Raw genomic sequence first — 55,930 nt, 5'->3', positions numbered from 1 at the left:
GGCGGCCGGCAGCGAGAAACCCTCGTACAGGGACGGCACGCAGGCGACCTCGGCCGAGCGGATCAGGTCGACCAGCTCGGCGTCGGAGATGCCCTTGACGAACTCGACGGCGCCGCCCAGGCCGTAGCGCTCGACGGCCTGGGCGACCGGCCCCTCCGTAGGGCGCTTGCCGACGACGACGAGGTGGGCCGCCGGATGCTCGGTGCGCACCTTGGCGAGCGCCTCCACGAGGAAGACCAGGCCCTTGAGGGGCACATCGGCGCTGGAGGTGGTGACGATCCGGCCGGGCACCTCGGGGACGGCCGGATTCGGCGCGAACAGGTCGGTGTCGGCACCGATGTGGACCACATGGACGCGTTCGTCACGGACGCCGAGGTGGTCCACGATCTCCTGCCGGGAGCTGCCGGACACGGTGAGGACCGAGGGCAGCCGGCGGGCGACCCGCTTCTGCATCCGGGTGAACGCGTACCAGCGGCGCACCGAGTAGCGGCGCCGCCGGCTCTCGGCCGCGTCCAGCTCCAGCCGCCGGTCGACGGTGATGGGGTGGTGGATCGTGGTGACCAGGGGCGCGCCGATGTCGCCGAGCAGGCCGTAACCGAGCGTCTGGTTGTCGTGGACGACGTCGAACTCACCCCGGCGGGCGCGCAGATGACGGCGGGCGCGCAGCGAGAAGGTGAGCGGTTCGGGAAAGCCGCCGGTCCACATCGTCGCGACTTCCAGGGCGTCGACCCAGTCCCGGTACTCGTCCCGTCCCGGGGTGCGGAACGGGTCGGGCTGGCGGTAGAGGTCGAGGCTGGGCAGCTCGGTCAGGGTGAGCCGGGGGTAGCCCTCGTCGAGGACGGGGTACGGCTGGGAGCCGATGACCTCCACCCGGTGGCCGAGGCGGGCCAGCTCGCGGGACAGATGGCGCACGTAGACGCCCTGGCCGCCGCAGAACGGGTTCCCTTTATAGGTGAGGAGCGCGATGTCGAGCGGTCGCTCGCCGTCGGATGCGGGGTCCTTCTGGGCACCCGCTTCCCGGGCCTCAGCGGTCACTCCGTGCCCCCTTCTGCCTGCACTGTCCCGCGAGACTACGACGGGACGCTAATCTAGAACAAGTTTCAGACTTGATCGTTCAAGAGGCTCTGAATCTACCGGCAGGTAGGGGCACTGCGAGCAGTGGATCAGGTGATTCGCGCCACGGCGCGCCGCCCTGCCATGCTGTCTGATCACGTGCCCTACAGACGCCCTCACCGACTGTCACGGAACGGGACCCATGCCTGCGGAATCCAAGGTGGAAGCCAGTACGGTCCGGCCCTCGGCGTCGCCCTCGTCCCCGCTCACCGAGCGGCAGGAGGCCCGCCGCCGCAGGATCCTGCACGCGAGCGCCCAACTGGCCAGCCGGGGAGGTTTCGACGCCGTGCAGATGCGCGAGGTCGCCGAGTCCTCCCAGGTGGCCCTCGGCACGCTGTACCGCTACTTCCCGTCCAAGGTGCACCTGCTGGTGGCCACCATGCAGGACCAGTTGGAGCACATGCACGGCACGCTCCGCAAGAAGCCGCCCACGGGCGACCGGGCCGCCGAACGGGTGGCGGAGACCCTCATGCGCGCCTTCCGCGCCCTCCAGCGCGAGCCGCACCTGGCCGACGCGATGGTCCGCGCCCTCACCTTCGCCGACCGCAGCGTCTCGCCCGAGGTCGACCAGGTGTCCCGGCAGACCACCGCCATCATCCTGGACGCGATCGGCCTGGAGCACCCGTCCCCCGAACAGCTCTCGGCGGTCCGGGTCATCGAGCACACCTGGCACTCGGCCCTCATCACCTGGCTCTCGGGGCGTGCCTCCATCGCCCAGGTGAAGATAGACATCGAGACCGTGTGCCGCCTGATCGACCTGACCGAGCCGGACGCCCCGCGCTGAGCCGCGGGGCCGCGGCCCCTGCCGGCCCGCCGGAGCCGCGGGGTGCGGTGGTCCCTCCCGGCCTTCTAGTCCTCCGGCGGGAACACCGCCTCCTCGCCGCCCACGAGAGTGATCGTGATGGCCTCCACGGGGCAGCTCTCGGCGGCCGCCAGGATCTGTTCGCTCGCGTCGGTGTCGGGCTCGACGGGGTGGGACTGGCGGGCGGAGTCGAGGCGGAAGCCGTTTGGGGCGTGGTGGAGGCACTGGGCCGAGCCGATGCAGACGGACCGGTCGACCTCGACGTGCCAGCGGTCGCCCATCCCTAGGCCCCCGCCGGCAGGTGGATCATCTTGTGTTCGAGGTATTCGCCGTAGCCCTCGGGGCCGAACTCCCGGCCCAGGCCGGAGTTCTTGTAGCCGCCGAACGGGCCGAGCATGTCGAGGCTGAAGGTGTTCACGGAGTAGGTGCCGGTCCGCACCCGCCGGGCGATCTCGATGCCGTGCTCGACGTCGGCGGTCCACACGCTGCCGGAGAGGCCGTAGTCGGAGTCACCGGCGATCTTCACGGCCTCCTCCTCGTCGCCGTACGGCAGCAGGCAGATCACCGGGCCGAAGATCTCCTCACGGGCGATCCGCATGGAGTTGTCCACGCCGCCGAAGAGGGTCGGCTCGACGTACCAGCCCCTGTCCAGGCCCGCGGGCCGGCCGCCGCCGGTGAGGATCTTGGCGCCCTCCTCCTGGCCGAGCCGGATGTAGTCGAGGCTGCGCTGCTGCTGCCGGCGGGCGACGAGTGGGCCGACCTGGGTGGCCGGGTCGAGCGGGTCGCCCACCGTGAGCGCGCCCGCGGCCTGCGCGAAGGCGTCCGCGAACTCGTCGTACCGGCTGCGCGGGACGAGGATGCGGGTCTGGGCCACGCACGCCTGCCCGTTGTTCATCCAGGCCGCCGGGACGATGCCCGACACGGCCGTCCGCAGGTCCGCGTCCGGCAGCACCACGGCCGCCGACTTGCCGCCCAGCTCCAGCGTCACCCGGGTCAGGTTGCGGGCGGCGGCCTCCATCACGCGTTTGCCCGCCTCGACCGAGCCGGTGAAGGACACCTTGTCGACGCCGGGGTGCCCGACCAGGTACTCGCTGACCTCGCGGTCGGCCGGCAGGATCGACAGCACCCCCTCGGGCAGCCCGGCCTCGCGCGCGATCCCGCCGAGGAGATAGGCGTCCAGCGGGGACTCCGGGGACGGCTTGAGGACGACCGTGCAGCCGGTCAGCAGCGCGGGCGCGAGCTTGGCGGCGGCGACGAACTGCGGGACGTTCCACGGGACCACGGCGGCGACGACGCCGACCGGTTCGCGCCGGACGAGGAGCGGGCCGAGGACCCCGTCGCGGCGCTCCTCGAGGGGGAAGTCCCGGGCGACCCTGATCGCCGCGTCCCACACCATCATCGCGCCGAGCGCCTGGGCGAGCACGCTCCAGGAGTACGGGGAGCCGTTCTCCGCGGAGATCACCCGGGCGATCTCCTCGTGCCGGGCGGCGATGCCGTCCTTGATGCGGGTGACGACCTCGATCCGCTCCTCCAGCGTGGCACGCGGCCAGGGCCCCTCGTCGAAGGCGCGGCGCGCGAGGGCCACGGCCCGGTCGACGTCCTCACGACAGGCGTGCGGCACCCGGCCGATGACCTGCTCGGTGTGCGGGGAGATCACCTCGATGACGTCCTTGCCCAGGGGATCGGTCAACTCCCCGCCGATGAACAGCTGTCCGTGTTCCACGAGCTCGGTCATGGCCGACTGCCTCCCACCGCACCGCCGGTAACTGACGCTGTGTCAGAACTGATACCAGTTCTGGTTATAGTGGGCAATGGCCGAGGGCCGGGGGCCGTGGGGTGTGGGCGCTGGGGTGGAGGGTCGATGACGAAGACGTTCGATCACGGCGGGGGCGTGCGGTCCGTCCGGGTTCCCATCCCGGACAACCCCCTGGGCCACACCCTGGTGTACGTCGTGGACACCGGGCGCGGGCCGGTGCTGATCGACACGGGATGGGACGATCCCGCCTCCTGGGACGCGCTCACGGCGGGCCTGGCCGCCTGCGGTACGGCGGTGGCGGAGGTGTACGGCGTCGTCGTCACGCACCATCACCCGGACCACCACGGCCTGTCGGCGCGGGTGCGCGAGGCCTCCGGCGCCTGGGTGGCGATGCACGCGGCCGACGCGGCGATCGTGCGGCGGGCCCGGGAGACCCGCCCGGAGCGCTGGTACGCGTACATGGCCACCAAGCTGACGGCGGCCGGGGCACCCGCGGAGCACGTCGCCCCGCTGCGCGCGGCCCGGGGCCGCCGCGCCCTGCCCGGCCTCTCCCCCGCCCTCCCGGACCGGGAGATCCTCCCCGGCGAGCTGCTCGACCTGCCCGGCCGCCGGCTGCGCGCGATCTGGACCCCGGGCCACACCCCCGGCCACGTCTGCCTGCACCTGGAGGAGACGCATCCGGCACAACTGCCGGGCTCCGGACGCCTGTTCAGCGGCGACCACGTGCTGCCGGAGATCACCCCGCACATCGGTCTGTACGAGGACCCCGACGACGCCACCGTGACCGATCCGCTCGGTGACTACCTCGACTCGCTGGAGCGGGTGGGCCGGCTCGCCCCCGCCGAGGTGCTCCCCGCCCACCAGTACGCCTTCACCGACGCGGCAGCCCGCGTACGGGCGTTGCTCGGCCATCACGAGGACCGGCTGGCCGGGCTGCTCACCCTGCTCCGCGAGCCCCTCACCCCCTGGCAGCTCGCCGAGCGCATGGAGTGGAACCGCCCCTGGGCCGACATCCCCTACGGCTCCCGGAACATCGCCGTCTCCGAGGCCGAGGCCCATCTGCGCCGTCTGGTGAAGCAGGGCCGGGCGGAACCGGTGACCGGGAGCGAACCCGTGGCGTACGTGGCGGTGTGAACACGGGCACGCCGGCCGGCCGCCGCCCGGCACCCTCTCCCCCTCTCCTGCGCGCATCCCCCTCCGCCACCTCCGGCATCGCGGCCTCCCTCGCCCCCCGCCGCCGCCCGCGTCACCCGCCCGGGCAGTGACCCCGGTCACCGGTGCGGTGTGCCCACGGCCACTGGTCGGGGCAGGTGGGGCTGCCGGTAAGGTGGCGGAGTCGTCATCACACTCGTACGGGGGGAAGCCGGTGCAATTCCGGCGCTGACCCGCAACCGTGAGCCGTACCGGGGTCCGATCCGGACGGTGAGCCGGACCACCCCGACGAGACGTTGACCGGCTCACGTGCGCCGGCGGTCCGCCGCGCACGGCACCGTCGAGGTTTACGGAGCCGAGCCGCCCGGGGTCTCCGGTGCGCCACCGGCTCCCCGCAGGAGAGGCTGTCGCCGATCATGAACGTACGCCGCAGTGCCGCGGTACTGGCCGCCGTAGGCGTGCTGGCCGCCGCCGCACCCGCCACGGCCGCCGGTGGGTCACCGTCCCCGAAGGTGACGGTGCCGCCCGGTCTGTACGGCAAGTCGGACCCGACGTACGACGGCGTGTGGCGCCAGTCGCTGACCCTGATCGCCCAGCGCACGCTCGGCTACCGCCCGGCCACCGAGGCCGTGGACTGGCTCACCGGGCAGCAGTGCGAGAACGGCGCCTTCGCCGCCTTCCGCGCCGCCCCCGCCGAGGCGTGCGACGCCAAGGTCCTGCCGGACACCAACAGCACGGCCGCCGCGGTCCAGGCCCTGCAGGCGGTCGGCGGGCGCGGCGTGGTGGTCGGCAAGGCCGTGGCCTGGCTGAAGTCGGTCCAGAACAAGGACGGCGGCTGGGGCTACAACGCGGGCGGCCCGAGCGACACCAACTCCACCTCCGTCGTCATCGGTGCGCTCACCGCCGTAGGCACGGACCCGGCGGACGTCGAGAAGTCGGGCCGGTCCCCGTACGACGCGCTGCCCGGCTGGGTGATCCCCTGCGACCAGGACGGCGGCGGCGCCCTGGCGTTCCAGCCGGACAAGAAGGGCAGGCTGCTCGCCAACGCGGACGCGACGGCGGCCGGCGTGCTGGGCGCGCTCGGCAAGGGGTTCGTCGTGACGGCCGGCAAGGCCCCGGCGAAGACCGGCTGCACCGGGGCCGGCCGGCCGGCCCCGGCCCAGGTGGCGGACAACGCGGGCGCCTACCTGGCCTCGGCCGTCGCCAGGACCGGCCATCTGAAGTCCGCCCTGGCCGGTGCCGAGGACCAGCCCGACTTCGGCAACACCGCGGACACGGTCGTCGCGCTCGCCGCGGACGGCCGGACCGGGCAGGCGAAGAAGGCGTACGCCTGGCTGGAGAAGAACGCCACCCAGTGGGCGGCGCAGAACGGCCCGGCGGCGTACGCGCAGCTGATCCTCGCCGCGCACGCCGTCGGCGCGCAGCCGGGCGACTTCGGCGGCACGAGCCTGGTCGACGCCCTCAACGCGCAGGGTCCCGCCCCGCGCATGGAGAAGGCCACCGGCGCCGAGACCCAGACGTCCGACGACGACTCCGGCACCGGGGTGTGGTGGATCGTCGGCGTCGGCCTCGTCGCGGGCATCGGCGTCGGCTTCCTGCTCAGCGGCCGGAAGAAGCGGCAGCGGTGACCGCCGTCCGCCGTGCCGCGCCCGTGGTGCTCGCCCTCTGTGTCCTGCTGCTCGTCGCGGCCCGGGCGCACGCCGCCGGCTACCGCTACTGGTCGTTCTGGGAGAGCACCGGCGGCCGCTGGACGTACGCCACCCAGGGGCCGTCGATGGTGCGGCCGGACGACGGCGCCGTCCAGGGCTTCCGCTTCGCGGTGAGCGCGGACTCCGCGGACGCGAGCAGGCCGCGCGGCGCGGCGGACTTCACCACGATCTGCGCGGGTACGCCGGCGAAGCACGGCAGCAAGCGGGTGGGGCTGGTGCTCGACTTCGGCACGTCCGCCGACGCGCCGTCCGGCGAGCGGCCGCCCGCGCAGCGCACGGCCTGCGCCCGTGTGTCGCCCGACGCGACGAGTGCGGACGCGCTGGCCGCCGCCGCCAGGCCGCTCCGCTACGACGCCGACGCGCTGCTGTGCGCGATCTCCGGGTATCCGGAGCAGGGGTGCGGTGAGCAGGTGGCGTCGGGCGAGCGGCCGGCGTCCACCGCGAAGGGCGGGAGCGAGCCGGGCGGCGGCCCCTCGCTGGGTCTGCCGATCGGCGCGGGAGTGGTGGCGGTGCTGGCGGGAGCGGCGGTATGGCAGGCACGGCGGCGACGCGGGAATGACTAGCGGGCGGGGCGGCGCGGACGACCGGGGGCCGACCGACGTCTGCGGCTGCGAGCCGGGCGGGGCCGAGCGCGCGGTTCCCCGCGCCTCTGAGGAGTCGTCGGCGCCGTCTGCCGTGACACGAACGGCCAGAGGTGGTCGGGGGCGGTATCGGGGTTCGTTGCATCCCGGGGCCTGGTGGCTGTGGGCCATCTCGCTCGGTACGGCGGCCAGCCGTACCACCAACCCCCTCCTCCTCGCCCTCCTCGTCGCCGCCTCCGCCTATGTCGTGGCGACCCATCGCTCCCCCGCCCCCTGGGCACGTTCCTACACGGCCTTCGCCAGACTCGCCCTCGCCGTCGTCCTCGTCAGGGTCGTCTTCGCGGTGGCCCTGGGCTCGCCCATCCCCGGCACGCACACCCTGCTCACCCTTCCGGAAGTCCCGCTCCCCCACTGGGCGCAGGGCATCCGCCTGGGCGGCGAGGTCACCGCCGAGGCCGTCGTGTTCGCCGCCTACGACGGCCTGAAACTGGCCACCCTGCTGGTCTGCGTCGGCGCGGCGAACGCCCTCGCCAGCCCCTCCCGCCTCCTGAAGTCCCTGCCCGGCGCGCTGTACGAGACGGGCGTGGCCGTCGTCGTCGCCCTCACCTTCGCGCCCCACCTCGTCGCCGACGTCCAGCGGCTGCGCGCCGCCCGCCGCCTGCGCGGCCGTCCCGACCGGGGCCTGCGCGGCCTGGTCCAGGTCGGGCTGCCGGTCCTGGAGGGCGCGCTGGAACGCTCGGTCGCGCTCGCCGCCGCGATGGAGTCCCGCGGCTACGGCCGCACCGCCGACGTTCCCGCCCGCGTCCGCCGTACGACGGCCGCGCTCACCCTGGGCGGTCTGCTCGGCGTGTGCGCGGGCACGTACGGGCTGCTCACCGCGGAGGGCGGCACGTACGGGCTGCCGGTGCTGTTCGCCGGGGTGGCCGCCGCGCTCGCGGGGCTGCGGCTGGGCGGCCGCCGTTCCCTCCGCACCCGCTACCGGCCGGACCCGTGGGGGGTACGGGCCTGGCTGGTCGCCGGCTCGGGCGTCGCGGTCGCCGCGCTGCTCGTGCTCGCCTCCGCCCGGGATCCGCAGGCGCTGCACCCGGGTGTCGTCCCGCTGGTGGCGCCCACGCTTCCGCTGTGGCCCGCCGCCGCGGTCCTGCTCGCCCTGCTGCCCGCCTTCGTCGTGCCCCGGCCTCTCGCGTCGGCCAGGACCGGCAAGGCGTCCGAACACACCGAGGAGCCGTCGTGATCCGCTTCGAGGATGTCGGCGTCACCTACGAGGGCGCTGCCGAACCCACCGTCCGGGGCGTCGGCTTCGAGGTGCCGGAGGGTGAACTGGTGCTGCTGATCGGCCCGTCCGGGGTCGGCAAGTCGACCGTGCTCGGCGCGGTGAGCGGGCTGGTCCCGCACTTCACGGGTGGCACCCTGAGCGGACGGGTCACGGTGGCCGGCCGGGACACCCGTAGGTACAAGCCGCGCGAACTGGCCGACGTGGTCGGCACGGTGGGGCAGGACCCGCTCGCCCACTTCGTGACGGACACCGTCGAGGACGAACTGGCCTACGGCATGGAGTCGCTGGGGCTGGCTCCCGAGGTGATGCGGCGCCGGGTGGAGGAGACCCTGGACCTGCTGGGCCTGGCCGGGCTGCGGGACCGTCCGATCGCCACGCTGTCCGGCGGGCAGCGGCAGCGGGTCGCGATCGGTTCGGTCCTCACCCCGCACCCCGAGGTGCTCGTGCTGGACGAGCCGACGTCGGCACTGGACCCGGCCGCGGCGGAGGAGGTGCTGGCCGTGCTGCAGCGGCTGGTGCACGATCTGGGGACGACCGTCCTGATGGCCGAGCACCGCCTGGAGCGCGTGATCCATTACGCGGACCGGATCGTGCTGCTGCCCGCACCCGGCGCCGTGCCGGTCGTCGGCACCCCGGCCGAGGTGATGGCGGTGTCCCCGGTGTACCCGCCGGTCGTGGACCTGGGCCGGCTAGCGGGCTGGTCCCCCCTCCCCCTGACCGTGCGCGACGCCCGCCGCCGCGCCACCCCCCTGCGCAACCGCCTGACCACGGCGGCACCCCGTCGGACCACCTCGGTTGCGGGCAGTCGTGCCGCCGGGGCGGCACGGGTGAGCGCGCCGGCACCCCGCCGGCGCGGGCAGGCGACCCGCCCCGCGCCCGCCTCCGCAGAGGCACCGGCACAGGCAGAGGCACAGGCACCGGCACCCGCCTCCCGGAAACGCCCCCGTCACCCCCTCGCCCTTTTCCGCCGCCGCCCCTCCACACCCCCCGAAGGGGCCACCACCGAAGCAGCCGTCCCGGAACCCGCCGCCCCGTACATCGCCGAAGTCCGCGCCCTCGCCGTTCGCCGCGGCCGGGTCGACGCCCTGCACCACGTGGACCTGACCGTGGCCCCGGGCGAGACGATCGCGCTCATGGGCCGCAACGGCGCCGGCAAGTCCACCCTGCTCGGCGCGCTCGTCGGGCTGGTGGAACCCGGCGCCGGTTCGGTCCGCGTCGGCGGAACCGTCCCGCACCGCATCCCGCCCCGCGAACTGGTGCGCCATGTCGGTCTCGTCCCGCAGGACCCGCGCGATCTGCTGTACGCCGACACGGTGGCCGCCGAGTGCGCGGCCGCCGACCGGGACGCGGCCGCCGAGCCCGGTACCTGCCGGGCCCTGGTGTCCGACCTGCTGCCGGGCATCACCGACGGCACCCACCCCCGGGATCTGTCCGAGGGCCAGTGCCTGGCGCTGGCGCTGGCCGTGGTGCTCACCGCCCGCCCTCCCCTGCTTCTGCTGGACGAGCCGACGCGCGGCCTGGACTACGCGGCCAAGGCACGGCTGGCGGCCGTGCTGCGCGAGCTGGCCGCGGAGGGGCACGCGATCGTGCTGGCCACACATGACGTGGAGCTGGCGGCCGAGATCGCCCACCGGGTGGTGCTGCTCGCCGAGGGCGAGGTGATAGCCGACGGCCCGACGGCCGAGACGGTGGTGTCCTCTCCCTCCTACGCGCCGCAGGTGACGAAGATCCTGGCCCCGCAGCGCTGGCTGACGGTGGCCGAGGTACGAAGGGCGCTGGCATGAGCCCCACCCCGGCCTCCACCCCGCCCCCCACCCCGGCCCGGACCGCGGCTCCCGGCCCCGCCTCGAACCCGGCCCCCGCCGCGCGGATCCGGGCGGTCCGCCTGCGCCCCCGTTCCCTCGCCGCCCTGGTGCTGGTCAGCGCCGTCGGCGTGGTGGCCTTCGGCTGGCCGTTCCTGGCCCCGCCCAGCACCCGGCTGAGCGCCCACGCCCAGGACGCGCCCTGGCTCTTCGCGGGCCTGCTGGTGCTGCTGGTCGCGGTCGTGGCGGCGACGATCTCCGAGTCGGACCTCGGCCCGAAGGCCGTGGCGATGCTGGGGGTGCTGGCCGCGACCGGGGCGGCGCTGCGCCCGATCGGCGCGGGCACGGCCGGGATCGAGCCGATGTTCTTCCTGATGGTGCTCAGCGGGCGGGTGCTCGGCCCCGGCTTCGGCTTCGTGCTCGGCTCGGTGACGATGTTCGCGTCCGCGCTGCTCACGGGCGGTGTCGGGCCGTGGCTGCCGTTCCAGATGCTGTCGATGGGCTGGTTCACCATGGGCGCCGGGCTGCTGCCGGGCGCGGTGCGGCTGCGCGGCCGGGGCGAGCTGCTGCTGCTGGCGGTGTACGGCTTCCTGGCGGCCTTCGCCTACGGCACGATCATGAATCTGGCCGGCTGGCCCTTCCTGGGCACGGCGGCCACGAACATCTCCTTCGACCCACACGCCGCGCTCCCCGCGAACCTGGCCCGCTTCGTCGCCTACTGCCTGGCCACCTCCCTCGGCTGGGATCTCGGCCGGGCCGTGTGCACGGTGCTGCTGACCCTGGCCCTCGGGCCGGCCGTGCTGCGTGCGCTGCGCCGGGTCACCCGCCGGGCCGCCTTCGAGACCCCCGTCACGTTCGAGGCGCCCACCGGGTGACCGGCTCCCCGGTCGAGCGTCCCGCTGTGTGAGGCCTCGCCTCCGGTCCGTGAGTACGACGGTGAAGCGGCACACATGACGCAGGTCACCTACGAAGTGGGGCCGTAGCCCCATTTGTCCGATACGTCCTCAACGGCACCCCTTCTCACCTGCACTTTGAGAGCCACACCACAGCGCCGACGATTCCCCCCGATCCGGCCACAACTAGTAAAAGGGGTCATTGCGGACGGGCCGGGAGCCTGTTTCTCTGGAGCACGTCGCCAGGCACCACGAGCCCCTCCGGGTCAGGGAGCCGACGCATACGGCCACAGCGCGTGGTCCATGCCATGCGGGCGATCCCCTGTCCCCGAAGCAAGAGGTTCTCCGTGTCCGTCTCCTTCATCCGCCGCATCGCTTCCCCGAAGAAGGCCCTCACCACCGCGGCCGTGGCCGCCGCCACCGCCGGTATGGCACTGGCCGCGGCTCCCGCCCAGGCCGCTCCCACCGCGGCCACCTCCGCTCAGGCGATCGCGCACAAGATGATCCCGGACTCCGCGCAGTACAACGCGTTCAGCAAGATCGTCGAGCACGAGAGCGGCTGGAACGCCGCCGCCACCAACAGCTCCTCCGGCGCCTACGGCCTGGTCCAGGCCCTGCCGGGCTCGAAGATGGCCTCGGCCGGTGCCGACTGGAAGACCAACCCGGCCACCCAGATCAAGTGGGGTCTGGACTACATGAACTCCCGCTACGGCAGCCCGGTCAAGGCCTGGAGCTTCTGGCAGGCCAACGGCTGGTACTGAGCCGCACCCCGAAAACGCCCGCGCACCCCCGCCATTCGCTCGGCGGGGGTGCGCGCGCATGTCCGGGCACAGCCCGGTGGCCCGTGGTGGAGTGGTCGTCGACCTGTCCGACCGGCCCACCGGAGGAACCATGACGACGGCACCGGCCGAGGCGGCGCCGGCCCCGGACCCGGAGGCGCGCGGGCTGCGACTGGTGGTCGTGCTGCTGGTCCTGACCGTGGTCAGCGGGCTGATCGACGCCGTCAGCTATCTGGGCCTGGGCCGGGTCTTCACCGCCAACATGACCGGGAACGTGGTCGTCCTGGGCTTCGCGGCGGCCGGCGCGCCCGGCTTCTCCGTGTCGCACACCGCCACCTCGCTGGTGTGCTTCCTGCTCGGCGCGGCGGTGGGCGGCCGGGTGGCGGCACACGCCGGGAGCGGCTCCCGGCGCCGCTGGGCCCGGCTGACGCTGGCCGCGGAGGCGGTCCTGGTCGGGATCTCGGCGGCGGTCGCCTTCGCCTGGCCGGACACGACCGGCACCCGCTACGCCCTCATCGCGCTCACCGCCTTCGCGATGGGCCTGCGCAACGCGACGGTACGCAGACTGGGCGTCGCCGATCTGACGACCACGGTCCTGACGATGACCCTGACCGGCCTGGCCTCCGAGTCCCGGCTGGGCGACGGCACCGGACGTCGCTCGCCGCGCCGCACGGCCTCGGTGATCGCGATGCTCGCCGGCGCCTGCCTGGGCGCCTGGCTGGTCCTCCATCACGGTCTCGGCATCCCGCTGCTGATCGCGGCGGCGGCCTCCGGCGTGCTGGCACTGGTGGCGTCGGGCCGCGAGTGAGCGGCCCGGAATCCACGGCCCGGCCGGCCACGGGCCGCCGCCCCCACGGCGGGGCCGGCGGCGTCCGGAGCCGTCGGCCCGGCCGGCGGGTCGGCCGGCGGGTCGGCCGGTGGGTCAGTCGGTGGTGACCCCGAGTTCCTTGACGCCGTTGATCCAGGCCGAGCGCAGGCGGCGCGGTGGCTCGGCGAGGCGAAGGCCGGGCATGGCCTCGGCGATCGCGTTGAAGATCAGGTCGATCTCCAGGATCGCGAGGGACTTGCCGAGGCAGAAGTGGGGCCCGCCGCCGCCGAAACCGAGGTGGGGATTGGGATCGCGGGTGATGTCGAAGGCGTCGGGGTCGGTGAACACCTCGGGGTCGTGGTTGGCGGAGGCGTAGAAGAGCCCGACCCGGTCCCCCTTCCTGATCTGCACGCCACCCAGTTCGGTGTCCTGGGTGGCGGTCCGCTGGAAGGAGTTGACCGGGGTCGCCCAGCGCACGATCTCCTCGGCCGTGGTGGACGGCCGCTCGCTCCTGAACAGCTCCCACTGCCCGGGGTGGGTCAGGAACGCGTGCATGCCGTGGGTGATGGCGTTCCGGGTCGTCTCGTTTCCGGCCACCGCCAGCATCAGCACGAAGAAGCCGAACTCGTCGGAGTTCAGGTTGCCCTCGTCCTCCGCCGCCACCAGCGTCGTCACGATGTCACGCGCGGGGCACCGCTTGCGCTCCGCGGCCATGTTCATCGCGTAGGCGATGATCTCGGCGGCCGACTGCGCGCCGACCTCCTCCGTGATGGCGTACTCGGGATCGTCGTAGGCGATCATCTTGTTCGACCAGTCGAAGATCTTGGCCCGGTCCTCCTGCGGGACCCCGATCAGTTCGGCGATGGCCTGCAGGGGCAGTTCACAGGCGACCTCGGTGACGAAGTCGAAGGGGCCGGAGCGGGCGCGGGCACCGGCGGCGATCGCCTCGGCGCGGGTGCGCAGCCGGCCCTCCAGGGCGCGGATGGAGCGTGGCGTGAAGCCCCGCTGCACGATCTGGCGCACCCGCGTATGTTCCGGTGGGTCCATGTTGAGCAGGATCAGCCGTTGCGCGTCGATCGCGTCGCGCCGGATGTGCTCGTTGAAGCGGATGATCGCGGTGTTGAGGGTGGAGGAGAACAGTTCCGGGTGCGTGGAGACGTACCTGACGTCGGCATGCCGGGTCACGGCCCAGTAGCCGGCGTCGGCGAAACCCGCCGTCCCGTGCGGCTGGGGTATCCAGCGGACCGGCTCGGTACGGCGCAGCTCGGCGAACTCCGGGAGGGGCACACGGTGGTGCAGCAGATCGGGGTCGGTGAAGTCGAACCCGTCGGGCAGCGCGGGGCAGTGCATGGGTGACTCCCAGCCATCTGACGGACCATCAGTAATTCCCGTGAACGTAATAACGGGTTCTAGAACCCGCAAGGGGTACGACAGTTCCAATCGGTGCGGAGTCCGTGCAGATCACGGCTTCGGCGCCTGCAAGACCCTTGCGGTGACGGACATCACGTCAGCAGACTGCACGGAGAACTAGAACGCGTACCAGTTCTGGAGGAGAGCCCTCTCGGAGAGGACCCGCACCCATGGCCGCCGAACCCGTGATCGTCGAAGCCGTACGCACCCCGATCGGCAAGCGCGGCGGCGCGCTCGCCAATCTGCATCCCGCCTATCTCCTGGGCGAGACCTACCGTGAACTCCTCGGCCGCACCGGCATTCCAGCCGACGCGGTCGAGCAGATCGCCGGCGGCACGGTGACCCACGCCGGCGAGCAGTCCATGAACCCCGCCCGCACGGCCTGGCTGGCGATGGGGCTGCCGTACGAGACGGCGGCCACGACGGTCGACTGCCAGTGCGGTTCCTCGCAGCAGGCCTCGCACATGGTGGCCAACATGGTCGCCGCGGGCGTCATCGACGTCGGGATCAGCTGCGGCGTCGAGGCGATGTCCCGGGTGCCGCTCGGTTCCGGCTCCAGGCACGGCCCCGGAAAGCCGTTCCCCGACGAGTGGAACGTCGACCTGCCCAACCAGTTCGAGGCGGCCGAGCGCATCGCCCGGCACCGCGGCCTGACCCGCGAGCACGTCGACGCACTGGGCCTGCGGTCCCAGGAGCGGGCGGCCCACGCCTGGGCGGAGGAACGTTTCAAGCGGGAGACCTTCGCCGTGCAGGTGCCCACCACGGAGGAGGAGCAGCACGCCGGACAGGGCATGTGGCGGCTGGTCGACAAGGACGAGGGGCTGCGGGACACGTCCCCGGAGGCGCTGGCCGGCCTGAAGACCGTGATGCCGAAGGCCATCCACACGGCGGGCAACTCGTCGCAGATCTCCGACGGCGCGGCGGCGATCATGTGGGCGTCGAAGCGGATGGCCCGCGCCCTGAAGCTGAAGCCGAGGGCGCGGATCGTCGCCCAGGCGCTGGTGGGCGCCGACCCGCACTTCCACCTGGACGGGCCGATCGACGCGACCAACGCGGTGCTCGGCAAGGCGGGCATGTCCCTGAAGGACATCGACCTCGTGGAGATCAACGAGGCCTTCGCATCCGTGGTGCTGAGCTGGGCTCAGGTCTTCGAGCAGGACCTGGGCAAGGTCAACGTCAACGGCGGTGCGATTGCGCTGGGCCACCCGGTGGGGGCGACGGGCGCCCGCCTGATCACCACCGCCCTGCACGAACTGGAGCGCACGGACAAGGAGTTCGCGCTCATCACCATGTGCGCGGGCGGTGGACTGGCGACCGGCACGATCATCCAGCGGCTGTAGCCGACGTCCAGGACAGGAAGCGGGCGAAGGTGGCGGGGCCGATGGTGAGCATCGGTCCCGCGGGGGTCTTGGAGTCGCGGATCGCGATGGTGGCGCAGGGGGATTCGGCGATCTCTACGCATTCGCCGCCCTGGTCGCCGCTGTGCGAGGACTTCTTCCAGGCCAGGCGGCCCAGGGGAACGCACTCCACACACTGGCCGCCCTGGTCTCCGCTGTAACTGGACTTACGCCACTTGCTCTCCATAGCGGTCCTCCATCACGCGCCGGATCAACTCCGCCGAGTCCTGGATCGAGAGCGCGGCGGCTCGGAGATGATCGTAACGGAGCGAGCAGTCCTTGACGGTGTCCGGGTTCGCGGTCGGATGCCCGCTGCTGTAACCCTCCGTGTAGACGATGGTCGGGTCACTGGCGAACCGGAAGAGGGTGAACGAGCCTTGCAATCCGGCGTGTTCCCCGACTGAGTACGGCAGGATCTGCACGTTGATCCGGGGATCGTTCTCGAAGGTCAACAGGTGCGCCAGTTGCTCGCGCATGACTTCCCGACCGCCGATCTCCTGGTGCAGCGCCGCCGCACCGAGGACCATCCAGAAGACCGGTGACTCCTCCTTCTCGAAGATGCGCTGGCGGGCGAGCCGCACGGCCGCACGATCCTCGAGTTTGTCCTGGTCCAGCACTCCGAGCACCGCGCGCACATAGGACGGGGACTGAAGCAGACCGTGGATCATGTGGGTCTGGAAAGTACAGATCTCCGTCGCCCGCACCTCCAGCTCAGCCACCTGCTGGAACCACGCCGGGAGTTGGCTGCGCATCACCAGCCCGACGAGTCGGGAGAGTAAGCCGCCCGTGCCCAGCGCCGCGTCCACGCGTTCGCTGAACTCCTGCGTCGGCAGCTTCCTGGCCGTTTCCACCTGGCCGACCAGCGACCCCGTGTAGTTGACGATGTCGCCCAGCTGCCGCTGGGTCAGGCCGGCGGCCTCCCGGTGGCGGCGCAGCTCGAAGCCGTAGTAGTCGAGCGGTGAGGCGCCCGGGTCGAGGGTGTTGATGTGGGCCACGGTCGGTCCCCTCTCCGGTGACGCGGTCCACGGCGGGACCCGTTGTATCCGTCCTGTAGCCGAGAGTAGTCGCGGCGCGTCAGCCTCGTAGCGTGAACCTGAACATTCCCCGCACCCCCCAGTACCGCATGCAGCTCACCGTCGGAGAGCACTCCGTACGGCACGTCCGCCGGATCGTCCGCTCGCTGGTGGGCGAGTGGGAACTGCCGGACCTGCTCTTCGCCGTCGAACTGGGCGTCAGCGAGCTGGTCTCCAACGTCGTCCGGCACGTGCCCGACCGGCGCTGCACCCTCGTCGTGGCACGGCGGACCGCGGGCGTGCGGGTGGAGGTGAGCGACGGGTTCGACCGGCTCCCGAGGTCCCCGGGCGAGATGGACCCGCAGGCGGAGGGCGGACGGGGGCTCGCCCTGCTCGATCTCGTGGTCGGCAAGTGGGGCGTGGCCCCGCGGGCCGGGGGCGGCAAGACGGTCTGGTTCGAGTGCGGAGAGCGATGACCGGCGGGTGCGGAGAGCGGCGGCCGGCCGGTGCGGCGAGCAATTGCCGGCGAGCCGGCCGGGCCGTCAGCCGTCGCCGCTGCCGCTGCCGACGGGCACTTCGCCCGGCTCCCGGGCGCCCGCCGCCGCTTTCACCGTCCGGGCCCGCGGGCCCTGGAAGACGTACGACAGGCCGAAGCCCGCGCCCACGGCCACCGCGCCGCCGACCGCGTCCAGCACCCAGTGGTTGCCGGTGGCGACGATGGCGGAGACGGTGAAGAGGGGGTGCAGGAGGCCGAGTACCTTCATCCACCACTTCGGGGCGATGACCGCGATGACCACCCCGCACCACAGCGACCAGCCGAAGTGCAGGGACGGCATCGCCGCGTACTGGTTGGTGAGCGCGGTCAGGGTGCCGTAGTCCGGCTGGGAGAAGTCCTGCACGCCGTGGACGGTGTCGATCATGCCGAGCGACGGCATCAGGCGCGGCGGGGCCAGCGGGAAGAGCCAGAAGCCGATCAGGGCGAGGAAGGTGGTGAAGCCGAGGGAGGCGCGGGCCCAGCGGTAGTCGACGGGGCGGCGCCAGTACAGGACGGCGAGGACGCTCAGCGGGACGACGAAGTGGAAGGACTCGTAGTAGAAGTCGAAGAACTCCCGCAGCCAGCCGATCTTCACGACGGCGTGGTTGACCGCGTGCTCGATGTCGATGTGCAGGAACCGCTCGGCGTCCAGGATCAGGTGGCCGTGGTGCTCGGCGGCCGCCCGGCCCTCGGAGTTGCTGCCGCCGGTCGCGGCCAGGCGCACCTGCTGGTAGGCCGCGTACGTGACGCGGAGCAGGAGCAGTTCCAGGAGCAGGTTGGGGCGGGTGAGCACGCGGCGCAGGAAGGGCAGCAGCGGGACGCGGCCGAAGCGGGCCGGGACCTGCGGGGCGTGTTCCGCGGGGACCGGTGCCCGGTAGTACGGCGAGGTGCGGGACAGGAAGGGGACGGCGGTGGCGGCGGCCACGGCCGCGAGCAGGACGAGGTTGTCCCGCAGCGGGTACATGGCCGCCATGTTCGGCAGCATCATCTTCGCCGGGAGCGTGGTCACCAGGAGCACGGCCACCGGCCAGACGTAACGGTCGGAGGCGCGCCTGCCGACCCGGCCGACCACCGCGAGCGACACCCACAGCAGCTGGTGCTGCCAGGCGGTGGGAGAGGCTACGATCGCCGCACAGCCGGTGAGGGCGACGGCGAGCAGCAGCTGGCCGTCACGGGCGTAGCGGACGGCCCGGCGCAGGGCGAGGACGGCGACGGAGACCGCCAGGAACAGGAAGAGGCCGATCTCCAGCGGGCCGGTGAGGTCCAGGCGGAGCAGGGCGCCGTGCAGGGACTGGTTGCCGAGGGCGTCCGCCTGGCCGCCGAGGCCCACGCCGGCCAGGTGGTGCACCCAGTAGGTGTGGGAGTCGTGCGGCATCGCCGCCCAGGCGAGTGCGGTGCAGGCGGCGAAGACGGCGGCCGTGTCGAGCGCGGCCTTGCGGCGGCCGGTGAACCACAGCAGCGGGGCGAACAGCAGCAGCGGCGGCTGCAGGGCCGCGGCCAGGCCCGTGCACAGGCCGCTCGCGCGTTCCCCGCGCACGGTGAAGCAGCCGAGCAGGACGAGCAGCACCGGCATGATGCTGGTCTGGCCGAGCCACAGGGTGTTGCGGACCGGCAGCGAGAGCATGAGCAGGCTGATGGCGACCGGGGCGGCGAGCAGGGAGGTGCGGCGGCCGACCGGCCGGGGCAGCGCGCGGGCGGCGATCAGACCGAGGACGACGACCAGCAGCAGGGTGCCGAACGTCCAGCCCCAGCCGAGGGCCGCCTGCGCGGAGCGCGTGAGCGGCTTGAGGACCAGGCCGGCGAAGGGGGTGCCGGTGAACTGCGTCGAGTCGTAGAGCGAGCCCTTGAGGTGCAGGACGCCCTCGGGGCCGACCCAGGTCTCGAGGTCGGTGAGCCGCTCACCGCTCGGGGTGGTCAGGACGGCGGCGTACTGCCGTACCGCGAGGATCGCGGCCACCGCCCACAGCGCGAGACGGGCCGCCCGCAGGCGTGCTCCGGCCTCGTCCGGTGCGAAGACATCCGTAGGTCGCCCGCCGTGCTCCACGTTCGCCACGCCCCGCCGGCCTCCCGCCCCTCTTCCCCGCACCCGCTGGGTGCCGGGTTCCCTGCGCGAACCCTTAGAGGCTCGCAGACCTTCCTGGGAAGGACGCGGGCCACCCCCGCTTCACCTGACATCCGCCCGCTTTTGTCCGAAAGGCCATGGCCCGGAAGTGGCCGGGTTGCACCGGCGGGGGGCGAGAAGCATCACACCGAGCAGCAGGAATGGCAGTGCGTGAGCGGGCAGTCATACCTGCGTATGCGCTGTTTAGCTGCACTGTGCATCGAATCGCGTACATGACGTAATCGGCCGAACAGCACCTATGGTCACTTTTCGGCCCGATTCTCGGCAGCGCCGCCGCCGGGCCGCGTACCTGTCCCCGTCGAAAGGTAGGCGAGCCTCGTTTTGGCGACCGTCACAGCCGTCACCCCGCCGCTGAAGGCCCACCGGGCCACCGAAGCCCGTGACGTCACCGTCACCGACCCCGCGCTCGTCAAGCGCGCCGTGAAGGCGGCGGCGCTCGGCAACGCGATGGAATGGTTCGACTTCGGCGTCTACAGCTACATCGCGGTCACCCTGGGCAAGGTCTTCTTCCCCTCCGGCAACCCGACCGCGCAGCTGCTGTCGACCTTCGGCGCCTTCGCCGCGGCCTTCCTGGTCCGGCCCCTCGGTGGCATGGTCTTCGGCCCGCTGGGCGACCGTGTGGGCCGCCAGAAGGTTCTCGCCATCACGATGATCATGATGGCGGTCGGCACGTTCGCGATCGGCCTGATCCCGTCGTACGCCACCATCGGCGTCGGCGCGCCGCTGCTCCTGCTCGCCGCCCGCCTGGTGCAGGGCTTCTCCACCGGTGGTGAGTACGCGGGCGCGTCCACGTTCATCGCCGAGTACGCGCCGGACAAGAAGCGCGGCTTCTTCGGGAGCTGGCTGGAGTTCGGCACGCTCGCCGGTTACATCGGCGGCGCGGGTCTGGTCACCCTGATGACGGCGCTGCTCTCCTCGGACGACCTCACCTCGTGGGGCTGGCGCATCCCGTTCCTGATCGCGGGCCCGATGGGCATCATCGGCCTCTATCTGCGGATGCGCCTGGAGGAGACCCCGGCGTTCGCCGCCGAGGTCGAGAAGGCGGAGGCCGACCGGCCGAAGGTGCCGCTGCGCGAGCTGGTCTCGGGCCAGTGGAAGGCGCTGCTGCTGTGCATGGGCCTGGTGCTGGTCTTCAACGTCACCGACTACATGCTGCTGTCGTACATGCCGAGCTACCTCACCAGTGAGCTGAAGTACGACGAGACGCACGGTCTGCTGGTCGTGCTCGGCGTGATGGCCCTGATGATGATCGTCCAGCCGTTCGCGGGCGCCCTGACCGACCGGGTCGGCCGCCGCCCGGTGATCGCGGCGGGCTGCGCGGGCTTCCTCTTCCTCTCCATCCCGGCGCTGCTGCTGATCCGGCAGGGCAGCCTGCTCGCGGTCGGGCTGGGCATGGGTGCGCTGGGCATGCTGCTGGTCTGCTTCACGGCGGCCATGCCGGCCGCGCTTCCCGCGCTCTTCCCGACCCGGGTGCGCTACGGCTCCCTGTCCATCGGCTTCAACGTGTCCGTGTCCCTGTTCGGTGGTACGACTCCGCTGGTCGTGACCGCGTTGATCGGGGCCACGGGGAACATGATGATGCCCGCGTACTACATGATGGCCGCTGCCGTCGTGGGCGGCTTCGCGGTGTGGCGGATGGCCGAGTGTGCGGGGCGGCCGCTGCCGGGGTCCGCGCCGGCGGTGGAACAGCGGTAGGGCGGGTCCGCGGGCGGCTCGCGCCGTAGGGGTGCGGGCCGGCTGCCGGGTGCGGGTCCGTCGTGGCCGGTCGCGCGGTTCCCCGCGCCCCCGGGGATTCGCGTCGTAGGACCGCGTAGCCGTATTCGATCTGCCCGTTCGGGGTGTTCGGCTGAGATGATCGGCGTGGGCAGGGCCGAGAAGCCTCGGGAAGACACTCGGGAAAGGCAGCAGGCGCATGAGCGGGTCGCAGCTCTGGGACGACGTCGACGACTACTTCATCACCCAACTCTCCCCGGACGACGAGGCGCTTCGAGCGGCGCTGCGGGAGAGCGAGGCCGCCGGGCTGCCACCCATCGGCGTCACGGCCGCGCAGGGCAAGTTCCTGCAGCTGCTCGCGCAGGTGCAGGGCGCCCGTGCGATCCTGGAGATCGGCACGCTCGGCGGGTACAGCACGATCTGGCTGGCCCGCGCGCTGCCCGAGGACGGCAGGCTGGTCTCGCTGGAGTACAGCGCCAAGCACGCCGAGGTGGCCACCCGGAACATCGCCCGGGCGGGCCTGGAGCGGATCGCCGAGGTGCGGGTGGGCCCGGCCCTGGAGTCGCTGCCCAAGCTCGCCGACGAGAACCCGGCCCCCTTCGACCTGGTCTTCATCGACGCCGACAAGGCCAACAACGGGCACTACGTGGAGTGGGCGCTGCGGCTCACCCGCGCGGGCAGCATCATCGTCGTGGACAACGTGGTGCGCGAGGGCCGCGTCGCCGACGCGAGCAGCACCGCGCCGGACGTGGCCGGCACCCGCACCGCGATCGAACTGATCGCCACGCACCCCCGGTTGGACGGCACGGCGATCCAGACGGTCGGCCAGAAGGGCTACGACGGCTTCGCACTGGCCCGGGTGCTGGGCTGAGCCCTCCGCGGCGACGGGGTACACCCGCCGTGGGCCCGCACCTCGTGGGCCCGACGCCCCGGCCCGCACCTCGTGGGCCCGCACCCCGGGGCCCACACCTCGCGGCCCACACCTCGTGGCTCACACCTCGTGGCTCACACCTCGTGGAAGAAGCCCACGTTGACGCTGCGTGGCGCGGTGCGGTCCTGGACGACGACCTCGCCGGACCCGCCGTGCGGCAGCGGCACGATGGCCCCGTAGGCGAGGGGCTGCGTGTACTGCCCGACGATCAGCCGCACTTCGGACGCCGGGTCGGCCTGCGAACCGCGCAGCCAGGTCAGTTGCCAGCCGCCGTCGGGGCCGCACCGGAACTCCAGGTGGACACGGGAGAGGAAGAGCCAGTCCTCGGGGGTGGCCAGCCGGCACAGCGCGGCGTCCCGGCCGACCCGCAGGACGGCGCCGGGCTCGCTGGGCGCCTCGGCCATCGTCATGCCGGCCGTGGCGCCCGCGTCGGCCCCCGAGACGGTGGCCATGGTGAGTTCGAGCACGCGTGTTCCCCCCGAAGCAGCGCAGCGGCTGCGGCATCCGAAAGTACGGGTGCGGGGGCCGGATCACCCACCGCCGCCGCATGATAAAACGCCCGGCCGGGTCGCGTCCGGCACAATGGGCACATGACCGAGCGAAAGCCACCGGGTGTGCCGTTCGAGTCCTGGGTCGACAAGCAGATCCGCGACGCGCAGGCACGCGGCGAGTTCGAGCGGCTGCCGGGGGCGGGCCGGCCGCTGCCGGCGGAGGTCGACTCCGGCTACGACGAACTGTGGTGGATCAAGCGGAAGATGGCGCGCGAGGGGCTGGCCGTGCTGCCGCCCGCCCTGGCTCTGCGCAAGGAGGCCGAGGACGCGCTGCAGGCGGCGTACGCGGCCCCCTCGGAGCGGATCGCGCGGAAGATCGTCGAGGACGTGAACGTCAAGATCCGCGACATGATGTTCAAGCCTCCGCCCGGCCCTCCGCTGGGCAGGAAGCCGTACGACGTCGAGGACGTCGTACGCGAATGGCGGCAGCGCAGGGCTGCCGCCATGGGGGACGAGTCGGGGTCAGCCCTGTAGCAGGTGGCCGGCCAGCTCGCGGTAGTCGCGCAGGGCGAGGCGGAGTTGCTCGGTGTCGGTGTCGGTACCGGGCCCGTTCTCCTCGGCACCCTCCCAGGACCTGCGCAGGGTGTGACGCCGCCGGGTCACGGCCTCGGTGAACCGTGCGGTGAGCTCCTCCAGCGCCCGGTCGGCCTCCTCCACCGCGCCTCGGGGCTCGTCCACGAAGCCGGCGACCACCTGCCGCATCCGCTGCTCCCACTGGTCCGCCTCGTCGTGCGGCAGCAGCGGGGCACCGGCGCCCGAGGTGGCGGCGCCGGTCCCGGTGCCTGCGGCGGAGACGGCGCCCGTGCCCGGGGCCGCGGTCCCGCCGGCGGCCGCGTAGTCACCACGTCCGCCACCGGCCTCGTAGTCACCACGTCCGCCACCGGCCGCGTACTCACCACGTCCGCCACCGGCCGCGTACTCACCACGTCCGCCACCGGCCGCGTAGTCGCCACGTCCGCCGCCGGCCGCGTACTCGGTGCCCTCACCGGCGTACGCGGCACCGAGCCCGTCGTCCGGCATCCGCCGCTCCTCGTACGTCCCCGCTCCCCTGCCGGGTGCGGGTGGCGTGTCCACTCCCAGATCCTCGGTGCCCGGGCGCAGGCCCTCGGAGCCGTGCGGCCGGCCGTGCGTCCCGGAGCCCGGGCCCGCGGCGTCACCGGAGACGGGCATGCCCGCCGGTCCCGGCGGTGCCGGCGGCTGCGTCGCGTCCGCCGGCATCCGGTCGCCGGCCGTCAGGCCATCACGCGGCATGCGATCGTCGGCCGTCGGACCGCCGCGCTGCATGCGGTCGTCGGCTTCGAGGCCGTCCCGCGCTATCCGGTCGTCCATGAGGCGGTCGTCCGAGACGCGGTCGTCCGCCAAGCCGTCGCGGGGTATCCGGTCGTCGGCCGTCAGGCCCTCCCGGCCGGGACCCGTCGAGCCCGGCATCCGGCCGCTCGCACCCTCGCCCGCCAGGCGGCCGCTCGTTCCTTCGCGGGGCGTCCGGCCCGCGTTCCCGGGCGGCATTCCCTCACCCGGTTCCCCGGGCGGCCACTCCGGGCCGCCCTCGCCCGGCAGCCGGCGGCCCGCCGCCTCCTCCGGTGCCCTCTCGTCGTCCGGTGCCGGCGCGAAGCGCCCGGAGGCGTACCGCTCGTCGCCGGAGCCACTGGTCCTGTCCTTCATGACGCTCAACTCTCCTTCGGTCGGCTCCTGTGGAGGGCCCACGGCGCATGGGAGCGGGCGTGGGGGCGGCTACCGGGGGTGTCCGCGGTGCCGGTGGTGGTGCCGGTGGTGGTGTCGGCGGTCCCGGCCGTGCCGGAGGCCGCGCGGTGCCGCCCGGCGTCGGTGCCGGGGCTGGTCAGGTCGTCGAAGAGGGCACGGGCCCCGATCAGGGCCGTCCGCATCTCCTCGGTGCCGGCGCCGGCCGCGCTCGCGCCGCCGCTCGTCCCGGCGCGGGAGACCCGGTGGACCTGCCGGTAGCCGTCGACGTGATCGGCGTGGTGCACGGACAGCGCGGCGAACTGCTCCTCGTACTGGCCCCCGTCGGGGTAGCCGCGGACGGCGGCAAGTTCCGCGAGCAGCCGGTCGGCCTCGGCCACCGCCTCCCGGGGCGAGTCGACGAAGCGCTCCTGGACGGCCGTCCAGCGGGCCGCGTACCGCTCCCTGCTTTCGCTATCCAGCGGACGTTCCCGCAGGTCACCGTGGCGTTCGACGCGTGCGGTCAGCTCCCGTTCGGCGGCCTTGGCGTCCCCGTCGTGCCGGGCCACGGTCCGCTCGTACTCGGGTCCGAAGCGCCGCTTCAGGCTCGGCCCGCCGCGCCGGGTGCGGCCGAACGCCAGGGCGGCCGCACCGACGACCACGACCGCCGCGATCACGATCAGCAAGATGATCAGGCCTGTGGACATGGTTGCCTTCCCCTCGGACCGGCCCCACTGGCCGGCATACCTTCCGGGTGACCCGGAAGTCAGGCCACAAACGGCGCCCGTGGCGCGAAGCCCGCACCGGCCGGCGGACCGGGCGGCGTTCCGGATGTCCGGTTGCGCGGGGTGTGCGCCGGATGCCGGGAACGGCCGGCGTGCCGTGGTCGATCACCCCGGAGCCGTACGGCTCCCCGGCCGCACTCCGGTGGCGGCGGACCGCGTCAACCGGTCTTCGCGACCGTGCTGTCGTGCGGGCGTTCGCGTGCGGAGCCGCACAGCTCGCCGGACAGCTCCCTGACCAGTCGTCTCAGGTCGGCGGGGCGGCCCGGCGACTGCCACCAGTCGCCGAGCAGTTCGGCCAGCGACTCCTCACGGGCGGCGGCCAGCCGGTCGGCGACCTCGCGGCCGGACGCGGTCAGCACCAGGTCCAGGCCCCGGCGTTCGGCCAGCCGCCGCTCCTCGACCTGGCGGGCGGCGGCCATGACCACCTGCAGCGGTACGGGGCTGCGCTCGGCGAGCACGCCGGGCTCGACCGAGCCGTACCTGCGCACGCGCAGCAGCAGCCAGCTGGCCGCGGGCTGCAGGTCGTAGCCCGCCCGCTCGGTGATCGTCCGGTAGATCTCGTGGCGGCCCTCCCGGGTGGCGAGCACCGACAGGGCGCGGCGCACCTCGTCGTAGGAGGAGCGCTGCACGGGGTTGGGCGGGATGGTCTCGGAGGCCTCGGGCGCGGTGACCGAGCCGCGCAGCGGGTCCTCCTTGAGGAACCAGGCCAGCAGGAAGCCGAGCAGGGCGACGGGTGCGGCGTAGAGGAAGACGTCGGTGATGGCGGACGCGTAGGCGTGCAGGGCCACCGGGCGCAGCGCCGGGGGCAGCGCGGAGATGCCCCGCGGGTCGGCCTCGAGCGTGTCGGCCGTGGCGCCGGGCGGCAGGCTCACCCCGCGGAAGGCGGCCGTGAGCTTGTCGCCGAGGCGGCTCGCGAAGACCGTGCCGAAGATCGCGACGCCGAAGGAGGCGCCGATGGAGCGGAAGAAGGTCGCGCCCGAGGTGGCGACGCCGAGGTCCTCGTAGGAGACCGCGTTCTGCACGATGAGCACCAGGACCTGCATCACCAGGCCGAGTCCGAGACCGAAGACGAAGAAGTACACGCTCATCTGGGCGGTGGAGCTGAACTCGTCGAGCTGGTGCAGCAGGAGCAGGCCGATGGCGGTGACGGCCGTGCCGGTCACCGGGAAGACCTTCCAGCGGCCGGTGCGGCTGACGATCTGCCCCGACACCGTGGAGGACAGCAGGAGCCCGATCACCATGGGCAGCATGTGCACGCCGGACAGGGTCGGGGAGATGCCGTGCACGACCTGCAGGAAGGTGGGCAGGTAGGTCATCGCGCCGAACATGGCGAAGCCGACGATGAAGCTGATGAGGGCGGCGAGCGTGAAGGTGCGGATGCCGAACAGCCGGAGCGGCAGCACGGGTTCGGCGGCCCGGCGCTCCACGGCGACGAAGGCCACGGCGAGCAGGACGCCCAGCACGGCCAGCCCGACGATCTGTGCCGAGCCCCAGGCCCAGGTGGTGCCGCCGAGCGAGGCGACGAGGACCAGGCAGGTGGCGACGGCGGCGATCAGGAACGTGCCGAGGTAGTCGATGACGTGGCGGGCGGTGTGGCGCGGGATGTGCAGGGCGGTGGCGATCACGGCGAGCGCGACGATGCCGACCGGCAGGTTGACGTAGAACACCCAGCGCCAGCTCAGGTGCTGCGTGAACAGCCCGCCGAGGAGCGGTCCGAGCACGCTGGTCGCGCCGAAGACGGCACCGAACAGGCCCTGGTACCGGCCGCGGTCGCGGGGTGGCACGATGTCGCCGACGATCGCCATGGACAGCACGATCAGTCCGCCGCCGCCGAGGCCCTGCAGGGCCCGGAAGCCGATGAGCTGGGGCATGTTCTGCGCCATGCCGCACAGCGCCGAGCCGATCAGGAAGATCACGATGGCGGCCTGGAAGAGCCGCTTGCGGCCGTACTGGTCCCCGAGCTTGCCCCAGAGCGGGGTGGCGGCGGTCGAGGCCAGCAGGTAGGCGGTGACCACCCAGGACAGGTGCTCCAGGCCGCCGAGGTCGCTGACGATGGTGGGCAGTGCGGTCGACACGATGGTCTGGTCGAGCGCGGCGAGCAGCAGCCCCAGCAGGAGGGCGCCGATCGAGACGTACACGTTGCCGGTGACGTGCTCGCCGGCGTCCACGTCCTTCGCCGTACCGTGCGTGTCCAGGGCCATGGAGACCTCCCGGGCTCGGGTGCACCTTCCATCGTGATCGGTGTCACCGCTTACGGCCTCCCGAGCCCTTCGGGTGTGCGGGAGATCCGCACAGTCCCGGTAGCTCTCGGGGGGCTTCCGGGTTCAGTGGGAGGGGCGAACGCGCGAGTGAGTCCGAGGGGCGCGGCTGTCCGGAGTGCGGGGCGCCGCGGGGACCGGGCCGCAGGGCACCGGCGGCATCGCGCGGTCAGCCGATGCTCAGCCGGATCGTTCCGCCGGGCAGGGTGCCGACGGTGATCCGGGTCAGGTCCTCCACCGTGACGTCGGGGCCGTGGACGCCGGCGCGCGGGCCGACGCCGACCACCCGCATGCCCGCGGCGCGCCCCGCCGCGATGCCGGCGCCGGAGTCCTCGAAGACGATGCAGTCGGCCGGGTCGACGCCCAGCTCGGCCGCCCCCTTGAGGAAGCCCTCGGGATCGGGCTTGCTCGCCCCCACCGACTCGGCGGTGACCCGGATGCCGGGCAGCGGCAGCCCGGCGGCCTTCATGCGGGCGGTGGACAGGGCGACGTCGGCGGAGGTCACCAGGGCGTGCGGGAGACCGCGCAGGGAGGCGAGGAAGGCGGCCGCGCCGGGGACCTCGACCACGCCGTCGGTGTCGGCGGTCTCCTCGGCGAGCATGCGGGCGTTGTCCGCGAGGTTCTGCTCCACCGGCCGGCCGGGCAGCAGGACGGCCATGGAGGCGTGCCCCTGACGGCCGTGCACGACCTTCATCACCTCGTCGCCGTCCAGCCCGTGCCGCTCGGCCCAGCTCCGCCAGATCCGCTCGACCACCGCGTCCGAGTTGACGAGGGTGCCGTCCATGTCGAGCAGCAGGGCACGGGCGGTCAGGACGGTGGGCGTGGCGGTGGCCGTCATCGGCAGCTCCAATTGCGAAGGACCCCGAGGCCGGAAGGGACGAGGCGGCCCCGGCCGGAAGGACAAGGCGGCCCCGCCCGCCGGTCAGGGAAAACGGGCGGGAGCCACTTTGTTTCTCCACGGTACAAAACCGGGGGCCCATCCGCCACCGCCCGCGTCACGGCTTCACCCGGCGTTCGGCTCAGCCGGCCACGGCCTCGTACAGACTCCACACGCCTAGCCCCAGCATCAGCAGCGCCGCGATCTGCGTGATCAGCCGCAGTGGCACCCGCTTCATCAGGGCCTTTCCGCCCACGATGCCGAGTCCGGCGACCGCCCACAGGCCCAGCACGGCGCCGAGACCGACGGAGATCGGGTCGTCGTAGCGAGCGGCGAGGTTGGCGGTCATGATCTGGGTGAGGTCGCCGAACTCGGCGACCAGGATGAGCATGAAGCCCGTACCCGCGACCTTCCAGAAGGACTGGTCGGCGGGCTTCCTGATCTCCTCGTCGTCCTCGTCCTTCTTCAGCAGCAGCATCGCGGCCCCGCCGAGGAAGAGGACGCCGGTGAGGGCGTGCACGATCTGCTGCGGCAGCAGGGTCAGCACGCTGCCGGCGGCGACGGCGAGCACGACGTGCAGCAGGAAGGCGGCCGCGACGCCCGCGAAGACGTAACCGGCGCGGTAGCGGGTGCCGAGGACGAGGCCGGCGAGCGCGGTCTTGTCCGGCAGTTCGGCGAGGAAGATGACGCCGAAGACGAGCGCCGTCACGGTGATGCTGATCAAAATCCCTCAATCGGTCGGGCTGCCCCGCCGAGAGTGCGGTACGTCACGCGATGACACCTCGGCACGGCAGCGCACTCGGCGCCCGCGCCGGGGGGCACGGGCGTGCACTGCTTGCCGAAGGTCTCGCTGGCGGACCTCTCCGAGATCCGGTGGTCCGCCTCCGGGCGCCGGCTCAGGCTGGCTGAGCAGTATGTCGACGGTCCGGCGAAGAGCTACTCCCCTTCTGCGCTCCCCATCGTACGGGATGTGAAAGTTCAGCGTCGAACCTTGTCGTGTCATGAACACGTCACTAGTTTCTTACCGAGCGCTCACCCGCCGGCCACGCGGCCCCGCGAGCATTCCTTCGCTCGCGCTTCAACACCCCCACCCCACAAGGGAGTTCGCATGCCCAGGTTCTACGCGCGTCGACGGCTGAGCATACTCGCCGCCCTCACCGGGCTGCTAGCCTCCGCCGCCCTCCTCAACTCCCCGAACGCCTCCGCCGCCCTGCCCACGCCGGTCAGCGGCGCCACCGCGCGCGGCTACCTCTCCCAGCTCACCGTGGCCACCGAGAACCGGACCGGCTACAACCGCGACCTCTTCCCGCTCTGGATCACCATCTCCGGCTCCTGCAACACCCGTGAGTGGATCCTCAAGCGGGACGGTTCCAACGTCGTCACCAACTCCGCCTGCACCGCCACCAGCGGCAGCTGGTACTCCCCCTACGACGGCGCCACCTGGACCGCCGCGTCCGACCTCGACATCGACCACCTCGTGCCGCTCGCCGAGGCCTGGGACTCCGGCGCGGGCAAGTGGACCACCGCCCAGCGCCAGGCCTTCGCCAACGACGTCACCCGCCCGCAGCTCATCGCGGTCACCGACAACGTCAACCAGGCCAAGGGCGACCAGGACCCGGCCACCTGGATCCCGTCCCGCTCGGACTACGTCTGCACGTACGTCCGCGCCTGGGTGCAGGTGAAGTACTACTACAACCTCTCGGTCGACTCCGCCGAGAAGACCGCCCTCACGAAGGACCTGGCCGGCTGCTGAACGGCACGGTGAGCGGCCGGTGAGCCGCCGGCGTGACCGGGAACTCCCGGTGCGCCTCTGCGCCGCCACCGGAGGCCGCCTGGGAGCGGCCGGCCCCGCGCGGCGGCCGGGCCCGGCTCCGCCGTCCTCGGGGACGGCCGGGGCCGGGTCAGCCGGGCGCCGGGTCAGCCGGGCGCCGGGTCAGCCGGCCGGGCGGCGGGTCAGCCGGCCGGGCGGCGGCGCATCAGGTAGCCCGCCGCGGCGCCCGCCGCGAACAGCGCGGCCACCGAGACCCCGGTGGCCACCCAGGTCGCGCCCAGCCACTGGGCGCCGAAGTAGCCGAGGGCGACGCTGTAGGCGGCCCAGGAAAGTCCGGCGAGGGCGGACCAGGGCAGGAAGTCGCGGACGCGGCGATGTGCGGCGCCCGCGCAGAAGGAGACGACCGAGCGGCCGGCCGGAGCGAAGCGGGCCAGCACGACGAGCGCGCCGCCGCCCCGGGCGAAGGCGTCGCCGAGACGTTCCTGCGCGGTGGTCAGGCGGCGGGAGCGGGCTATCGCCCGGTCCAGGCGCTCACCGCCCCGCCAGGCCAGGCGGTAGGCCACCAGGTCGCCGAGGACCGAGGCCGTCGCCGCGGAGAGGATCAGGGCCAGTATGTCCGGCACCTCGTGCGGGACCTGGCCCGCCGCCGCCCCCGAACCCGCGGCCGCCGCCGTACCGGCCGTGATGACGAGCACGCCGCTCGGCAGCACCGGCAAAAACACGTCGAGAAGCACGGACAGCGCCACCACGGCATAGATCCACGGTCCGGCCGCAAGCGACCCCACGCTCTCGAACACGACGACTCCCCATCATTCCCCCGTTGACAGCCATACAGCGTACGCCGGGGGTCTGACAGCCGGTCCTCCGGGGGCTCTTGGGCCAGGAGGGAGTCCGGCCGATCCCGGGGAGGGGACCGGCCGAGGGGCTTTCGGGTCAGGCCCCGCCCCGCGGTGTCTCCTCGTGGACGTGCTTGAGCCGGGAGCGGGCCTCCATGCGGTCCGCCACCGCGACCTCGGCCCAGAAGCGGTGCGTGCTGACGAACACCGCCAGCTCGTGCTCACGGCGCCGCAGCTTCTCCACCTCGGCCTGCTCGCCGGCCGTCCAGCCGGGGGACGCGGGCCGCTCCGACCTGCGCCAGCCGGTGTCGTCGCTGAAGCCCTCGCTCGGCTCGACCGACCAGGGCAGCCGCTTGAGCAGGGCCGACAGCTCGGCCCGGACCTGATGCAGCTCCTCCTGGCCGGCGAGGAGGTCACTGGGGAATTCATAGGTCGTAGCCACGCGGCAATGGTACGCCTGTTCGATTTTGAGTAGCGAGCTCGTTCGTGGGATCGGAGGGAGATTCAGTCGAACGGGTTGCCACCGCCCCGGACGGCCGGCCGGGCCGGGCCGGGGCGGTGGCGGCGGCGCGTCAGTGACCGGCGTCCCGCAGTTCGCGTACGAGCCGTGCCGTCACCGGCACGGACACCCCGTGCCGCTCGGCCGCGCGCAGCAACGCCCCGCCGATCGCGTCGAGTTCGAGCGGCCGGCCGGCCTCGGCGTCGCGCTGCATGGACGACTTGGCGCCGGGCGGGAAGGCGTCGTACCGGGCCAGCGCCTGGGCGGGATCGGCGGGCGCACCGCAGGCGGCGCTGACGGCCGTGACCTCCGCGACCAGGTCCTGCAGTTCGTCCCGGTGGCGGGTACGGGCCTCGCCGAGCGGCAGGCCGTACCGGGTGGTGAGGAGGGCGAACGGGGCGAGGAACGCCATCTTGGCCCACAGGGCCACCGTCTCGTCGCCGACCACACGGGCGGTCGTGCCGGCGGCGGTGAGGACGGCGGCGAGCGCGTCGAGGCGGTCGCGGGGCACGCCGTCGCCGGCGAGGTCGATCTCCGTGAACGGGCTGCCGTGTTCGATCACGCCCGGCGTCAGGCGCGTGGACTCCACGCGGATCACGGCCGGCGCCACGCGATCGGGACGGAGGCGGGAGCGCAGTGCGGCGGGGTGCTCGACGCCGTTCAGCAGGGGCACGACGAGCGCGTCACCGAGGGCCGGGGCCGGGATCCGGGTGAGTGCGGCGTCGAGCGCGGTGTGCTTGACGGTGACCAGGCAGGCGTCCACCGGTTCGCGCAGCTCGGTGTCCGCCTCCACCGGGGCGGTGAACGTGCCGAACTGTGCGCTGCGGACCGTGATTCCGGTACGGCGCAGGGTGTCCGCCGTGCCGTCCCCGGCCAGGCAGATGACGCGGTGGCCGGAGCGGGAGAGAAGGGCGGCGAGGAGGCCGCCGGTGCCGCCCGGTCCGAGGACGGCCACGGTGTTCTGTGTTGCCATGAGGCTCTTCCTTTCGACGGTCGGCCCCGGGTGCCGGTGGCCGCCTTCGACGCGATCATGGCAGAGGCGCGGGGTGCGCGTGAGACTGGGGGCATGTGCCGGAGTATCAAGACGCTACGACCGCCCGCGCTCCCCGAAGAGGCCTCGGACGAGGACATCCACGCCGCCGCGCTGCAGTACGTGCGCAAGGTGTCGGGCTTCCGGGCTCCCGCGGCCCACAACCGCGAGGCCTTCGACCGCGCGGTGGACGCGGTGGCCCGGGCCACCGCGGAACTGCTCGGCGGGCTGGAGGTGCGCGGCCGTCCCGCACGGGCCCGGTCCGCGGACCGGACGTGACCACCGGGGCGCCGCGCCCGTCACTCCGCCGGTGACGCCCCACCGCCCCTCTCCGCCGCCCCTCTCCCCTCTCCGCCACCCCTCTCGCCCGTGCCGACGCGCCCACGACGACCTCGTGCGGCGCGTCTTCCGGAATGCCCGAAGGGACCGGGCGGCCAGACCCTCTGATCCACCGTCAGGCCCACTTTGCGGCGAGGAGCCGGGCTTTTGCCGCGCCGACACGGGCGCGAGCGGCGCGGCCGCCGCGCCCGCACCCCGAGCGGAAGAGCAAGCGGAACCGGCACAACGTTGGATGTTGAAGTTGCAAGTATTGATTAGGTTCACCTAACCTAGGTCTCTCGTTCGGTACCGCCGCCCCCACGGCCGGCCACCACGTCCCCGGCCGGTCCGACCGTCACCGATGAGGAGACCCCTTCATGTCCGCACGCCTCAACGCCGCTCAGCCCTATGTCATCGGGCTCTTCCGCATCGTCATCGGCCTGCTCTTCGCCGTGCACGGCGTGGCCTCGCTCTTCGGCGTGCTCGGCGGAGCCGCGGGCACGAACGGCGGCACGCTCGACGCCGGCACCTGGCCCGGCTGGTACGCGGCCGTGATCCAGCTCGTGGCCGGCGGCCTGGTGCTCCTCGGCCTCGGCACCCGCGGGGCCGCGCTGATCGCCTCGGGCTCGATGGCGTACGCCTACTTCGACGTCCACCAGCAGGCCGCCCTGTGGCCCATCCAGAACGGCGGCGAGCTGCCGGCCGTGTTCTGCTGGGCGTTCCTCCTGCTGGTCTTCACCGGTTCCGGCGCCCTGGGAGTCGACCGGCTGCTCGGCCGGCGTACGGCGGCGGACGTCGAGCCCGCCGCGGAGCGGACCCCGATAGCGGCCTGATCACACCGGCAACAGAACGGCCCCTCGGAGAATGCTCCCAGGGGCCGCTGTCCTGTCTGTGACCTCGGTGCCGGAGGCCGGTGGGCGCGGACGGTTTCGAACCGCCGACATCCTGCTTGTAAGGCAGGCGCTCTACCCCTGAGCTACGCACCCGGGACAGGTCGACAGCCTACATTGCCCCCCGGCCTGCACGGCAAACGGTTCGCCGCCGGATCGGGAGGGCCGGGGGCGCGGCGGCCGGGGCTCTCCGGTCCCGCGCGCCGCCGTCGCCCCGGCGGTCCGCCGAAATCCCGGTGCGCGATGCGAACTGACCGGCCCGTGTGTTCGTCTTCAACGGGTGGGAGAATGACAGCACCCAGGGCACCACAGCACGGGAGAGGGATGTGACGGCGACACCGGGCACGCCATCGACGCGGCCGTATCCGCCGCCGTCCACCGCGCGGGGCCGGTCCGGGCCCGCGGCCCTGCGGGACACGCTCACCCTGATGAGTCTGCCGCTGCTGGCCGCCCTCGGACTGTCCGCCGCGTTCGCCGGGGGCGGCACCCGGCGCTGGTTCGGGGGGCGCTCGGAGAGTCAGCGGGCGGAGGCGCAGAGCGCGAAGGACGCCGCGGCGGCGGCGTTCTACGAACTCGACTCCGCCCAGCGGGACCTGAGGATCTCCATCGAGACCATCACGGCCGTGGACGACTCCCCCGCCGCCCGCCGCGCCGTCGCCGACTTCGACGCGCTGGGCCGGCGCATCGACGAGGTCAGTCAGCGCTACATCCAGGCCGTCGACGCCCATGATCTCGACCGGGACGGCCTGGAGGCCGCGGCCGCGGCCAGGGCGCGTTCGGAGCTGACCGCGGCCAAGGACGAGCTGGTGCGGGTCAAGCAGGACCTGGACCGGTTCGGCAGCTCGCTCGGGCCGCTGCTCGGCACGGCCGAGACCCAGCTCGCCCGGCTGGCGCCGGCGGTGGAGCGGGCCCGGCAGTCGCTGCTGGCCGCGAGCAACGCCCTGGACGCCGTACGGGAGAAGGGACTCGGTGCAGACGATCTCGCCGCACGGCTGGCCGCCCTCTCCCCGGAGCTGACCCGGCTGAACCAGGGCGCCGGGCAGCACGGCATCACGCCGACGCTGGAGCGGGCCGAGCGGGTGCAGCGGGAGGCCGGGGCGATCCGGGCCGAGGCCGAGCGGCTGCCGGAGCGGGCGGCCGAGATCGACCACCGGCTGGTGTCCCTGCGGACCAGGGCGCAGGCGCTGACCACGCGCGCGGGGCAGGTGGACCCGGTGCTGAGCGAGCTGCGGCGCCGGTTCGTGGCCGCCTGCTGGCAGGACCTGCAGCAGGTGCCGGAGCAGGCCGCGGAGAACGTACGGCAGGCCGAGCGGAAGCTGCGCGAGGCGCAGACGGCCAGGGACGCCCAGCGGTGGCCGGACGCGACCTCGCTGCTGTCGACCGTGCGGGCCCTGCTCAACACCACCGACGAGGCCGTCTCGGCGGCCGGGGAGCGGCTGCGGCGGCTGAACGCCGTGCAGAAGGATCCGCAGGCGGAGATCGAGCGCAGCCGGTTCGCGATCCGGGACGCCCAGCGGCTGGCCATGTCGGGCCGTACGACCCCGGACCCGCAGCACGCCCGGCCGCTGGACGACGCGGTGGCCCGGCTGGAGCGGGCGATCGGCACGCTGGAGGGCCGGCACCCCGACTACTGGCACTTCCTGACCGAGACGGACGCGGTACGGCAGGCGGCCGCCCGCGTGGTGACCCGGATCCGCGAGGAACGCGGCACCGCCCACTGAGACCGCGCCGCCACGCGACGCCGGGCCGCAGCGGCGGGGTGAGGAGCGCGTGACGCCCGGCGGGCGCGTGCGCGTGGGCGCCGGGCGGCCCGAGGAGCGCGTGTTGCCGGGTGGGGTGAGGCGGGCGGACTATTGAAGCGGAAGGATGGCCTCCGCTAGCGCCCGAGGGAGGCGGACATGGCCACACACGCAGTGCACACGAGGGACACCGAGGAGCAGTCCAGGTTCCGGCTGGACGACCACCTGCCCGTGGACCACCGGCTGAACAGGGTCTACCGGATCGGCGCCGGCCTGATCGGCGCGTTCCTGATCATCTTCGGCATCCTGGGCCTGATCAACCACATCGGCTTCTTCGGCACCGGCGGTGACACGGTCACCGGGCTGAACACCAACGGCACGCTCAGTGTGCTGTCGATCTGCATCGGCGTTCTGCTGCTGGCCGGCATGGTGATCGGCGGGAACTTCGCCTCGACGCTGAACATGGTCCTCGGCGTGCTGTTCCTGCTGAACGGCTTCCTGTTCCTCGGCCTGCTGGACACGCCCAACAACTTCCTGGCGTTCAAGATCCAGAACGTGCTCTTCAGCTTCGTCGTGGGTCTGCTGCTGATGACCTTCGGCATGTACGGCCGGGTCGGCTCGTCCCTGCCGCACGACAACCCCTACTGGCGGGCCCGCCACCCCGAGCCCTCCCCGCACGAGCGCCGGGAGGAGCCGGGGCGGCGGACACCGCCGCGCAATCAGGTGCGGTAGGCGTAGAACGCCGCGGTGGGGTACGACGCGACGAGGCTGGCCACCGACCTGTTGTAGGTGTTGGTGGAGTGGTAGCTCACGTAGGGCACGCCCGAGCGGTCACGGTTGGTGACGATCATGGAGTGGTCCTTGGAGCCGTCCTTGTTGAAGTCCATCTGCAGCACGTCGCCGATGTCCATCTGGTAGACGTTGGCGAGGCTGGTGACGCGCTTCGAGGACAGGGCGAACCAGGAGAACTCGTTGACACCGACGAACGAGTCCGACTGGATGTCGGCGGTGCCGAACCACTTGTGGAAGTCGTTCGTGTAACCGGGGACGTGCTTCCAGCCGCCCGCCTTCAGGGCCTGGCTGACGAAGTTGGTGCAGTCGCCGCCGGCGCCCTGCCCGTTGAAGTCGGGGTAGGCCGGGTTGTAGTTCTTCCAGTACTTGGCCGCGTACGCGACCATCGCCTTGTAGTCGTAGCCGGTGCCGGTGAGGCTCTTCGGCTTGGCCGGCGCGGGCCAGCTGGTGGCCGAGCGGCTCGCCTCCGGCGGGCCGTCGTCCGCCGCGGTCTTCACGGTGGCGACGGCGGGCTTGGCGACCTGGTTCACGGCGAGGTAGCCGTCGTCGGTGTCTCGGATGCCCGTCAGCTGCCAGGTGCCGTGGCGGTCGGCCTTGAAGGTCAGCTCGTGGTGGGCCTGGAAGCCGGTCGTCTTCTGGTCCTTGGCCACGGGCTGCTCGTAGGTCAGCGAGGTGGTCTCGGTCACGGCGACCTTGGCCCGCCGGCCCTTCACCTGCGTGGCGTCCAGGGTGACCTGGGTGCTGCCCTGGCTGTACTTCTCGCCCAGCTTGGCGAGGACGGACCTGCGGTCGCGCAGCTGCCCCAGGGCCGAGTCCTGCTCCCGCGTCTGCCCGCCGGACATGCGCACCGAACCGGAGAAGCCGGCGGTGTGCCGGGTCCTGGTGCTTCCGGCGCCGTCGACGAGCGCCTGCGTGCGGTCGGTGAAGACCGCGTCGGCGAGTCGCTGGAAGGTCGCCTTGGTGGCCGCGTTCACCGTCGGGTCGTCGGTGACCGCGGCGCCCGCGCTCCAGTTGGGCACGAGGGCCACACCGGCGACCACCGCGGCGGCGGAAGCGGTGACTATGGAGGCGCGGCGCCCCTTACGGCTCAGTCTTCTCGATTTCAATGGTGTTCCCCTTCACTCCGGTACACCTACCGGGGAGGGGCATCCTCGCACGGCGGGTGCGCCGGTTGTGAAGGGGGTTGCACAAGTGGAATCCACCACCGTAACCGACTACTTGACGACCGTCGACCAGTCCGGCGACTGCGCGGGGTCGAGGCTGCGCAGCGCGGCGAGGGTCTGGGGCTTCTGCACGTCGAGCCAGTCGGTGAGTTCCCGGAAGGACACGCACTTCACGCCCTTCTTGGTGCAGACGTTCTTGACGACCTGGTCGATCGACTTCATGTAGATGCCGCCGTTCCAGTCCTCGAAGTGGTTGCCGACGAACAGGGGCGCGCGGCTGCCGTAGTAGACGCGGTTGAAGCCGGCCATGTACGAGTCGACGGTCTGCTGCTGCCACTGCGGGTACCGGGCCGGGTCGCCCTTGGTCTCGCCCTCGGACTGGTTGTAGAGGAAGTTGAAGTCCATGGACAGGCCCTGGTACTTGCCGTCCTCGTACGGCAACATCTGCAGCGGAAAGTCCCAGATGCCGTTCTTCTTCCGCGGCCATATCTGGAAGTCGCCCGGTGAACTGGCGTCGTAGCGCCAGCCGTAGCTCTTGATGGCCTTCAGCAGGTTCGGCTGGCCCTCCAGGCAGGGCGCGCGGCCGCCGGTGACCTCCTTCTTGAAGTCGAAGGGCAGGGCCGGGAGGTCCTTGAAGCCGGTGTTGGTCTTCCAGTGCTCCACGAAGGAGAAGAACTGGTCGATCTCGCTCTTCCACTCCTCGACGCTCCAGTCGCCGCCGCCCTTGGCTCCGCAGAAGTGGCCGTTGAAGTGGGTGCCGATCTCGTTGCCCTGCTTGTAGGCCTCGCCGAGCTGTTCCAGCGTGGTGCGGATGTGCTCGTCGGTGGCGTAGTCGATCGCGGCGTCGCCGGGCGAGTGCATCGGGCCGTGATACTGGCTCTTCTTGTTCTTGGGCAGCAGATAGATGCCCGTGAGGAAGAAGGTCATGTGGGCGTTGTACTGCTTGGCCAGTTCCCGGTAGTGCGAGAAGAGGTGGTCGCTGCCCTCCAGGGCGCCGTCCCAGGAGAAGACGACGAACTGCGGCGGCTTCTCACCGGGTTTGAGCGGCTCGGCCTTCAACTGCCCGCTCGGCGGCCCGGTGTAGGAGGTGGATCCGTCCCCGAGGACCTGGGTCTTGCCGTTCCACTGGGGGCTCGGGGCGGTCTTCGGAGCGCGCTTGGAATTCTTGCCCGCGGAGGCGGCCGGCGTGGTGCCGTCCGGGCGGCTCAGGGCCAGGAAGCCCGCCACCAGCGAGGCCACGACCAGCAGCGCCGCCAGCGTCAGGACCTGCGGGCGGGTGACCGCGGCGGGCAGGCGGCGGGAGGCGGTGGCTCGACGGCGGCCGGTCGGCTTGTTGCTGGGCATGCGCGGCTCATTCTCCGAAGGGGGCGAGGGTGGTGCGGGGTCCGACGTCAGTCAAGACCCATCGCGGCCGACCAGAGGTTGTACGGCACGTTTTCCGCGTCATTTCCGGCCAGTCCCCTGAGTGGCAGGGGCTCCAGGGATTTCGCCAGGTCGATCCGGTAGACGACGACCGCCGTCGAGACGGAGTCGGCCGTGCCGGCGTACCAGGCGGCGGTGCCCTTCTCGTTGGTGCCGGCCTTGCCGCCCGCCTCCGGCTTCGAGGCGGCCGCGGCCGGGTGCCCGGCGCGGAAGGAGTCGGCGAGCGCCTCGCTGACGTCCGCGGCCACCTGGGCGCCCACCGCACGCCGGGGGCGCGGCACGGTCAGGGCGACCGGGGCGCCGTTGCGGGTGATCCGGCGGACCGAATACGGCTCCGTGTGGCTGCCCTTGGCCGCGAAGGTGGCGTACCCGCTCGCCATCCGGATCGCGCTCGGCGTGGAGTTGCCCAGGGACAGGGCGGGCACCTGGGGGCCGATGCTGGAGGACAGAAGCCCGGACGCCTCGGCGGTCCGGCGGACGGTGGTCAGCCCGGTGTCCATGCCGAGCTGCATGAACGGCGTGTTCACCGACCGGGCGAGCGCCTGGCGCAGGGTGATGCTCCCGTAGGACCTGCCGCCGTCGTTGTGCGCGGCGACCTTCTTCCCGCTGCGGTCCCAGTACGGCCCCTCGGGGGTGGTGACGGGCACGCCGTCGTCGCCGTCGTAGACGCTTTCGGGGGTGACGGGGGTGGCGGGCCCGCCGCGCGTCTTGTGGACGCCGTGCTCCAGGCCGGCGGCGTAGACGAACGGCAGGAACGCCGTCCCGGCCGGGACGGTGGTGGCGTTGGACTCGTTGTAGCCCTGTCTGCGGTGGTCGGGTCCGCCGTAGACCGCGAGGATCTGACCGTCGGTCGCCACCGAGGCGGCACCGTAGTGCCCGTTCTTCGCGGCCTTGGGGTCGTCCCGCCGGGCCTGCTTGCGGGCCTTGGAGACGGCGTTGGTGAGCGCCTTCTCGCGCTTGCGGTCGAAGGTCGTGTAGATCTGATACCCGCCCAGGTCGAACTGCTTGTCGGTGAGGTGCCCGGCCTTCTTGGCGTACTGCGACGCCAGCGCGACCAGGTAGTCGCTCTGCTCACCGGTGTCGTAGAGCGGGTTGACCTTCAGGGGGTCGGGAAACGTCTTGTAGGAGTCCCGTTCGGACTTGGACAGCTTGCCGATCCTGACCATGCGGTCCAGGATCCAGTTCCAGCGTTCCACGGCCCGCTTGTGGTTGGCCTGACCGAGGGTCGGGTCGTAGAGGCCGGCGCCCTTGAGGAGCGAGGCGAGCATGGCCGCCTCGGAGGCGTTGAGCCTGCTGACGTCCTTGCCGTAGTAGGCCTGGGCGGCGCGCTGGATGCCGTAGGTGCCCCGGCCGAACCAGCTGGTGTTGAGATACCCCTCCAGGATCTGGTCCTTGCTCATCTTGTTGTCGAGCTTGAGGGAGATCATCGCCTCGGTGAACTTGCGGCTGATGGTCCGGTTCTGGCTGAGATAAACGTTTTTGACGTACTGCTGGGTGATCGTGGAACCGCCCTCGGTGTCCCCCGCCCCCACCGTGCGGTAAAGCGCCCTGGTGATGCCTTTGACGGAAATACCCGGATCCGAGTAGAAGCTCTCGTTCTCCGCCGCCAGCACCGCCCAGCGGACGTCCTGGGGTATGTCCTTCAGCGGCATGGCCTGCCGCTGCACCCAGCCCGTCCGGGCCATCGGGGTGCCGTCGGACCAGAAGTAGACGTTGTCCTGCTGGGTGGCGTAGGAGTTCAGGTTCTCCGGTATGTCGGTCAGCGCGTACGCGGTGACCAGGAAGGCGCTGAGCAGACCGAGCGAGGTGAGGACCCCGCCGAGCCACTGGCGCCAGGACGGTATCCAGCGGCGCCAGCCGGTCCGGCCGGGGCGCGGGTAGACGGGCTTCAGGCGGCGGGCGTAGGGGGCGAGCCTGGCCGCGTAGGGGGCCAGCGGCGCGGCCAGCCGGCCGAGGCAGGCCCGCACGCCCGCCGCGCGCTCCCCCACGGAGGGGCGTGCACTGCGCCGGCGCTCGGCCCGGCCGCCTGCGGCGGGTGGCTCGGGCGGCGGGGGCACGCGCAGCTGCATGGTCTCGTCCGCCTTGGGAGCACCGACCCTCAGGAACAGGGTCGCGTCGGAGTCGAACGACTCCTCCTCACGACCACTGCCCTTCCCGGACCGGCCCTCCCCTCGCGACGCATCGGTCACGACTGCGTCTCCCTCCGCACTCGATCTTGCTCGCGCGGGTGAGCTGAGCATCCTCGCAACGGCGTTCACAAGTTATCAGCGAAATTTTCGATTCCTCCGTACGACTGTCGGATGGAATGCAACACTCATGAAACATTGAGGACGGACTCCGCGGGCGCCCGCCGACTAATGTGGGCTTATGCCTCGCTATGAGTACCGCTGCCGGACCTGCGGCGACACCTTCGAACTGAGCCGCCCGATGGCGGAGTCCTCCGCCCCGGCCGACTGCCCGGCCGGTCACGGCGACACGGTCAAACTGCTCTCGACCGTGGCCGTGGGCGGCACGTCCGGCGCCCCGGCCCCCGCCCCGCAGGGGGGCGGAGGCGGCGGCTGCTGCGGCGGGGGCTGCTGCGGCTGACCTACGTTTGCCGGCCCCCGGCCCCCCTGCCGCGGGCCGCGCCCAGGAATTCGCGCAGGATCCGCTCCCCCGCCAGGACGCCCCGCTCCGGCAGCGCGCTGATCGCCGGGGCGGTCCAGTCGGCGTCGGCCAGCTCGCCGTGGCCGGGGCGCCAGCCCCGGTCGGCGGCCAGCAGCAGGTCCGCGTCGAGCAGGGAGTCCCCCGCGGCCAGCGTCAGCTCGGCGCCGGTGCGGCGGGCGACCTCGCGCACGGCCGCGCTCTTGGTGAGCGGCTGCGGAACGGCGTAGATCTTGCGCCCCTGCAGGGAGACCGTGTAGCCGCGGTCCTCGGCCCAGACCGCCAGCTCCTTGACCCACTCCTCGGGCAGCAGCTCGCGCTCGACGACGAGATAGGCGAACAGGTTCTCGGCGTCCCGGTGCTTGCGCACCCAGACCGGATCGGCGGTCCGCAGCAGGTGCTCGCGGACCTCGTCCAGCGGCGCGCACTCGTCGGCGAGCCTCGCCTGTACGCCCGCGTGCCAGTCGGCGTCGGTGACCCCGTCGACCAGGAGATGACCGCCGTTGGCGCAGATCGCGTACTTCGGCGGCGGCCCCGGCAGGTTGATCCGCTGGTACTGCTTGCGGGTCCGGGTCGTGGTCGGCACGAAGACCGCCGTGTCGCCCAGCTCGGTGAGCAGCCGCGCCGCCGTCTCCGTCATGTAGGACAGCGGCCTGGCCTCGTGCACCTCCACGCACAGCAGCCGGGGCGCCCGCGCGTCGGGCATGGTCAGTGCCAGGGCCGCCGCGGAGTAGATCAGCGTGCGGTCGAGGTCGCTCGCCACCATCACCGGCATCAGAGGTTCACCGCCTTGCCGTCGGCGCCCGTCGCGCCCCGCGTGTACTTCGGGTGGATCAGCCCGACGCAGGTGTAGGGGAGTTCACCGACCTCCTCGACGGGCACACCGCGCTGCCCGGCGAGCAGCCGCACATGGTCCAGATCGGCACCGGCGCCGGCGCGCGCGAGGATCTTCCACGGCACCCGGCGCAGCAGCACCCGGGTGGTCTCGCCGACGCCGGGCTTGACGAGGTTCACGTCGTGGACGCCGTACTCCTCGCTGATCCGCTCGACGGCCCGCCAGCCCTCCCAGCTGGGCGAACGGTCCTGCGTCAGCAGCTCCTTGACCGCCGTACCGACGGTGTCGGCGACCTCCGGGAAGCGGGCCGAGACGGCGTCGAGGAAGGCCACGGAGACGTCGGTGCCGGCGAGTTCGCGGTAGAACTTGGCGCCGTGGAAGTCGTCCGGCCCGACCAGGTCGGCGCGCAGCACCGTACGGGATATCAGGCCGGAGACCGTGGAGTTGAGGCAGGCGGAGGGGATGAGGAAGTCCTCGCGGGTGCCGTAGGTGCGGACGCAGGAGCCCGGGTCGGCGAGGACGGCGATCTCCGGATCGAAACCGGTGACGCCTTCCTTCGCTTCGAACTCCTCGACGGCGCGGGCGAGTTCGCGGGTGATGGCGCCCTTGCCGGTCCAGCCGTCGACGAAGACGACGTCCCGGGGGTCGTGGTGGGCGGCGAGCCAGCGCAGCGCGTTGGCGTCGATGCCCCGGCCACGCACGATCGAGACGGCGTAGTGCGGGAGGTCCAGGCCGTGCCGGAACCGGGCCCAGCGGCGCATCAGCACGCCGACCGGGGTGCCCGCGCGGGCGAGCGAGACCAGCACCGGGCGGGGCGACCGCTCGGTGACGACGGTCTCGGTGACGACGCCCACGGCCCGCGCGATGCGGGCGGCGGAGGCGTCCAGGGCCGCGTGGAACAGCTGCTGGTACTGCTCGCTGGGCTGGTACTCCACCGGCAGCGACTCGGCGTAGTGCGCGCCACCGCTCTGGATGGCCTCCTCGCGCTCCTCGGTCGGCGCCTCCAGGGTGACGTCGGAGAGGTCCTGGAGCAGCCAGCCCACCTCCTCGGGGGCGTACGAGGAGAACGCGGGGCCGCGCAGGGGCTCGGGCAGCATGGCCGGCCTTTCGGGACGGTGCGGGGGCTCGGGGACGTGTGAGGGGACGACCGCGAGCAGGACGTGCGGGACGTGCGCCGCGAGACGGTCCAGCAGACCGCCGGGGGCGTGCAGGGCGGGGGTGTCGGCGACCGAGTCGACGACGGCGACGACGGTGTCGAAGCCGCCGCCGGCGACGTTGTAGGCGTAGCGCTCACCGGGGCCGTCGGCCGGGTCGTCATGGGCGGGGAAGGTCAGGCGGGTGCGTATCGCGTAGCCGGGGTCGTCGAGTGCGAGGACGGGCGAGCGGGTGGTGGTGGAGAAGCGCACCTCGGCGTCCGTGACCCGCTCCAGCTCGTGCGCGAGGCGCAGCGGGGCGTACATCAGCTCCTCGAAGCCGAGGACCAGCACGCGGCCGGCACCGCCGGGCAGCGCCTCGGCGATCCGGGCGGCCATCGCGGGCAGCGCGGACTCCAGGCGGGCGCGGTGGGCGGGCGTGAAGCCGTGCCGGCCGCCGTCGGGCAGGCCGGGGGGCCAGCGGAGGTCGACGCGCACGGCGTCTCGGGCCGCCCGGTGCGGGGGCGTGGACGCGGTTCCGTCGGGCCCGTGCGGGGGCGCGGACGCGGTTCCGTCGGGCCCGTGCGGGGGCGTGGACGCGGTTCCGTCGGGCCGGTGGGCCGCCGGGGGAGCGCCGGGGGCCGCTGGGCCGGGCGCATCGGACCCGCTTCCACGCTCGTAGCGCGCGACCAGCTCCTGCCCCTTCTCCAGGACGCCTTCCGGCAGCCGCACCGTGCCGGACGCGGTGGCGATCACGTCCACCCGGGCCCCGATGTCCTGCGCGAACCGTGTCAGGCGCTCCGTGTCCCCGGGCGAGCGCATGTCGACCAGCGCGACCACCACATACCGTCGCCGCGGATGGCGTTCGTGCAGGTCACGAATGGTGTTCAGGATCGTGTTGCCGGTGGAGAACTCGTCGTCCACCAGCACCAGCGGGCCGTCGCCCGACAGCAGCGCGGGGTCCTCGGGCAGCAGCAGATGCGACGTGGCGTGCGAGTGGGACTCCTCGAAGCCGCCCGCACGGGCGACTCCGGCCACCGGGCGGCGCGTCGAGTGCAGATACGGCGCCGCGCCGAGGCCGTCGGCGACGGCGTGGCCCAGCCCGGTCGCGGTCTCCGCGTAGCCGAGGACGACGGCCGTGGCCCGCTCCGGGCCGAGCAGGGCGGCGACCCGGCGGCCGAGGCGCAGACCGTGCCCGTAGACCACGGACGGCGACTGGGGCACGTGCTTGCCCAGCACGTGCGAGACCAGCAGGTGGGCCCGCTTGGGGTTGCGGCGCAGCGCCAGCCCGAGCAGGGCCGGCAGCCCGTCGTCGCCCACGAGTTCGACCCCGAGTCGCTCGGCGACCCAGCTGCCGGACCAGACCCCGTCGTTCACTGCGTTCTTCATGCGTTCCTTGGATGCGGGAAGGCCGGCCGGCGGTTCCGGCGGCATCATCCGTGTATTCCGGCGGCGAGCAGCTCCACGAAGCCGACGTCCTCGCCGGCGACACCGAAGACCTCGGCGCGCAGGAGGGTCCGCTCGGCCCAGGCGCGGTGCGGTTTCACCTCGTTCATCTTGTTCGTGTAGGCCGACCGGAGTACACCCCCGCCGCCGCGTTCCGGCCGGAGGATGTCCTGGGCGTCGCTGAACTCCTCGTGGCTGACCACGGACAGCGCGTGCACGGGCAGGACGTGGGAGGGGTGGATGCAGGTCTTGCCGAGCAGGCCGTTGGCCTGGTCGAGGGAGATCTCCCGCAGCAGCCCGTCCATGGCGTGCTCGATGAGCTTCTCGCGCAGCTCGACGGCCCGCACCTGCAGGAAGGGGCTCTGCCTCAGCTGCGGCTTGAACATACGCTCGGGGACCCGGAAGTACTCCCAGACGGGGCCGGTGACGGTGAACCCGGTGCCGTCGGCGCGGCCCAGCATGTTCACGACGTCGCCGATCACGGAGGCGACGATCTGGACGTCGTAGGCGGTCATGTCGGGGGCCCGGCGCAGGCCGTATGAGGAGCAGAAGTCGGTGACGCCGAGGCGTAGCGCGAGGACCCGGTCGCGGTACTTGTCGACGGCGCGGGAGATGCCCTCCAGGGTGTCCATGCGGCTCTCGCGGTACAGCAGCTCGGGGGATTCGAGCACCGGCATGGCGAAGAGCCGCCGGCCGCTCGCGGCCTCGGCGAGGGTCAGCGCCTCCAGGAAGGGGATGCCGCGCTCCGCCGTGAACTTCGGCAGCACGAATCCGGACAGCAGCCGCACGCTGGGGCCGAGGCGCCGGACCAGGTCGGGGATCTGCTCGGGGGTGCGGACCCGGATGAAGAGCAGCGGCGGTTCGGCAGGCGCGCGGGAGTCGAGGTCGGCGAACTGCCGGACGAGGTTCTCCTCGCCCGCCGGGACGTCCGTGTCGGCGATCGAGTCCTCCAGGCACAGCACCATCGAGACCACGCCGTTCGCGGCCTGCCGGACGATGTCGTCGGCGAGCCTGGGCCGGGTGGCCGGGCTGTACAGCGTGGCGCCCAGGGCCGCGGAGAGCAGCCGGGCCGGGGAGTCGGCGGTGAACGCGCACGGCTCCTGGTGGAAGAGGCGCTGCCGTACCTCGGGGGCGATGTGCCCGAAATGACGCATAGAACTCCTTCGGGGTGCACGCCGAGTCTGTTGGTTCGGTAAAGGGTGGCCGGTAATAGTACGTAGGGATCCGTGTCGCAGGTTCCCCGCGGGCATGAATTCCCGGTAACTCCCCCATGTCGGCGCCCACACCCCCCGCATTGTCGTGACCAGGACCGAGAGGGCAGGATGACCGCATGACGCACGCGATGCTGAAGGGGTCGAACGTCCCGCTGGAGGCCACCACGGTGCGCGCCGTGCTGCACTGGACCCCCGGGCAGGGGGTTCCCGACGTGGACGTCTCGGCGCTGCTGCTGGGTGCCGACGGCCGTGTGCGCTCCGACGAGGACTTCGTCTTCTACAACCAGCCCCGGCACCCCTCGGGAAAGGTGTGGCGGCTCGGTAAGAAGCGTATCGCCGAGAGCCTGACCGACACGATCCAGACAGACCTCGCGGGGGCCGAGCCGGGGGTCGGCCGCATTCTGCTGGTGGCCTCCGCCGACGGCGTCTCCTTCGACCGGGTACCGGCCCTGGGCATCCTGCTGTACGACGCGGCCGTGGCCGACGGGGAGCCGCTGGCCCGGTTCGACATCAAGCCGGAGACCGGCGCGGAGACCGCGCTGATCTGCGGTGAGCTGTACCGGCGCGGGGAGGGCTGGAAGTTCCGCGCGCTGGGCGAGGGCTACTCGAACGGCCTCAAGGGCCTTGCCACGGACTTCGGCATCTCGGTCGACGAGTCGGAGGCGGAGCAGGAGCGGCTCCCGCCGGAGACGACGGCGTCCCAGCCGCTGCCTGCGGAACAGCCGGCGTCGGCGCTGCCGCAGCAGTCCGCCTACGGCTATCCGCAGCCGGCCTCCGCCCGGCCGGCGTACGGGTACCCCCAGTCTCAGCCGGTGCCGGTGGCCGTGGATCCGAATTTCCGGCTGCCGCCGCAGGGGCCCCAGTTCATCGGGCGGTAGACCGGGCGGTGGACCGGGCGACGGGAGGGCCTGTCCGCCGGCGCCGGTCCGTGGGCCGTGCGGCGGCTACCGCTTCGCCCACGGCTACCGCTCCACCTTGGTCTTGTAGCCCCGGCCCCACTGCAGGCCCCAGCCGTACAGCCGGTCCAGCTCGCCCTGGAAGCCGTAGACGAACTTGACCTCGCGGCGGACGAGCAGTTCGCCCTTGACGTTCTCGATCATGACCACCGCGCAGGAGCGGGCCTGCGGGTGGCGTTCGTCGAGGCTTATCTCGACGCGCGGGCCGTTGCTCGGATAGAGCGTGACGATCGCGTGGGTACGGTCGAAGGCCGGCGTCTGGTCGTAGATGTAGACGAAGACGAGCAGCCGCTTGATGGCGTCCCGGTGGTCGAGGTTGACGTACATCGTCTCGCCGGACCCGGAGCCGAACCGGTCGTCGCCGCTGAGTTTGATGTACGGCGGTGCGTTGACGTCTCCCAGATAGCCGCCCAGCGGCTGGACGACCCCCTTGGTGCCGTCCATCAGCTCGTACAGACAGCCCAGGTCGAGGTCGACGTTGACCATGCTCTGCCCGTGTCCGAGCACCTCCGGCGGCCTCAGGGCCTTGAAGGGATGGCGCAGCAGGCTGGTGCGCCGGGCTCCGTCGAAGTCGGAGGTCCGCATCCGCCAGGCGAGGTTGACCCGCAGATGGCCGGTGGCCGCGTCCTGCTTGGTGAGGGACACCGTCTGGTGCCGCTTGGTGAGCTCGATGGCGTTGGACGAGGCGCTGCCCGAGTCGAAGTCGGCAGCGCGCCCGCCCAGCAGCCCGTCGAAGAAACCCATTCCCGCCCCCGGGGTACTCGTCCGCGAAACACCGTCGGGGCGGCCGACCACGCGGCCGCCCCGAACGAAGCGTTCCCTCACCGGACGGGGCGCCACACCCCGTCCCGTCCCTGATCTTGTCCGTGTAGGGGCGAGCAGGGGCCGGGGTCAGACCCCGGAGGAGATCTCCGACTTCTCGTCCGAGCCCGCGTCCGGGCCCGCGGCCGCCAGGGCGCGGTTGCGGCGGACGGAGGACCAGAACGACCAGGCGATCAGCACCACGCCGACGAGGCCGGTGATGACCTCGTTGATCTCGTACTGAATGGTGATCATGAGGATCACGGCCAGGGCGCCGATGGCGTAGTGGGCGCCGTGCTCCAGATAGACGTAGTCGTCGAGGGTGCCCTGGCGGACCAGGTACACGGTCAGCGACCGGACGTACATGGCGCCGATGCCGAGGCCGAGGGCCATCAGGACGATGTCGTTGGTGATCGCGAAGGCACCGATCACGCCGTCGAAGGAGAAGGACGCGTCCAGGACCTCGAGGTAGAGGAACATGAAGAACGCGGCCTGGCCCGCCAGGACCACCGGCGAGCGCTGCTTGCCGGAGCGGGCGGCCTCTTCCTCCTGCTCGTGCTCGCGCTCCTCCTCTTCCTCGAGCTTGTCCTCGAAGTAGCCGGACAGGCCGCCGACGACCATGTAGGTGATCAGGCCGGCGATGCCGGCGATCAGGACCGTCTGCGCCTTGTCGGCGTGGGCGCCGCCGTGCTGGTGGGCGTGGGTGGCGAAGGTGAAGGAGGTGATGAGCAGGACGATCAGGGCGATGCAGACCGACAGCATGTCGACCTTGCCGAGCTTGGCCAGGGGGCGCTCGATCCAGCGCAGCCACTGGATGTCCCGGTCCTCGAAGATGAAGTCGAGGAAGATCATCAGCAGGAACATGCCACCGAACGCGGCGATCGCCGGGTGGGCGTCGGTGACCAGCTGCTGGTAGAGGTCCTTGTCGGTGAAGGCCAGGTTGACCGCTTCGATCGGACTCTTCTTGGCGGTGATGGCCACGATGACGACGGGGAAGACCAGCCGCATGCCGAAGACCGCGATCAGGACGCCGACCGTGAGGAAGATCTTCTGCCAGAAGGCGTTCATCTTCTTCAGGATTCCGGCGTTGACGACCGCGTTGTCGAAGGACAGCGAGATCTCCAGGATGGCGAGGATCGCCACGATGCCGAAGGCGGTCCACCCCCCGTAGAAGGCCGCCGCGACCAGGCCGAGCGCGGTGACCGCGAACGACCAGCCGAAGGTTTTCAGAAGCACTGGCTACCCAATCGTGTGTTGAGGGCACCCCCCAGACGGAGTCTGAGGGAGGGTCTCCTCCGCGCCGCACTCGGCTTTGCTAAATGTTGACCACGAGTCTAGAGGGGCACCCGGCCGGCGGTACCCGTCGGGGCGATCCTCACCGAAAAGCCACAGCGCAGGCCCTCGCCGGTACAGCCGGCTAGGAGACGTTCACCCCGAAGTCGAGGGCGATGCCCCGCAGCCCCGACGCGTACCCCTGCCCGACGGCGCGGAACTTCCACTCGCCCTGGTAGCGGTACAGCTCGCCGAAGATCATGGCGGTCTCGGTGGAGGCGTCCTCGCTCAGGTCGTAACGGGCCAGCTCCTGGCCGTCGGCCTGGTTGACGACCCGGATGAAGGCGTTGGACACCTGGCCGAAGGTCTGGCCGCGCTCGTCCGCCATGTGGATCGAGACCGGGAAGACGACCTTCTCGCACTGCGCCGGCACCGCGACCAGGTCCACCAGGATGGACTCGTCGTCGCCCTCGCCCTCACCGGTGAGGTTGTCACCGGTGTGCTCGACCGAGCCGTCGGGGCTCTTGAGCTGGTTGTAGAACACGAACCACTCGTCGCCCATCACGCGGTTCCCGGCGCCGCACAGCAGCGCGCTGGCGTCGAGATCGAAAGGGGCCCCCGTGGTGGACCGAGCGTCCCAGCCGAGTCCGATCATGACGTTGGTGAGGTTCGGTGCGGCCTTGGAGAGGGAGACATTGCCCCCCTTGGCGAGCGTGACGCCCATGATGCTGGTCCTCCCCTAGTGGTGCTTTCCTGGTTGTCCTGCGCGTCCGGCGCCGCCCGCAAACGGGACGGCGCCGGACGGTGGGGGCGTCGGAACCCTGCCGGGATCAGACGTTGACGCCGAAGTCCTGCGCGATGCCGCGCAGGCCGGAGGCGTAGCCCTGGCCGATGGCGCGGAACTTCCATTCCGCCCCGTTGCGATACAGCTCACCGAAGACCATGGCGGTCTCGGTGGAGGCGTCCTCGCTCAGGTCGTAGCGGGCGATCTCCTGCTGGTCGGCCTGGTTCACGACGCGGATGAAGGCGTTGCGGACCTGGCCGAAGGACTGCTGGCGGTTCTCGGCGTCGTAGATCGACACCGGAAAGACGATCTTGTCGACGTCGGCCGGGACGCCGGCCAGGTCGACCTTGATCTGCTCGTCGTCGCCCTCTCCCTCGCCGGTGATGTTGTCACCGGTGTGCTCGACCGAGCCGTCGGGGCTCTTGAGGTTGTTGAAGAAGACGAAGTGCTGGTCGCTCGCGACCTTGCCGGCGTTGTTCAGCAGCAGCGCGCTGGCGTCGAGGTCGAAGTCCGTGCCGGTCGTGGTGCGCACGTCCCAGCCCAGACCGACGATGACGGCGGTCAGGCCCGGGGCCTCCTTCGTCAGCGATACGTTGCCGCCCTTGCTGAGGCTGACTCCCACGGGTCCTCCATGTGGTGTCCAGGGGCCGGGAGCCCCGTGTGCTTCGGATATGGGATCAACGTGCCGATCCTAGTGACGGGTTCCCGCGCCTCGCAGACCCTGGAACCGGAGAGTCACAGGTGTCGTCCCGCGCTGGGCCTACAGGGTGTCGAGCGCCTTCACGTAGTCGTTCAGGTCACGGGCGTCCGGCAGGCCGTTGACCACGGTCCACCGCACGACGCCCTCCTTGTCGATGATGAAGGTGCCGCGGACGGCGCAGCCCTTGTCCTCGTCGAAGACGCCGTACGCGCGCGACACGTTGCCGTGCGGCCAGAAGTCGCTCAGCAGCGGGTACTCCAGGCCCTCCTGCTCGGCGAAGACGCGCAGGGTGTGGATGGAGTCGTTGGATACGGCGAGCAGCAGGGTGTCGCGGTCGGCGAACTTCGGCAGGTTGTCGCGCAGCTCGCACAGCTCGCCGGTGCAGACGCCGGTGAAGGCGAAGGGGTAGAAGAGGAGCACCACGTTCTTCTCGCCGCGGAGGTCCGAGAGCCTCACCGTGCGGCCGTGGTTGTCCTTGAGCTCGAAGTCGGGCGCCTTGTCGCCGACCTGGATCGCCATCGTCGTGCATCCCTTCGGTGGGCTGATTCGGAGGTGGGAGCGCAGCCAGCGCTCGCCTCCACCCTACGCAGCGATCACCACAGCCCGACGGACGGACCGAGTGTTCTCGGCCCGTCCGTACCGAGGGACGAGGCGGCTTACCTCTTGCCGGACTTCGCGGCCTTCGGCGTCGCCAGACGCGAGCCGCTCCAGTCCTTGCCCACACTGACGCTCTTCGCCGCCGTCAGGCCGGCCGTCGTCGCGGCGTCCTGGATGTCGCTGGGCTCCACGTACCCCGAACGGCCGGTCTTCGGCGTCAGGAGCAGGATCGCGCCACCCTCTTCGATGTACGTGGTGGCATCCACCAGCGCATCCGTCAGGTCGCCGTCATCGTCACGGAACCACAGGACGACGGCGTCGGCCACGTCGTCGTAGTCCTCGTCCATGAGGTCGCCCTGGATGACTTCCTCGATGACCTCGCGGAGCTCCTGATCGACGTCGTCGTCGTAGCCGATCTCCTGGACCACCTGCCCGGGCTGGAAACCCAGCCTGGCGGCAGGGTTGGTCCGCTCCTCCGCGTGGTCCGCGGTCGCGCTCACGGGTTGCCTCCTGATCATGTCTTGATGAATATCTCAGCCACGCGCGTGCGCGAAGCATTGGCCGTAGTCCACACGTGCGGGACGGATCGCGCAAGTACCCGGCCGTCGGGACCGCCGAAACGGTGACGATCCCGGCCGTGTCGCCGCAACTCCTGGCACCGTATCCCGATTCCGCGTGACCCACATCACACCGATGTGCCCGGTTTGCGCCGTTCGGAATCATCCGCAGCCGCAGGGCTCGAACAACTTTGCCATGCGCGTCACACCCCGGGCGTATCGTTGCGTTTTGACCGACCCTGGGACCGGGTTACCTCACGGTAGAGATGACGTAGGTCTTCCCGAGGTACACGATGGGGAACGGTGCAGGCACGAGCACAACAGTGGCCCTCCGACAGGTAAGGAACAGCGTGGCTTCCGGATCCGATCGCAATCCGATCATCATTGGCGGCCTTCCGAGTCAGGTTCCTGACTTCGATCCCGAAGAGACCCAGGAGTGGCTCGACTCCCTCGACGCCGCCGTCGACGAGCGCGGCCGGGAGCGGGCCCGCTATCTCATGCTGCGCCTGATCGAGCGGGCCCGCGAAAGGCGCGTGGCCGTGCCCGAGATGCGCAGCACGGACTACGTCAACACGATCCCCACCAAGAGCGAGCCCTTCTTCCCCGGCAACGAGGAGATCGAGCGCCGGATCCTGAACGTGACCCGCTGGAACGCCGCCGTGATGGTCTCACGCGCCCAGCGCCCCGGTATCGGGGTCGGCGGTCACATCGCCACCTTCGCCTCCTCCGCCTCGCTCTACGACGTCGGCTTCAACCACTTCTTCCGGGGCAAGGACGAGGGCGACGGCGGCGACCAGGTCTTCTTCCAGGGCCACGCCTCCCCCGGCATCTACGCCCGCGCGTACATGCTCGACCGGCTCAGCTCCGACCAGCTCGACGGCTTCCGCCAGGAGAAGTCGAAGTACCCGGACGGCCTGTCCAGCTACCCGCACCCGCGCTCCATGCCGGACTTCTGGGAGTTCCCGACCGTCTCCATGGGCCTCGGCCCGCTCGGCGCGATCTACCAGGCGCGGATGAACCGCTACATGCAGGCGCGCGGCATCGCGGACACCTCCAGGTCGCACGTGTGGGCGTTCCTCGGCGACGGCGAGATGGACGAGCCCGAATCGCTCGGCCAGCTCACCCTGGCCGCCCGGGAGGGCCTGGACAACCTGACCTTCGTGGTCAACTGCAACCTGCAGCGCCTGGACGGCCCGGTGCGCGGCAACGGCAAGATCATCCAGGAGCTGGAGTCGGTCTTCCGGGGCGCCGGCTGGAACGTGATCAAGCTGATCTGGGACCGCTCCTGGGACCCGCTGCTCTCGCAGGACCGGGACGGCATCCTGGTCAACAAGATGAACACGACGCCGGACGGCCAGTTCCAGACCTACGCCACCGAGTCCGGCGCCTACATCCGCGAGCACTTCTTCGGCGACGACCGCCGGCTGCGCGCGATGGTCGAGAACATGACCGACGACCAGATCCTGCACCTGGGCCGTGGCGGTCACGACCACCGCAAGATCTACGCCGCGTTCAAGGCGGCCAAGGAGCACAAGGGCCAGCCGACGGTCATCCTGGCCAAGACGATCAAGGGCTGGACGCTGGGGCCGAACTTCGAGGGCCGCAACGCCACGCACCAGATGAAGAAGCTGACGGTCGACGACCTGAAGCGCTTCCGGGACCGCCTGCACCTGCCGATCTCCGACCGTGAGCTGGAGTCCGGCGCGCCTCCGTACTACCACCCGGGCCGGGACACGGAGGAGATCCAGTACATGCACGACATGCGCAAGCAGTGCGGCGGGTACGTCCCGACGCGCGTCGTGCGCTCCCAGCCGCTCGTGCTGCCGGACGACAAGACGTACGCGAGCGTGAAGAAGGGCTCCGGTCAGCAGTCCATCGCCACGACGATGGCGTTCGTCCGGCTGCTCAAGGACCTCATGCGGGACAAGGAGATCGGCAAGCGTTTCGTGCTGATCGCGCCGGACGAGTACCGCACGTTCGGCATGGACTCCTTCTTCCCGAGTGCGAAGATCTACAACCCGCTCGGCCAGCAGTACGAGGCGGTCGACCGCGATCTGCTGCTCGCGTACAAGGAGTCCCCGACCGGCCAGATGCTGCACGACGGCATCTCCGAGGCGGGCTGCACCGCCTCGCTGATCGCGGCCGGCTCGGCGTACGCCACGCACGGCGAACCGTTGATCCCGGTCTACGTCTTCTACTCGATGTTCGGTTTCCAGCGCACCGGCGACCAGTTCTGGCAGATGGCCGATCAGCTGGCGCGCGGATTCGTCCTGGGTGCGACCGCCGGTCGCACGACCCTGACCGGTGAGGGCCTGCAGCACGCGGACGGCCACTCGCAGCTGCTCGCCTCGACCAACCCCGCGTGCGTGGCGTACGACCCGGCGTACGCGTACGAGATCGCGCACATCGTCCAGGACGGCCTGAGGCGGATGTACGGCGGCTCGCCCGAGCACCCGCACGGCGAGGACGTCTTCTACTACCTGACCGTCTACAACGAGCCCATCCAGCACCCGGCCGAACCGGCGAACGTGGACGTCGAGGGCATCGTCAAGGGCGTCCACCGGATCGGCGAGGGCACGGGCGGCTCGATCCCGGCGCAGATCATGGCGTCCGGTGTCGCGGTGCCGTGGGCCCTGGAGGCCCAGAGGATCCTCGCGGAGGACTGGAACGTCAAGGCGGACGTGTGGTCCGCGACCTCCTGGAACGAGCTGCGCCGCGAGGCCGTGGCGTGCGAGGAGCACAACCTGCTGCATCCGGAGGAGGAGCAGCGGGTGCCGTTCGTGACGCGGAAGCTCAGCGGCGCCGAGGGTCCGTTCGTGGCCGTGTCCGACTGGATGCGATCGGTTCCGGACCAGATCGCGCGCTGGGTGCCGGGCACCTACCAGTCACTCGGGGCCGACGGCTTCGGCTTCGCCGACACCCGGGGCGCCGCGCGCCGCTTCTTCCACATCGACGCCCAGTCGATCGTGGTCGCCGTCCTGACCGAGCTGGCGCGTGAGGGCAAGGTCGACCGGTCCGCGCTGAAGCAGGCCATCGACCGCTACCAGCTGCTGGACGTCTCGGCGGCCGACCCGGGCGCGGCCGGCGGCGACGCGTAGCCACAGCTCGGCCCCTGGCCGACGAGCACGGTGGGAAGCCGCGGGCCGGTGAGAGACCCGGCCCGCGGCTTCTGCGTTCCCCTTCGGGAGCCCGCCGGACGACGGGCCTGATCCGCCACCGTCCTTACTTTCTCTTTACGATTGTCTCCATGGAACGACGGTCGGCGCAGACGCGGTGGGAACAGCACACGGAGCGGCCGCTGTTGGCGCTCGCCATAACCTTCGCCGTCGCGTACGCCGTGCCGATCGTGGACGCCTCCGCCGATCGTTCCACGACGACCCTGTGCACGGCGGTGGAATGGGTGGTGTGGGGCGCGTTCGCCCTCGACTACGTGGTCCGGCTGGCGCTCGCCCCGCGGCGCGGACCGTTCGTCCGGCAGCACTGGCCCGACCTGTGCGCGGTCGTGCTGCCCGTCCTGCAGCCGCTGCGGCTGCTGCGGCTGGTGTCGACGCTGCTGCTGGTGGGGCGGCGGGCCCGGATGGCTCCGCAGATCCGGCTGACCACCTATGTCGTCGGTTCCGTCGTCGGGCTGCTGATGTTCGGCTCGCTGGCGGTGCTGTCCGTGGAGCGGGACTCGCCGAACGGGAACATCCGGACGCTGGGTGACGCGGTGTGGTGGTCGTTCACGACGATGACGACCGTGGGATACGGGGACCACGCGCCGACGACCGGGCTGGGGCGGATGATCGCGGTCGGCCTGATGCTGTCGGGGATCGCCCTGCTGGGTGTGGTCACCGCGAACATCGCCGCGTGGTTCATCGCGCGGTTCGAGAAGGACGACGTGGAGGAACGCCGGCAGACGGAGGCGATCGCCTCCCTGACCGAGGAGGTCCGCCTGCTGCGCGCGGAGGTGTCCCGGCTGGCCGTCGACCGCGAGGAGCAGCCCCGCTGAGGCACGGTCCCCGGGGCGCGGGGAACTGCGCGACCAGCCCCCGCGCTCCCGCGGACGGCGCGGAGACGCGCGAGGCCGGCTAGAGCAGCCCGTGGCCCCAAGTCGCCGCACCGGCCAGGGCGATGATGGCCAGCAACGTGTCGATCGCGCCCAGGATCAGGGCCACCAGGGCCGGGACGTTCCGGTCGCTCGACCAGGTGCGGCCCATGGACTGCCAGCCGCAGAACATCGCCACCGGCCCGAGGACGATGCCCAGTGCGAAGAAGCCGGCCACCGCGCAGATGGTTCCGATGATCCCCAGCGTTGCGCGGTCCGGCCCGGTCCGTTGCCACGTCCGGCCACGTGACCGGGGGTGTCCGCGCGTTCCTTGCCCGAAGCCAGCCATCATCAACTCCCTGAGTCTCATGGACAGTTCGGCTCCGGAAAGCGGGTACCCCGGTTCCGCCGGGGCAGACCTGCGCGCGCCGCCCCCCTCCGGCGGGGGGCGGCCCCGCCCCCCCCCCCCCCCCACCCCCCCGGCGGGCCCCCCCCCCCGCGCCCCGGGGGGCCCGCCCGGGGGGGGGGAAAGTTGGCGGCGGGACCCCGATAGGCGGACACCGCC

52 protein-coding genes, 1 tRNA gene and 1 riboswitch (1 of these 54 cut by a window edge) are annotated in these 55,930 nt (G+C 71.9%); of the genes, 23 read left to right on the top strand and 30 right to left on the bottom strand.

What is annotated here, in order from left to right:
- Positions 1 to 1,035 carry the 5' portion of a glycosyltransferase family 4 protein gene (locus tag ACGFT2_RS30045; RefSeq protein WP_393284187.1) on the bottom strand. 423 nt of this gene lie to the left of the window's left edge, so only the first 1,035 of its 1,458 coding nucleotides appear in the window; the start codon lies at positions 1,033 to 1,035; the stop codon falls past the left edge of the window.
- 220 nt (positions 1,036 to 1,255) lie between these two features.
- Between ACGFT2_RS30045 and ACGFT2_RS30040 the strand changes: the two genes are divergently transcribed.
- Positions 1,256 to 1,897, top strand: a complete 642-nt coding sequence (locus tag ACGFT2_RS30040) for a TetR family transcriptional regulator (RefSeq protein ID WP_393284184.1) — start codon at positions 1,256 to 1,258, stop codon at positions 1,895 to 1,897.
- Between the two features lie 65 nt (positions 1,898 to 1,962).
- Here the strand turns inward: ACGFT2_RS30040 and ACGFT2_RS30035 are convergent, their stop codons facing one another.
- Positions 1,963 to 2,196 carry a ferredoxin gene (locus tag ACGFT2_RS30035; RefSeq protein WP_393284181.1) on the bottom strand — a complete coding sequence of 78 codons (234 nt, stop codon included), beginning with the start codon at positions 2,194 to 2,196 and terminating at the stop codon, positions 1,963 to 1,965.
- A 2-nt stretch (positions 2,197 to 2,198) separates the two neighbouring features.
- Positions 2,199 to 3,650 carry an aldehyde dehydrogenase gene (locus tag ACGFT2_RS30030; RefSeq protein ID WP_393284178.1) on the bottom strand — a complete coding sequence of 484 codons (1,452 nt, stop codon included), beginning with the start codon at positions 3,648 to 3,650 and terminating at the stop codon, positions 2,199 to 2,201.
- A gap of 126 nt (positions 3,651 to 3,776) precedes the next feature.
- Here ACGFT2_RS30030 and ACGFT2_RS30025 point away from each other — a divergent pair, with 126 nt between their 5' ends.
- From ACGFT2_RS30025 to ACGFT2_RS29990, 8 genes are all read left to right on the top strand, one after another.
- Complete coding sequence (locus ACGFT2_RS30025) at positions 3,777 to 4,805, top strand: MBL fold metallo-hydrolase (RefSeq protein WP_393284175.1); 1,029 nt, start codon at positions 3,777 to 3,779, stop codon at positions 4,803 to 4,805.
- 222 nt (positions 4,806 to 5,027) lie between these two features.
- A riboswitch (cobalamin riboswitch) is annotated at positions 5,028 to 5,109 on the top strand.
- 130 nt (positions 5,110 to 5,239) lie between these two features.
- Positions 5,240 to 6,451 (top strand): prenyltransferase/squalene oxidase repeat-containing protein, encoded by a 1,212-nt coding sequence (locus tag ACGFT2_RS30020; protein WP_393284172.1) that lies wholly within the window; start codon positions 5,240 to 5,242, stop codon positions 6,449 to 6,451.
- Positions 6,448 to 7,095 carry an SCO2322 family protein gene (locus ACGFT2_RS30015; RefSeq protein WP_393284169.1) on the top strand — a complete coding sequence of 216 codons (648 nt, stop codon included), beginning with the start codon at positions 6,448 to 6,450 and terminating at the stop codon, positions 7,093 to 7,095. The genes ACGFT2_RS30020 and ACGFT2_RS30015 overlap by 4 nt, the downstream gene beginning before the upstream one ends.
- Positions 7,088 to 8,347: a CbiQ family ECF transporter T component gene (locus tag ACGFT2_RS30010; RefSeq protein ID WP_393284166.1), complete on the top strand. Its 1,260-nt coding sequence runs from the start codon at positions 7,088 to 7,090 to the stop codon at positions 8,345 to 8,347. Before ACGFT2_RS30015 ends, ACGFT2_RS30010 begins: the two co-directional genes overlap by 8 nt.
- Positions 8,344 to 10,173, top strand: a complete 1,830-nt coding sequence (locus tag ACGFT2_RS30005) for an ABC transporter ATP-binding protein (protein WP_393284164.1) — start codon at positions 8,344 to 8,346, stop codon at positions 10,171 to 10,173. The genes ACGFT2_RS30010 and ACGFT2_RS30005 overlap by 4 nt, the downstream gene beginning before the upstream one ends.
- A complete protein-coding gene (locus tag ACGFT2_RS30000; protein WP_393284161.1) occupies positions 10,170 to 11,066 on the top strand; it encodes an ECF transporter S component in 897 nt (298 codons plus the stop codon). The genes ACGFT2_RS30005 and ACGFT2_RS30000 overlap by 4 nt, the downstream gene beginning before the upstream one ends.
- A gap of 365 nt (positions 11,067 to 11,431) precedes the next feature.
- Entirely contained in the window at positions 11,432 to 11,845 is a 414-nt protein-coding gene (locus ACGFT2_RS29995) for a transglycosylase SLT domain-containing protein (RefSeq protein WP_393284158.1), read from the top strand.
- Between the two features lie 130 nt (positions 11,846 to 11,975).
- A complete protein-coding gene (locus ACGFT2_RS29990) occupies positions 11,976 to 12,671 on the top strand; it encodes a YoaK family protein (protein ID WP_393284634.1) in 696 nt (231 codons plus the stop codon).
- Positions 12,672 to 12,785: 114 nt separating this feature from the next.
- On the opposite strand, the gene ACGFT2_RS29985 is transcribed toward ACGFT2_RS29990, so the two are convergent.
- Positions 12,786 to 14,021 carry a cytochrome P450 gene (locus ACGFT2_RS29985; RefSeq protein WP_393284155.1) on the bottom strand — a complete coding sequence of 412 codons (1,236 nt, stop codon included), beginning with the start codon at positions 14,019 to 14,021 and terminating at the stop codon, positions 12,786 to 12,788.
- Positions 14,022 to 14,251: 230 nt separating this feature from the next.
- Here ACGFT2_RS29985 and ACGFT2_RS29980 point away from each other — a divergent pair, with 230 nt between their 5' ends.
- Positions 14,252 to 15,421, top strand: coding sequence for a steroid 3-ketoacyl-CoA thiolase (locus tag ACGFT2_RS29980; RefSeq protein ID WP_393284151.1), 1,170 nt, complete (start codon positions 14,252 to 14,254; stop codon positions 15,419 to 15,421).
- Here the strand turns inward: ACGFT2_RS29980 and ACGFT2_RS29975 are convergent.
- Positions 15,405 to 15,665, bottom strand: a complete 261-nt coding sequence (locus tag ACGFT2_RS29975; RefSeq protein ID WP_393284149.1) for a DUF397 domain-containing protein — start codon at positions 15,663 to 15,665, stop codon at positions 15,405 to 15,407. The two genes, ACGFT2_RS29980 and ACGFT2_RS29975, sit on opposite strands and share 17 nt — an antisense overlap.
- A complete protein-coding gene (locus ACGFT2_RS29970; RefSeq protein ID WP_393284146.1) occupies positions 15,646 to 16,473 on the bottom strand; it encodes a helix-turn-helix domain-containing protein in 828 nt (275 codons plus the stop codon). Before ACGFT2_RS29970 ends, ACGFT2_RS29975 begins: the two co-directional genes overlap by 20 nt.
- 128 nt (positions 16,474 to 16,601) lie before the next feature.
- On the opposite strand from ACGFT2_RS29970, the gene ACGFT2_RS29965 reads away from it, so the two are divergent.
- Positions 16,602 to 16,967, top strand: a complete 366-nt coding sequence (locus tag ACGFT2_RS29965; RefSeq protein ID WP_393284631.1) for an ATP-binding protein — start codon at positions 16,602 to 16,604, stop codon at positions 16,965 to 16,967.
- A gap of 66 nt (positions 16,968 to 17,033) precedes the next feature.
- Here ACGFT2_RS29965 and ACGFT2_RS29960 read toward each other — a convergent pair whose 3' ends face one another.
- A complete protein-coding gene (locus tag ACGFT2_RS29960) occupies positions 17,034 to 19,079 on the bottom strand; it encodes a phosphatase PAP2 family protein (protein ID WP_393284144.1) in 2,046 nt (681 codons plus the stop codon).
- A gap of 390 nt (positions 19,080 to 19,469) precedes the next feature.
- Between ACGFT2_RS29960 and proP the strand changes: the two genes are divergently transcribed.
- Together proP and ACGFT2_RS29950 are read left to right on the top strand one after the other, a co-directional pair.
- Entirely contained in the window at positions 19,470 to 20,843 is a 1,374-nt protein-coding gene (gene proP / locus ACGFT2_RS29955; RefSeq protein ID WP_393284142.1) for a glycine betaine/L-proline transporter ProP, read from the top strand.
- 217 nt (positions 20,844 to 21,060) lie between these two features.
- Positions 21,061 to 21,732: an O-methyltransferase gene (locus tag ACGFT2_RS29950; RefSeq protein WP_393284140.1), complete on the top strand. Its 672-nt coding sequence runs from the start codon at positions 21,061 to 21,063 to the stop codon at positions 21,730 to 21,732.
- Positions 21,733 to 21,866: 134 nt separating this feature from the next.
- Here the strand turns inward: ACGFT2_RS29950 and ACGFT2_RS29945 are convergent, their stop codons facing one another.
- Positions 21,867 to 22,259 carry a hypothetical protein gene (locus ACGFT2_RS29945; protein WP_393284137.1) on the bottom strand — a complete coding sequence of 131 codons (393 nt, stop codon included), beginning with the start codon at positions 22,257 to 22,259 and terminating at the stop codon, positions 21,867 to 21,869.
- Between the two features lie 123 nt (positions 22,260 to 22,382).
- Between ACGFT2_RS29945 and ACGFT2_RS29940 the strand changes: the two genes are divergently transcribed.
- Positions 22,383 to 22,817 (top strand): DUF1992 domain-containing protein, encoded by a 435-nt coding sequence (locus ACGFT2_RS29940; RefSeq protein ID WP_393284134.1) that lies wholly within the window; start codon positions 22,383 to 22,385, stop codon positions 22,815 to 22,817.
- Here ACGFT2_RS29940 and ACGFT2_RS29935 read toward each other — a convergent pair.
- The 5 genes from ACGFT2_RS29935 to ACGFT2_RS29915 form a co-directional block, all read right to left on the bottom strand.
- Entirely contained in the window at positions 22,806 to 24,005 is a 1,200-nt protein-coding gene (locus ACGFT2_RS29935) for a hypothetical protein (RefSeq protein ID WP_393284131.1), read from the bottom strand. The genes ACGFT2_RS29940 and ACGFT2_RS29935 overlap by 12 nt on opposite strands.
- A 5-nt stretch (positions 24,006 to 24,010) precedes the next feature.
- A complete protein-coding gene (locus ACGFT2_RS29930) occupies positions 24,011 to 24,727 on the bottom strand; it encodes a hypothetical protein (RefSeq protein ID WP_393284128.1) in 717 nt (238 codons plus the stop codon).
- Positions 24,728 to 24,963: 236 nt separating this feature from the next.
- Positions 24,964 to 27,006, bottom strand: coding sequence for a DHA2 family efflux MFS transporter permease subunit (locus ACGFT2_RS29925; protein WP_393284126.1), 2,043 nt, complete (start codon positions 27,004 to 27,006; stop codon positions 24,964 to 24,966).
- A 226-nt stretch (positions 27,007 to 27,232) separates the two neighbouring features.
- Positions 27,233 to 27,901 (bottom strand): HAD-IA family hydrolase, encoded by a 669-nt coding sequence (locus ACGFT2_RS29920; RefSeq protein WP_393284124.1) that lies wholly within the window; start codon positions 27,899 to 27,901, stop codon positions 27,233 to 27,235.
- A 181-nt stretch (positions 27,902 to 28,082) separates the two neighbouring features.
- Positions 28,083 to 28,664: a TMEM165/GDT1 family protein gene (locus ACGFT2_RS29915; protein ID WP_393284121.1), complete on the bottom strand. Its 582-nt coding sequence runs from the start codon at positions 28,662 to 28,664 to the stop codon at positions 28,083 to 28,085.
- Positions 28,665 to 29,048: 384 nt separating this feature from the next.
- On the opposite strand from ACGFT2_RS29915, the gene ACGFT2_RS29910 reads away from it, so the two are divergent.
- Positions 29,049 to 29,693: an HNH endonuclease family protein gene (locus ACGFT2_RS29910; protein ID WP_393284118.1), complete on the top strand. Its 645-nt coding sequence runs from the start codon at positions 29,049 to 29,051 to the stop codon at positions 29,691 to 29,693.
- 200 nt (positions 29,694 to 29,893) lie between these two features.
- On the opposite strand, the gene ACGFT2_RS29905 is transcribed toward ACGFT2_RS29910, so the two are convergent.
- From ACGFT2_RS29905 to ACGFT2_RS29895, 3 genes are all read right to left on the bottom strand, one after another.
- On the bottom strand, positions 29,894 to 30,508 hold the full coding sequence (locus ACGFT2_RS29905; protein WP_393284115.1) for a DedA family protein: 615 nt from the start codon (positions 30,506 to 30,508) through the stop codon (positions 29,894 to 29,896).
- A 136-nt stretch (positions 30,509 to 30,644) separates the two neighbouring features.
- Positions 30,645 to 30,989, bottom strand: a complete 345-nt coding sequence (locus ACGFT2_RS29900) for a hypothetical protein (protein ID WP_393284112.1) — start codon at positions 30,987 to 30,989, stop codon at positions 30,645 to 30,647.
- A gap of 130 nt (positions 30,990 to 31,119) precedes the next feature.
- Complete coding sequence (locus ACGFT2_RS29895; RefSeq protein ID WP_393284109.1) at positions 31,120 to 32,019, bottom strand: ketopantoate reductase family protein; 900 nt, start codon at positions 32,017 to 32,019, stop codon at positions 31,120 to 31,122.
- 93 nt (positions 32,020 to 32,112) lie between these two features.
- Between ACGFT2_RS29895 and ACGFT2_RS29890 the strand changes: the two genes are divergently transcribed.
- Positions 32,113 to 32,355 carry a DUF2277 domain-containing protein gene (locus ACGFT2_RS29890; protein WP_393284106.1) on the top strand — a complete coding sequence of 81 codons (243 nt, stop codon included), beginning with the start codon at positions 32,113 to 32,115 and terminating at the stop codon, positions 32,353 to 32,355.
- A 416-nt stretch (positions 32,356 to 32,771) separates the two neighbouring features.
- The gene (locus ACGFT2_RS29885) at positions 32,772 to 33,227 is read left to right on the top strand and encodes a DoxX family protein (RefSeq protein WP_393284103.1); all 456 of its coding nucleotides are present in this window, start codon (positions 32,772 to 32,774) and stop codon (positions 33,225 to 33,227) included.
- A gap of 81 nt (positions 33,228 to 33,308) precedes the next feature.
- On the opposite strand, the gene ACGFT2_RS29880 is transcribed toward ACGFT2_RS29885, so the two are convergent.
- A tRNA-Val gene (locus tag ACGFT2_RS29880) sits at positions 33,309 to 33,380 on the bottom strand.
- A gap of 230 nt (positions 33,381 to 33,610) precedes the next feature.
- Here ACGFT2_RS29880 and ACGFT2_RS29875 point away from each other — a divergent pair.
- Both ACGFT2_RS29875 and ACGFT2_RS29870 read left to right on the top strand, forming a co-directional pair.
- Positions 33,611 to 35,005 carry a hypothetical protein gene (locus ACGFT2_RS29875; RefSeq protein ID WP_393284100.1) on the top strand — a complete coding sequence of 465 codons (1,395 nt, stop codon included), beginning with the start codon at positions 33,611 to 33,613 and terminating at the stop codon, positions 35,003 to 35,005.
- A gap of 177 nt (positions 35,006 to 35,182) precedes the next feature.
- Positions 35,183 to 35,755: a DUF4383 domain-containing protein gene (locus tag ACGFT2_RS29870; protein ID WP_393284097.1), complete on the top strand. Its 573-nt coding sequence runs from the start codon at positions 35,183 to 35,185 to the stop codon at positions 35,753 to 35,755.
- Here ACGFT2_RS29870 and ACGFT2_RS29865 read toward each other — a convergent pair.
- The 3 genes from ACGFT2_RS29865 to ACGFT2_RS29855 form a co-directional block, all read right to left on the bottom strand.
- Positions 35,743 to 36,855: an amidase domain-containing protein gene (locus ACGFT2_RS29865; RefSeq protein ID WP_393284628.1), complete on the bottom strand. Its 1,113-nt coding sequence runs from the start codon at positions 36,853 to 36,855 to the stop codon at positions 35,743 to 35,745. The genes ACGFT2_RS29870 and ACGFT2_RS29865 overlap by 13 nt on opposite strands.
- 174 nt (positions 36,856 to 37,029) lie before the next feature.
- Complete coding sequence (locus tag ACGFT2_RS29860) at positions 37,030 to 38,322, bottom strand: hypothetical protein (RefSeq protein WP_393284094.1); 1,293 nt, start codon at positions 38,320 to 38,322, stop codon at positions 37,030 to 37,032.
- Positions 38,323 to 38,369: 47 nt separating this feature from the next.
- A complete protein-coding gene (locus ACGFT2_RS29855) occupies positions 38,370 to 40,589 on the bottom strand; it encodes a transglycosylase domain-containing protein (protein ID WP_393284091.1) in 2,220 nt (739 codons plus the stop codon).
- 178 nt (positions 40,590 to 40,767) lie between these two features.
- Here ACGFT2_RS29855 and ACGFT2_RS29850 point away from each other — a divergent pair, with 178 nt between their 5' ends.
- On the top strand, positions 40,768 to 40,986 hold the full coding sequence (locus tag ACGFT2_RS29850) for a zinc ribbon domain-containing protein (protein WP_393284088.1): 219 nt from the start codon (positions 40,768 to 40,770) through the stop codon (positions 40,984 to 40,986).
- 1 nt (position 40,987) lies between these two features.
- On the opposite strand, the gene ACGFT2_RS29845 is transcribed toward ACGFT2_RS29850, so the two are convergent.
- From ACGFT2_RS29845 to ACGFT2_RS29835, 3 genes are read right to left on the bottom strand one after another with little or no spacing between them, the layout of a single operon-like run.
- Entirely contained in the window at positions 40,988 to 41,818 is an 831-nt protein-coding gene (locus ACGFT2_RS29845; protein WP_393284085.1) for an HAD family hydrolase, read from the bottom strand.
- Entirely contained in the window at positions 41,818 to 44,400 is a 2,583-nt protein-coding gene (locus ACGFT2_RS29840) for a phosphoribosyltransferase (RefSeq protein WP_393284082.1), read from the bottom strand. The genes ACGFT2_RS29845 and ACGFT2_RS29840 overlap by 1 nt, the downstream gene beginning before the upstream one ends.
- A gap of 44 nt (positions 44,401 to 44,444) precedes the next feature.
- On the bottom strand, positions 44,445 to 45,611 hold the full coding sequence (locus tag ACGFT2_RS29835; RefSeq protein WP_393284080.1) for an HpcH/HpaI aldolase/citrate lyase family protein: 1,167 nt from the start codon (positions 45,609 to 45,611) through the stop codon (positions 44,445 to 44,447).
- Between the two features lie 176 nt (positions 45,612 to 45,787).
- Here ACGFT2_RS29835 and ACGFT2_RS29830 point away from each other — a divergent pair, with 176 nt between their 5' ends.
- On the top strand, positions 45,788 to 46,549 hold the full coding sequence (locus ACGFT2_RS29830) for a TerD family protein (protein WP_393284077.1): 762 nt from the start codon (positions 45,788 to 45,790) through the stop codon (positions 46,547 to 46,549).
- 84 nt (positions 46,550 to 46,633) lie between these two features.
- On the opposite strand, the gene ACGFT2_RS29825 is transcribed toward ACGFT2_RS29830, so the two are convergent.
- The 6 genes from ACGFT2_RS29825 to ACGFT2_RS29800 form a co-directional block, all read right to left on the bottom strand.
- Positions 46,634 to 47,371, bottom strand: a complete 738-nt coding sequence (locus ACGFT2_RS29825; RefSeq protein WP_393284074.1) for a Tellurium resistance — start codon at positions 47,369 to 47,371, stop codon at positions 46,634 to 46,636.
- 147 nt (positions 47,372 to 47,518) lie between these two features.
- Complete coding sequence (locus ACGFT2_RS29820) at positions 47,519 to 48,664, bottom strand: DUF475 domain-containing protein (protein WP_393284071.1); 1,146 nt, start codon at positions 48,662 to 48,664, stop codon at positions 47,519 to 47,521.
- A gap of 181 nt (positions 48,665 to 48,845) precedes the next feature.
- A complete protein-coding gene (locus tag ACGFT2_RS29815; RefSeq protein ID WP_393284069.1) occupies positions 48,846 to 49,424 on the bottom strand; it encodes a TerD family protein in 579 nt (192 codons plus the stop codon).
- 106 nt (positions 49,425 to 49,530) lie between these two features.
- On the bottom strand, positions 49,531 to 50,106 hold the full coding sequence (locus ACGFT2_RS29810; protein ID WP_393284066.1) for a TerD family protein: 576 nt from the start codon (positions 50,104 to 50,106) through the stop codon (positions 49,531 to 49,533).
- 138 nt (positions 50,107 to 50,244) lie between these two features.
- Complete coding sequence (locus ACGFT2_RS29805) at positions 50,245 to 50,703, bottom strand: peroxiredoxin (RefSeq protein WP_393284063.1); 459 nt, start codon at positions 50,701 to 50,703, stop codon at positions 50,245 to 50,247.
- A gap of 137 nt (positions 50,704 to 50,840) precedes the next feature.
- Complete coding sequence (locus tag ACGFT2_RS29800; RefSeq protein WP_353599857.1) at positions 50,841 to 51,281, bottom strand: DUF3052 domain-containing protein; 441 nt, start codon at positions 51,279 to 51,281, stop codon at positions 50,841 to 50,843.
- A gap of 407 nt (positions 51,282 to 51,688) precedes the next feature.
- On the opposite strand from ACGFT2_RS29800, the gene aceE reads away from it, so the two are divergent.
- A complete protein-coding gene (aceE, locus tag ACGFT2_RS29795; protein WP_393284060.1) occupies positions 51,689 to 54,436 on the top strand; it encodes a pyruvate dehydrogenase (acetyl-transferring), homodimeric type in 2,748 nt (915 codons plus the stop codon).
- A 149-nt stretch (positions 54,437 to 54,585) separates the two neighbouring features.
- Entirely contained in the window at positions 54,586 to 55,329 is a 744-nt protein-coding gene (locus tag ACGFT2_RS29790) for a potassium channel family protein (protein WP_393284057.1), read from the top strand.
- Positions 55,330 to 55,408: 79 nt separating this feature from the next.
- Here ACGFT2_RS29790 and ACGFT2_RS29785 read toward each other — a convergent pair whose 3' ends face one another.
- Positions 55,409 to 55,714 carry a small hydrophobic protein gene (locus ACGFT2_RS29785; protein ID WP_393284054.1) on the bottom strand — a complete coding sequence of 102 codons (306 nt, stop codon included), beginning with the start codon at positions 55,712 to 55,714 and terminating at the stop codon, positions 55,409 to 55,411.
- Positions 55,715 to 55,930 lie beyond the last annotated feature (216 nt).

The organism is Streptomyces sp. NPDC048514 (assembly GCF_043199955.1).
In the GTDB taxonomy this organism is placed as follows: Bacteria; Actinomycetota; Actinomycetes; order Streptomycetales; family Streptomycetaceae; genus Streptomyces.
This window is presented reverse-complemented; position numbering and strand designations above follow the sequence as displayed.

Bases quoted from the DNA above. Each gene is read 5' to 3' on its own strand.
- ACGFT2_RS29835 (WP_393284080.1), bottom strand. From the start codon at position 45,611: ATGCGTCATTTCGGGCACATCGCCCCCGAGGTACGGCAGCGCCTCTTC.
- ACGFT2_RS29860 (WP_393284094.1), bottom strand. From the start codon at position 38,322: ATGCCCAGCAACAAGCCGACCGGCCGCCGTCGAGCCACCGCCTCCCGC.
- ACGFT2_RS29935 (WP_393284131.1), bottom strand. From the start codon at position 24,005: ATGAAGGACAGGACCAGTGGCTCCGGCGACGAGCGGTACGCCTCCGGG.
- ACGFT2_RS29830 (WP_393284077.1), top strand. From the start codon at position 45,788: ATGACGCACGCGATGCTGAAGGGGTCGAACGTCCCGCTGGAGGCCACC.
- ACGFT2_RS29925 (WP_393284126.1), bottom strand. From the start codon at position 27,006: ATGGCCCTGGACACGCACGGTACGGCGAAGGACGTGGACGCCGGCGAG.
- ACGFT2_RS29985 (WP_393284155.1), bottom strand. From the start codon at position 14,021: ATGCACTGCCCCGCGCTGCCCGACGGGTTCGACTTCACCGACCCCGAT.
- ACGFT2_RS30040 (WP_393284184.1), top strand. From the start codon at position 1,256: ATGCCTGCGGAATCCAAGGTGGAAGCCAGTACGGTCCGGCCCTCGGCG.
- ACGFT2_RS29805 (WP_393284063.1), bottom strand. From the start codon at position 50,703: ATGGCGATCCAGGTCGGCGACAAGGCGCCCGACTTCGAGCTCAAGGAC.
- ACGFT2_RS29965 (WP_393284631.1), top strand. From the start codon at position 16,602: ATGCAGCTCACCGTCGGAGAGCACTCCGTACGGCACGTCCGCCGGATC.
- ACGFT2_RS29850 (WP_393284088.1), top strand. From the start codon at position 40,768: ATGCCTCGCTATGAGTACCGCTGCCGGACCTGCGGCGACACCTTCGAA.
- ACGFT2_RS29990 (WP_393284634.1), top strand. From the start codon at position 11,976: ATGACGACGGCACCGGCCGAGGCGGCGCCGGCCCCGGACCCGGAGGCG.
- ACGFT2_RS30020 (WP_393284172.1), top strand. From the start codon at position 5,240: ATGAACGTACGCCGCAGTGCCGCGGTACTGGCCGCCGTAGGCGTGCTG.
- ACGFT2_RS29910 (WP_393284118.1), top strand. From the start codon at position 29,049: ATGCCCAGGTTCTACGCGCGTCGACGGCTGAGCATACTCGCCGCCCTC.
- ACGFT2_RS29845 (WP_393284085.1), bottom strand. From the start codon at position 41,818: ATGCCGGTGATGGTGGCGAGCGACCTCGACCGCACGCTGATCTACTCC.
- ACGFT2_RS29890 (WP_393284106.1), top strand. From the start codon at position 32,113: ATGTGCCGGAGTATCAAGACGCTACGACCGCCCGCGCTCCCCGAAGAG.
- ACGFT2_RS29885 (WP_393284103.1), top strand. From the start codon at position 32,772: ATGTCCGCACGCCTCAACGCCGCTCAGCCCTATGTCATCGGGCTCTTC.
- ACGFT2_RS29940 (WP_393284134.1), top strand. From the start codon at position 22,383: ATGACCGAGCGAAAGCCACCGGGTGTGCCGTTCGAGTCCTGGGTCGAC.
- ACGFT2_RS29815 (WP_393284069.1), bottom strand. From the start codon at position 49,424: ATGGGCGTCACGCTCGCCAAGGGGGGCAATGTCTCCCTCTCCAAGGCC.
- ACGFT2_RS30010 (WP_393284166.1), top strand. From the start codon at position 7,088: ATGACTAGCGGGCGGGGCGGCGCGGACGACCGGGGGCCGACCGACGTC.
- ACGFT2_RS30000 (WP_393284161.1), top strand. From the start codon at position 10,170: ATGAGCCCCACCCCGGCCTCCACCCCGCCCCCCACCCCGGCCCGGACC.
- ACGFT2_RS29840 (WP_393284082.1), bottom strand. From the start codon at position 44,400: ATGAAGAACGCAGTGAACGACGGGGTCTGGTCCGGCAGCTGGGTCGCC.
- ACGFT2_RS29870 (WP_393284097.1), top strand. From the start codon at position 35,183: ATGGCCACACACGCAGTGCACACGAGGGACACCGAGGAGCAGTCCAGG.
- ACGFT2_RS30035 (WP_393284181.1), bottom strand. From the start codon at position 2,196: ATGGGCGACCGCTGGCACGTCGAGGTCGACCGGTCCGTCTGCATCGGC.
- ACGFT2_RS29825 (WP_393284074.1), bottom strand. From the start codon at position 47,371: ATGGGTTTCTTCGACGGGCTGCTGGGCGGGCGCGCTGCCGACTTCGAC.
- ACGFT2_RS29975 (WP_393284149.1), bottom strand. From the start codon at position 15,665: ATGGAGAGCAAGTGGCGTAAGTCCAGTTACAGCGGAGACCAGGGCGGC.
- ACGFT2_RS29920 (WP_393284124.1), bottom strand. From the start codon at position 27,901: ATGACGGCCACCGCCACGCCCACCGTCCTGACCGCCCGTGCCCTGCTG.
- ACGFT2_RS29980 (WP_393284151.1), top strand. From the start codon at position 14,252: ATGGCCGCCGAACCCGTGATCGTCGAAGCCGTACGCACCCCGATCGGC.
- ACGFT2_RS29785 (WP_393284054.1), bottom strand. From the start codon at position 55,714: ATGGCTGGCTTCGGGCAAGGAACGCGCGGACACCCCCGGTCACGTGGC.
- ACGFT2_RS29930 (WP_393284128.1), bottom strand. From the start codon at position 24,727: ATGTCCACAGGCCTGATCATCTTGCTGATCGTGATCGCGGCGGTCGTG.
- ACGFT2_RS30025 (WP_393284175.1), top strand. From the start codon at position 3,777: ATGACGAAGACGTTCGATCACGGCGGGGGCGTGCGGTCCGTCCGGGTT.
- ACGFT2_RS29895 (WP_393284109.1), bottom strand. From the start codon at position 32,019: ATGGCAACACAGAACACCGTGGCCGTCCTCGGACCGGGCGGCACCGGC.
- ACGFT2_RS30030 (WP_393284178.1), bottom strand. From the start codon at position 3,650: ATGACCGAGCTCGTGGAACACGGACAGCTGTTCATCGGCGGGGAGTTG.
- ACGFT2_RS29950 (WP_393284140.1), top strand. From the start codon at position 21,061: ATGAGCGGGTCGCAGCTCTGGGACGACGTCGACGACTACTTCATCACC.
- ACGFT2_RS29790 (WP_393284057.1), top strand. From the start codon at position 54,586: ATGGAACGACGGTCGGCGCAGACGCGGTGGGAACAGCACACGGAGCGG.